48 protein-coding genes and 1 pseudogene (1 of these 49 running past the window's edge) are annotated in these 57671 nt (G+C 70.1%); 28 read left to right on the plus strand and 21 right to left on the minus strand.

Features of this window, described 5'->3' with window-relative positions; all coding sequences use genetic code 11:
- Positions 1-36: 36 nt before the first annotated feature.
- Together IG54_RS0124085 and IG54_RS0124090 are read left to right on the plus strand one after the other, a co-directional pair.
- Positions 37-393, plus strand: a complete 357-nt coding sequence (locus tag IG54_RS0124085) for a DUF1048 domain-containing protein (RefSeq protein ID WP_030788179.1) — start codon at positions 37-39, stop codon at positions 391-393.
- 1 nt (position 394) lies between these two features.
- Complete coding sequence (locus IG54_RS0124090) at positions 395-724, plus strand: DUF1048 domain-containing protein (RefSeq protein WP_030788182.1); 330 nt, start codon at positions 395-397, stop codon at positions 722-724.
- 26 nt (positions 725-750) lie between these two features.
- Here IG54_RS0124090 and argF read toward each other — a convergent pair whose 3' ends face one another.
- The 4 genes from argF to IG54_RS0124110 form a co-directional block, all read right to left on the minus strand.
- Positions 751-1767 carry an ornithine carbamoyltransferase gene (gene argF / locus IG54_RS0124095; protein WP_030788186.1) on the minus strand — a complete coding sequence of 339 codons (1017 nt, stop codon included), beginning with the start codon at positions 1765-1767 and terminating at the stop codon, positions 751-753.
- Between the two features lie 105 nt (positions 1768-1872).
- Complete coding sequence (locus IG54_RS0124100; protein ID WP_037897615.1) at positions 1873-2397, minus strand: 2'-5' RNA ligase family protein; 525 nt, start codon at positions 2395-2397, stop codon at positions 1873-1875.
- Positions 2398-2501: 104 nt separating this feature from the next.
- Complete coding sequence (locus tag IG54_RS0124105; protein WP_030788193.1) at positions 2502-3194, minus strand: hypothetical protein; 693 nt, start codon at positions 3192-3194, stop codon at positions 2502-2504.
- A 7-nt stretch (positions 3195-3201) separates the two neighbouring features.
- The gene (locus tag IG54_RS0124110; RefSeq protein WP_030788196.1) at positions 3202-6240 is read right to left on the minus strand and encodes a CHAT domain-containing protein; all 3039 of its coding nucleotides are present in this window, start codon (positions 6238-6240) and stop codon (positions 3202-3204) included.
- 210 nt (positions 6241-6450) lie between these two features.
- Between IG54_RS0124110 and IG54_RS0124115 the strand changes: the two genes are divergently transcribed.
- From IG54_RS0124115 to IG54_RS0124145, 7 genes are all read left to right on the plus strand, one after another.
- Complete coding sequence (locus IG54_RS0124115; protein WP_030788199.1) at positions 6451-7338, plus strand: LysR family transcriptional regulator; 888 nt, start codon at positions 6451-6453, stop codon at positions 7336-7338.
- 263 nt (positions 7339-7601) lie between these two features.
- Positions 7602-8279 carry a hemerythrin domain-containing protein gene (locus IG54_RS0124120; RefSeq protein ID WP_030788201.1) on the plus strand — a complete coding sequence of 226 codons (678 nt, stop codon included), beginning with the start codon at positions 7602-7604 and terminating at the stop codon, positions 8277-8279.
- A gap of 127 nt (positions 8280-8406) precedes the next feature.
- Complete coding sequence (gene lpdA / locus IG54_RS0124125) at positions 8407-9810, plus strand: dihydrolipoyl dehydrogenase (protein WP_030788203.1); 1404 nt, start codon at positions 8407-8409, stop codon at positions 9808-9810.
- A gap of 91 nt (positions 9811-9901) precedes the next feature.
- On the plus strand, positions 9902-11212 hold the full coding sequence (locus IG54_RS0124130) for an SgcJ/EcaC family oxidoreductase (protein WP_030788205.1): 1311 nt from the start codon (positions 9902-9904) through the stop codon (positions 11210-11212).
- 160 nt (positions 11213-11372) lie between these two features.
- Positions 11373-14192 (plus strand): helix-turn-helix transcriptional regulator, encoded by a 2820-nt coding sequence (locus tag IG54_RS0124135; protein ID WP_063756256.1) that lies wholly within the window; start codon positions 11373-11375, stop codon positions 14190-14192.
- Positions 14193-14307: 115 nt separating this feature from the next.
- Positions 14308-15180, plus strand: a complete 873-nt coding sequence (locus IG54_RS0124140; RefSeq protein WP_030788220.1) for an NAD-dependent epimerase/dehydratase family protein — start codon at positions 14308-14310, stop codon at positions 15178-15180.
- Positions 15173-15997 (plus strand): MBL fold metallo-hydrolase, encoded by an 825-nt coding sequence (locus tag IG54_RS0124145; protein ID WP_030788222.1) that lies wholly within the window; start codon positions 15173-15175, stop codon positions 15995-15997. Before IG54_RS0124140 ends, IG54_RS0124145 begins: the two co-directional genes overlap by 8 nt.
- 115 nt (positions 15998-16112) lie before the next feature.
- On the opposite strand, the gene IG54_RS0124150 is transcribed toward IG54_RS0124145, so the two are convergent.
- Entirely contained in the window at positions 16113-16508 is a 396-nt protein-coding gene (locus IG54_RS0124150; RefSeq protein ID WP_030788225.1) for a nuclear transport factor 2 family protein, read from the minus strand.
- 94 nt (positions 16509-16602) lie between these two features.
- On the opposite strand from IG54_RS0124150, the gene IG54_RS0124155 reads away from it, so the two are divergent.
- Complete coding sequence (locus tag IG54_RS0124155; protein ID WP_030788227.1) at positions 16603-17187, plus strand: TetR/AcrR family transcriptional regulator; 585 nt, start codon at positions 16603-16605, stop codon at positions 17185-17187.
- Positions 17188-17224: 37 nt separating this feature from the next.
- Here the strand turns inward: IG54_RS0124155 and IG54_RS0124160 are convergent, their stop codons facing one another.
- Positions 17225-17965, minus strand: coding sequence for a TetR/AcrR family transcriptional regulator (locus IG54_RS0124160; RefSeq protein ID WP_030788231.1), 741 nt, complete (start codon positions 17963-17965; stop codon positions 17225-17227).
- A 142-nt stretch (positions 17966-18107) separates the two neighbouring features.
- On the opposite strand from IG54_RS0124160, the gene IG54_RS0124165 reads away from it, so the two are divergent.
- Together IG54_RS0124165 and IG54_RS42125 are read left to right on the plus strand one after the other, a co-directional pair.
- Positions 18108-18926, plus strand: a complete 819-nt coding sequence (locus IG54_RS0124165) for a hypothetical protein (protein ID WP_037897613.1) — start codon at positions 18108-18110, stop codon at positions 18924-18926.
- A 479-nt stretch (positions 18927-19405) separates the two neighbouring features.
- Positions 19406-19564 carry a hypothetical protein gene (locus tag IG54_RS42125; protein WP_158708912.1) on the plus strand — a complete coding sequence of 53 codons (159 nt, stop codon included), beginning with the start codon at positions 19406-19408 and terminating at the stop codon, positions 19562-19564.
- Positions 19565-19810: 246 nt separating this feature from the next.
- On the opposite strand, the gene IG54_RS40450 is transcribed toward IG54_RS42125, so the two are convergent.
- The 7 genes from IG54_RS40450 to IG54_RS43620 form a co-directional block, all read right to left on the minus strand.
- Positions 19811-20623: a lasso peptide biosynthesis B2 protein gene (locus tag IG54_RS40450; protein WP_051819861.1), complete on the minus strand. Its 813-nt coding sequence runs from the start codon at positions 20621-20623 to the stop codon at positions 19811-19813.
- Positions 20623-22521, minus strand: a complete 1899-nt coding sequence (locus IG54_RS0124180; RefSeq protein ID WP_051819862.1) for an albusnodin/ikarugamycin family macrolactam cyclase — start codon at positions 22519-22521, stop codon at positions 20623-20625. The genes IG54_RS40450 and IG54_RS0124180 overlap by 1 nt, the downstream gene beginning before the upstream one ends.
- A 17-nt stretch (positions 22522-22538) precedes the next feature.
- Entirely contained in the window at positions 22539-22742 is a 204-nt protein-coding gene (locus IG54_RS41410; protein ID WP_106977074.1) for a lasso RiPP family leader peptide-containing protein, read from the minus strand.
- Positions 22743-23138: 396 nt separating this feature from the next.
- Positions 23139-24332: an ROK family transcriptional regulator gene (locus IG54_RS0124190; RefSeq protein WP_051819864.1), complete on the minus strand. Its 1194-nt coding sequence runs from the start codon at positions 24330-24332 to the stop codon at positions 23139-23141.
- Between the two features lie 247 nt (positions 24333-24579).
- Positions 24580-26847: a protein kinase domain-containing protein gene (locus tag IG54_RS39345; RefSeq protein WP_051819867.1), complete on the minus strand. Its 2268-nt coding sequence runs from the start codon at positions 26845-26847 to the stop codon at positions 24580-24582.
- A 56-nt stretch (positions 26848-26903) separates the two neighbouring features.
- Positions 26904-29495: a protein kinase domain-containing protein gene (locus tag IG54_RS0124200; RefSeq protein WP_030788248.1), complete on the minus strand. Its 2592-nt coding sequence runs from the start codon at positions 29493-29495 to the stop codon at positions 26904-26906.
- A 94-nt stretch (positions 29496-29589) separates the two neighbouring features.
- Positions 29590-30270, minus strand: a complete 681-nt coding sequence (locus tag IG54_RS43620; protein ID WP_106977073.1) for a hypothetical protein — start codon at positions 30268-30270, stop codon at positions 29590-29592.
- A gap of 249 nt (positions 30271-30519) precedes the next feature.
- On the opposite strand from IG54_RS43620, the gene IG54_RS0124210 reads away from it, so the two are divergent.
- The gene (locus IG54_RS0124210) at positions 30520-31935 is read left to right on the plus strand and encodes a M20/M25/M40 family metallo-hydrolase (protein WP_078594429.1); all 1416 of its coding nucleotides are present in this window, start codon (positions 30520-30522) and stop codon (positions 31933-31935) included.
- Here IG54_RS0124210 and IG54_RS0124215 read toward each other — a convergent pair.
- Positions 31833-32768: a helix-turn-helix transcriptional regulator gene (locus IG54_RS0124215; protein WP_063756257.1), complete on the minus strand. Its 936-nt coding sequence runs from the start codon at positions 32766-32768 to the stop codon at positions 31833-31835. The genes IG54_RS0124210 and IG54_RS0124215 overlap by 103 nt on opposite strands.
- 184 nt (positions 32769-32952) lie before the next feature.
- Between IG54_RS0124215 and IG54_RS0124220 the strand changes: the two genes are divergently transcribed.
- The 4 genes from IG54_RS0124220 to IG54_RS40455 all read left to right on the plus strand — a co-directional run bounded on the left by IG54_RS0124220 (position 32953) and on the right by IG54_RS40455 (position 39434).
- Positions 32953-33744 (plus strand): SDR family oxidoreductase, encoded by a 792-nt coding sequence (locus IG54_RS0124220; protein ID WP_030788260.1) that lies wholly within the window; start codon positions 32953-32955, stop codon positions 33742-33744.
- Positions 33745-34152: 408 nt separating this feature from the next.
- On the plus strand, positions 34153-35826 hold the full coding sequence (locus IG54_RS0124225) for a hypothetical protein (protein ID WP_030788263.1): 1674 nt from the start codon (positions 34153-34155) through the stop codon (positions 35824-35826).
- 37 nt (positions 35827-35863) lie between these two features.
- Positions 35864-38539, plus strand: a complete 2676-nt coding sequence (locus IG54_RS0124230; RefSeq protein ID WP_030788265.1) for a hypothetical protein — start codon at positions 35864-35866, stop codon at positions 38537-38539.
- 397 nt (positions 38540-38936) lie between these two features.
- Complete coding sequence (locus IG54_RS40455) at positions 38937-39434, plus strand: HIT family protein (protein ID WP_078594431.1); 498 nt, start codon at positions 38937-38939, stop codon at positions 39432-39434.
- A gap of 22 nt (positions 39435-39456) precedes the next feature.
- On the opposite strand, the gene IG54_RS40460 is transcribed toward IG54_RS40455, so the two are convergent.
- Positions 39457-40086, minus strand: coding sequence for a hypothetical protein (locus IG54_RS40460; protein ID WP_158708913.1), 630 nt, complete (start codon positions 40084-40086; stop codon positions 39457-39459).
- Positions 40087-40333: 247 nt separating this feature from the next.
- Between IG54_RS40460 and IG54_RS0124245 the strand changes: the two genes are divergently transcribed.
- From IG54_RS0124245 to IG54_RS42130, 5 genes are all read left to right on the plus strand, one after another.
- Positions 40334-40768: a VOC family protein gene (locus IG54_RS0124245; RefSeq protein WP_030788272.1), complete on the plus strand. Its 435-nt coding sequence runs from the start codon at positions 40334-40336 to the stop codon at positions 40766-40768.
- A 148-nt stretch (positions 40769-40916) separates the two neighbouring features.
- Positions 40917-41246: a CU044_2847 family protein gene (locus tag IG54_RS0124250; protein ID WP_030788275.1), complete on the plus strand. Its 330-nt coding sequence runs from the start codon at positions 40917-40919 to the stop codon at positions 41244-41246.
- Entirely contained in the window at positions 41243-42088 is an 846-nt protein-coding gene (locus tag IG54_RS0124255; RefSeq protein WP_051819872.1) for a S1 family peptidase, read from the plus strand. The genes IG54_RS0124250 and IG54_RS0124255 overlap by 4 nt, the downstream gene beginning before the upstream one ends.
- Positions 42081-45311: a hypothetical protein gene (locus IG54_RS0124260; RefSeq protein WP_234336323.1), complete on the plus strand. Its 3231-nt coding sequence runs from the start codon at positions 42081-42083 to the stop codon at positions 45309-45311. The genes IG54_RS0124255 and IG54_RS0124260 overlap by 8 nt, the downstream gene beginning before the upstream one ends.
- A 215-nt stretch (positions 45312-45526) precedes the next feature.
- A complete protein-coding gene (locus IG54_RS42130; RefSeq protein WP_030788284.1) occupies positions 45527-46153 on the plus strand; it encodes a hypothetical protein in 627 nt (208 codons plus the stop codon).
- Between the two features lie 888 nt (positions 46154-47041).
- Here the strand turns inward: IG54_RS42130 and IG54_RS43820 are convergent.
- Positions 47042-47417, minus strand: a pseudogene (locus IG54_RS43820) (transposase); the annotation flags it as partial.
- Positions 47418-47720: 303 nt separating this feature from the next.
- On the opposite strand from IG54_RS43820, the gene IG54_RS42135 reads away from it, so the two are divergent.
- The 3 genes from IG54_RS42135 (at position 47721) to IG54_RS0124280 (ending at position 51583) form a co-directional block, all read left to right on the plus strand.
- Complete coding sequence (locus tag IG54_RS42135; protein WP_158708914.1) at positions 47721-48131, plus strand: hypothetical protein; 411 nt, start codon at positions 47721-47723, stop codon at positions 48129-48131.
- A gap of 693 nt (positions 48132-48824) precedes the next feature.
- Positions 48825-48956 (plus strand): hypothetical protein, encoded by a 132-nt coding sequence (locus tag IG54_RS43475; protein ID WP_267883662.1) that lies wholly within the window; start codon positions 48825-48827, stop codon positions 48954-48956.
- A gap of 221 nt (positions 48957-49177) precedes the next feature.
- Positions 49178-51583: a penicillin acylase family protein gene (locus IG54_RS0124280; RefSeq protein ID WP_030788287.1), complete on the plus strand. Its 2406-nt coding sequence runs from the start codon at positions 49178-49180 to the stop codon at positions 51581-51583.
- Between the two features lie 96 nt (positions 51584-51679).
- Here IG54_RS0124280 and IG54_RS0124285 read toward each other — a convergent pair whose 3' ends face one another.
- The 3 genes from IG54_RS0124285 to IG54_RS0124295 all read right to left on the minus strand — a co-directional run bounded on the left by IG54_RS0124285 (position 51680) and on the right by IG54_RS0124295 (position 53884).
- The gene (locus IG54_RS0124285) at positions 51680-52090 is read right to left on the minus strand and encodes a DUF6069 family protein (RefSeq protein WP_063756258.1); all 411 of its coding nucleotides are present in this window, start codon (positions 52088-52090) and stop codon (positions 51680-51682) included.
- Complete coding sequence (locus IG54_RS0124290; RefSeq protein WP_030788292.1) at positions 52087-52698, minus strand: TetR/AcrR family transcriptional regulator; 612 nt, start codon at positions 52696-52698, stop codon at positions 52087-52089. Before IG54_RS0124290 ends, IG54_RS0124285 begins: the two co-directional genes overlap by 4 nt.
- A 76-nt stretch (positions 52699-52774) precedes the next feature.
- Entirely contained in the window at positions 52775-53884 is a 1110-nt protein-coding gene (locus IG54_RS0124295; RefSeq protein WP_234336324.1) for a GlxA family transcriptional regulator, read from the minus strand.
- 143 nt (positions 53885-54027) lie between these two features.
- On the opposite strand from IG54_RS0124295, the gene IG54_RS0124300 reads away from it, so the two are divergent.
- The 3 genes from IG54_RS0124300 to IG54_RS0124310 all read left to right on the plus strand — a co-directional run bounded on the left by IG54_RS0124300 (position 54028) and on the right by IG54_RS0124310 (position 56623).
- Complete coding sequence (locus IG54_RS0124300; protein WP_030788298.1) at positions 54028-54909, plus strand: S1 family peptidase; 882 nt, start codon at positions 54028-54030, stop codon at positions 54907-54909.
- A gap of 36 nt (positions 54910-54945) precedes the next feature.
- Positions 54946-55938: a GlxA family transcriptional regulator gene (locus tag IG54_RS0124305; RefSeq protein ID WP_030788301.1), complete on the plus strand. Its 993-nt coding sequence runs from the start codon at positions 54946-54948 to the stop codon at positions 55936-55938.
- Between the two features lie 106 nt (positions 55939-56044).
- Positions 56045-56623 (plus strand): dienelactone hydrolase family protein, encoded by a 579-nt coding sequence (locus IG54_RS0124310; protein ID WP_030788305.1) that lies wholly within the window; start codon positions 56045-56047, stop codon positions 56621-56623.
- A gap of 229 nt (positions 56624-56852) precedes the next feature.
- Here IG54_RS0124310 and IG54_RS0124315 read toward each other — a convergent pair whose 3' ends face one another.
- Together IG54_RS0124315 and IG54_RS0124320 are read right to left on the minus strand one after the other, a co-directional pair.
- Positions 56853-57521, minus strand: a complete 669-nt coding sequence (locus IG54_RS0124315) for a hypothetical protein (protein ID WP_324615427.1) — start codon at positions 57519-57521, stop codon at positions 56853-56855.
- A 33-nt stretch (positions 57522-57554) separates the two neighbouring features.
- Positions 57555-57671 carry the final stretch of a winged helix-turn-helix transcriptional regulator gene (locus tag IG54_RS0124320; protein WP_030788311.1) on the minus strand. 273 nt of this gene lie beyond the right edge of the window, so only the last 117 of its 390 coding nucleotides appear in the window; its start codon lies off the right edge, out of view; the stop codon is at positions 57555-57557.

Here is a 57671-nt window from a genome sequence, read left to right on the forward strand (position 1 = left end):
ATCACGCATCGACAGGCTCAAGGAGGAGGGCGGGAGATGAACTTCTGGGAGAAGGTCACCGGCAGCGATCTCAACCGGGAATGGAAGGCGTTCGAAGCCCGGGCTGCGGCCCTGCCGGACGACTACCGGGCGGCGTGGGAACAGATCAAGGCCCACCTCTTCCCCCACGGGGACTTCACCGGCCGCAACCTGCTGCCCATCCTCGACGCCGCCCTGGGGCTGCTCGAAGTAGCAGCGGCCGACGGACAGAGTGTCCACGAGGTGCTCGGCGAGGACATCCAAGGTTTCTGTACCGCGCTTGCCGGTGGGAAAGAGGCCCGGACTTATCGCGATCGGTGGCGCGAGCAGTTGAACAGAAATGTCGCACGGAAACTGAGCCGGCTGGGAGGCTGACGTGAGCATCCAGGACATCATCGAGGGAAAGAAGCAGTGGCGGGCGCACACGGCCCGGGTCAAGGCTCTGCCCCCGGACTACCAGATCGTCTACAAGGAAATGCAGAAGTACCTGTTCAAGGTCGGGCCAGTCGACCTGCCTGACGGGCCCCTGCTTCCCGGGATTGTTGACTTCTTCGAGGAGGGCGTAGCCTCGGGCAAGGGAGTTTTGGAACTCATCGGCACCGACGTCGCCGCGTTCTGCGACGACCTGATCAAGGACTCTCCCACCTACGCGGACGCCTACCAGGAATCCATCAGCGGAGGACCCGGCACAGCTGCCGCGAAGTAGCACCCGGCGTAGCGCGAACCGTCTGCTCAGGTGGTATGCGGCTGGGCGGCCAGGTCGCTGACGAGCAGGGCCTTGATGGCGTGCATCCGGTTCTCAGCCTGGTCGAGGACGAGTGAGGCGGGGCCGCGGAAGACATCCGTGGTGACTTCCGCGCCCTCCCTGCCGGTCTCGGCCAGTACTGCCGCACCGATCGAGGTGCTCGTGTCGTGCACCGCGGGCATGCAGTGCAGAAAACGCACCTGAGGGTTCTTCGTCGCGGCCAGGACCTGATGGTCGATGCGGTACGGGGCGAGGGCCGCCACTCTGGGGCGCCAGGACTCGACCGGCTCCCCGAGATGGATCCAGGTGTCGGCGTACACGAAGTCGGCGTCCCGCACGCCCTCGTCGATGTCGTCGCTCTCCTGCGCACCCCCGCCTGTTCGCGCGCAGATCCGCTCCACCTGGTCGCGCATTTCTGGGGAGCCACTCATCGACGCGGGAGCCACGACACGTACCGTCATGCCCAGCAACGCCCCCGCGATCCGCAGGGAGTTGGCCACGTTGGACCGGCCGTCACCGACGTAGGTCAGGCAGATGTCGGCCCATGGCTTGGCGCAGTGTTCCTTGATGGTGAGCATGTCGGCCAGGGCCTGGGTGGGATGCCACGGTGGCGTCAACGCGTTCCAGACGGGAACACCGGAGTGCCGGGCCAAGCGCTCGACGGTGTGGTGGTCCGGCCCCCGGTAGGCGATCCCGTCATACATGCGCCCCAGAACCATGGCGGTGTCGACGGCCGATTCGTGTACACCGAGGTGACTCGTGCCGGGACCGAAGTAGGAGACCTGCGCGCCTTGGCCGAGAGCAGCGACCTCGAACGCCGATCGGGTCCGCGTGGAGGACTTCGCGAAGAGCAGGGCGATGGTCTTGCCCGCGAGCAACGGCTGCTCCGCGAGCCTCAGGCGTGCGGACTTCAGATGCCTCGCGAGAGCGAGCAGCTCTTTGAGCCGGTCGGGTGTCAGATCGGTTTCCTGGACAAGACCCCGTACCCGGCAGTCGTCTTCCACGTCGCGTGTTCCTTCCCGGCGCCACCTTCGCGGCTCCCGCGGAGCTTCTCCCTGTGCCAAGGGGTTGAAACAGACCGCGCAACCCCTGTGAAGAACTCTGCTCGGTCAGAGGGTGAGCGGCAATTCGGCGAGAGGATGCCAGCCGTCGGGTGTGAGGGTGACCACGTGCACGGCGGACACTTCGGTGCGGATCGGCAGACGGCTGGTGACGCGACGCGTGATGTCGGCGGCGGTGTGGGCGGCCGCGTCCAGCGACACGGTGACGTGCACCGGCGGATCCTGCCCGAACCGACCGCCGTAGGGGACCTGTTCGGGAAAGGCGACGCGAACGGCGGTGGCCAGGGCGCGCAGTTCGGGCACCGGGACACCGACGAACGCGCCGGACCGCTCCGCCTCGGCCAGCCGGACGGGAATCCGGCCGGCTTCCGGCGCCGCCCGCACCAGTACAGTCCGCAACCGGTCCAGCTCCGTCGCACCGATCCGGTCAGCCGGCAGCCAGGGGTAGAGCAGCGTCGCGTGTGCGGGCACTCCCGGCCGCACCACCCGCGCGTCCACCTGGGCGGCCAGCTCCAGCAGCGGTTCGGCGTCCGGCAGCAGTGCCAGGACAGCCGTGGTTCCCGGTGGAGGCATCGTCGCCGTCACCCTGCCTCCCGCGTCGAGTTGTGCCGCACCAACCTTGGCCCGATACCGTGCAGCCCCTATGTGTCTTTGGCTCTCTTCATCTGGCCGCGATGTCACTCACTGCCGTGATGGGAGATACTCAGGCTCACGTTATCGGGGAGGTCGGCGCGGAAGCGAGCGAGCCCGAGCCGCGCCCGGCGCACGGAGGCCGACACGACCATCTTGGCCTGGAACGGAGCGCCCTTTCGGGCCATGACCACCGCGAACATCCGCTGCACACCGGAGAGTTCGGCCGCTTTGGTGCGGCGCAGGCGCCACTCGAAGTCGCTCTCGCGTTCACCGAGCCCCAGCATCGAGACCTGATCCGAGCTTACTTCGCTGCTGTGTGTGGCGGACGGTTCAACGAAACCGAGTTTGGCGTTGACCCCGATGCTGTGGGTCACCTTGACCGGCACGGTGGCGCGCAGCGGGAAGAGAGACCAGGCGATAGGTGGTTCCCCGCCGTCCAGTGCGGTGAGGCTGACGCCGAGGGCCGCGTCCTCGAACGGTTCGTCCGCCTGCGGATGAAGGGTCATCACCAGGTGCAGCTCGTAGAACTCATGGGTGGCCAGTCTGTCTCGTACGTGGTTGTCGATGGCGTCGCTCTCACCTGCGGGACGGTCCAGGCGCGCGAGGATCGGCTCGCCCAGGGACATCCGCCGGACCAGAGGCCCGCCTGGTGGGCTGCCCAGTACCCGCCGCGGCTCCAGGTCGACGGGGTGCTCTGCCATCGGTCGCAGGGCGAGTTCCAGGATCGCTCGTGCCACGGTGCTCCTATCCGGCGTATCCCATGAGACAGAATGCCCCCCAGTCCGCGTACTGAGGATGGCTGCGGCGGGTGAGCCGCTGGGCATGAGTGAAGGCTGCTCCGACGTCGCCCGAGTGTTGCAGGTGCTGGTAGAGCGTCGGAAAGAACTGTGCGGACACCTCCGGGCGCACGGCCCAGCGCGCCCCTACGACGGCTCCGGCGCCGGCGCGGATCAGTGTCGCCGCCAGTCCGATGACGTTGTCCAGGTAGTCGTAGCGCACCTGGAGCGACTCGCACGCCTCCAGGGTGACCAGCCGGACCGCACGCAGGTCGCACCGCAGGATCTGGTCGGCGAACAGCCGTCCCTCCTCGCCGGCCAGGAACAGGCAGTGGAAGAACGGCGCGTCCGGGTCGTGCAGGCCGTGGGCAGCGAGATGAATGAAGGGGGCGTTGCCGGCCCGGGACAGAAACTCGGCCGGTGTCGCCTGCTCCCCGGTGAGCGCCTCGCAGCCGAACATGGCCGCGATCTCACGCGCCGTGTGCTCCACCGACTCCTCATGCGTCAGGCCGTAGGGCACACCACCATCGGCCGAGGCGAGCACCAGTGCGCCCTCTGCCGTGCCACCCTTGTGCCGGTCGGCCCAGAACAGTGCTTCCAGGCAGGGCAGCATGCTGACGGTGAAGCGGTCCGCGACGATGCCGTCGCCCAATGGCAGCAGCCAGAACGGCAGCGAATGGGCGGCTTCATGCGGCCACACGTACAGCGTGGTGACCTCGGGGCCGAGGTCCTCCAGCCAGCCTGTCACAGGGACCTCTTGCGCCATGGCGCGCAGGCCGTGCTCGGCCTCGATGGACAGGGGGCGGGTGAGTGGGTCCTGCTGGATCTGGGCCAACAGCTTCGGCAGGGCACCGAAGCACACGGACAGGTCGATGACGCCGCGCCGCTTGTCGCCGAGTTGGGCCCCTCTCAGTAGCGGCCCCGTCCCGGTGCTGGTGAAGAGGGCGGCCCGGCGCACTGAAGTGCTGACCAGCTCGGCGGTGATCGCGTTTCCGTGCTCGTCGTCCACGTATCCGGTGAGGAGCGTGAGCAGGCACGCGGAGGTACCGAGGGTCTCCTTGACCTCGGTGAGGCCGCCTGACTGCCAGGCGCCCGCCGCGCCCGTACTCGCCAGGCGCTTCGAGAGTGTGAGGTGGTAGACGCGACGCCAGTTGACGGACTGCTCGGCGCTGTCGGTTCCCGGCTGCGCTTCGCGGAGCGTGAGTGGCGCGGCGACTTGCGTCGATACCCCGTCCAGTTGCCAGTCCCCGCCCGTGAGTGCGAACCCGCTGGTGCCGGATGCCCGCAACAGCGCGCCGTCCGCAACGGATTGCGTGTCGTGTTCGTGTCTGTCGCCGCGCAACGCGGCGCCCAGCACGAAGCCCTTGGCGATCTGGTGCACCACGAGCCAGACGGTGTCTCTGTCCGGGAAGCGGCGAAGAGCAGCGAGCGCGGCCAGCTCGAACAGCGCCTCCTGTAGGAGCCGATGCCCCTGATCACCCAGTGCCGCACCGGCTCCGGCCACCAGCTCGGCGAGGTAGTGCACAACGAGTGCGGTGTCGGCGCCGGTTTGCGCTGCGCTGCGCCTGAGCTGCCGGGACATCGCCGTCAAGCACAACGTCGCGGTGTCCGGGCAACCCGCCAAGAGGTATCCCCACGCCGCCTCCGCGGTCCGCGCAGGGTCCGCGTCGTCAGAACTCAGGTTGCCTACGAGGTCGAACGTATACGTTTGGGCAATTTTGAAGCCCTGCATCAGCCGGCCGTTGCCCTTGACCGCTGCCCTGACCCGATCGAGCGTCGCTGCGTCGTAGCGCGCGTGCAGCAAGGCGTGGACGGCGGCTGCCGGTTGGCCGTAGGCGAGGAACGTCTCGGGCGGTGTCCCTGTCAGGTGCTGCTCGCAGCCGGTCGGATCCTCGGGCAGGAAATGCCACCACTGGCTCGTGAAGTGCAGCCGGGCCTGTTCTATGCCGACGTGGGGCAGGTAGGGATGGAGTATCTGCGCGAGTGCGGTCAACTGCCCGAAGTCACCGGCGCCGGTCGCGCATTCCAGCGCGGAGAGATAGAGCCAGGCGGTGGCGTGCAGGCCGTACTCGGCAAGCATGTTCGCGAAATTGCGTACGTGGACGCGCGGTCGGCGCAGCATGACCGACGGATCGCGCAGATCACCCACGAACAGCCACAGCCTGGCCCAGATCGTGGGATCCGCACCTGTCGGCAGCAGCCGATCGGCCTCATCCAGCCACCCTTCAAGGCGTGGGTGGTCCAGGGGGGCGCCGGCCGTCGCCCTGGTCAGCTCGATCAACGCCAGGTAGGCCAGGGCACGGCCCCGTTCGACACCGTCGTCGAGGTCGGCGGCGCGCTGGAAGTAGGCGGTGGCACGCTGGAAAGACTCCTCAATGCCGGGAAATCTCTTCCACTCAGAGCTGAGGGCGTCCGTCCGCTTCGGCTCGGACCAGGGCCTGGGAACGCCCATCGCCCACGCTCGGCGATAGTCGCGCAGGGACACATCATGCGCGTAGGACATGCTGCCCGCGCCCAGTGAGTAGGGCTCGAAGTGGACACGTCCGGCGAGATTGAGGGCCTGCGCCGACGCCGTCTCAGCGCAGTAGGCATCGGCCAGCCTCGCCGCCTTGTCCAGGACGACGGCATCCTGCTGGTCGGTCAGCAGGTCGACCGTCGCGATGAGGTAGTCCCGCACCGCTCGGTGCGGGCCCAGCGAACCGTCGTCGCGCGGGCGCACACTTTCGTGGAGAAGCAGAAAGTGGTTACGCCTGTGCTCCAGGGAGCTGAACCTGTGCTCCAGGGAGCCGAACGTGGCTGGCTTACCAGTGCCGACGTCCTGCGCCTGGGCCCCGGCCTCCGCGGCGGAAGGCGGCGGTGCCTTGACCCGCTCGGCAGCCGCCTCGGCATCGGCGGCACTCAGCGGCGGCAGTGACCGGATCTCCTGGATCGCCTGCTCCTCGGACAGGATGCCGCGGTTGCGTAGACCAAGCCACGCGTCGAATGCCGAGAGCGGCAGATTGTCCACTTGAACAGTATGAGCGGGCGATGGTGCTCGTTGGGCGAACTTTCCACATTTCAGCAGGGCCCTGAGTCGGCAGAGCCACCCGAAGCCGGAACCGTCCGCCGAGCCGGTCCGCCCTCCCCAGAACTACTCCTCGCGCGGACGTTCGATCGCCGTATACTTCCGAGGCTCGGCAGCTTGTGGCTGGCGAGTCGCGGAGGGTACGGGGGCGCGATGGAGCTGCGGGACATTGAGATCTTCCTGGTTCTGGCTGAGGAGCTGCACTTCGGACGGAGTGCCGAGCGGCTTCTGGTCTCTCAGGCACGGGTCAGCCAGGCCATCAGGAAGCAGGAACGGCGTATCGGCGCCGCGCTGTTCGAGCGCACCAGCCGCACCGTGCGCCTGACCGACGTCGGACGCCAGCTGCGCGACGACTTGCAGCCGGTCTATGCGGGCCTGCACGAGTCTCTGGAGCGCGCCCGGATGGCCGCCCGGGGTGTCACCGGCAGGCTCCGGGTCGGCATGATGCCCTTCAATGTCGTTGACATGCATGCCTATTGGAGGGCCTTCCGTTCGCGGAATCCCCAGTGGGAGCTGGAGATTCGTCAGCTGGAGTACGTGGATCCGTTCGGCCGGCTCCGTGACAACAACATGGACGTCCTCGTCACCTGGCTGCCCGTGGAGGAACCGGACCTCACCGTCGGCCCGGTCCTGTGCACGGACCCCCGGGTTCTCGCTGTGGCCGCGGACCATGAGCTGGCCCAGCGAACCTCGGTGCGCCTTGAGGTGTTCTCCGACTTCCAGCACGCCGTCGCCCCCGACATGCCCGACTACTGGGAGGACGCCTACCTGCCCTTCCACACGTCGCAGGGCCGGACGATCGAGCGTGGGAGCATCGTGACCAACGCGGAGGAGCTGATCAACCAGGTCGGCATGGGCGAGATCATCCACAGCTTCCCCAGCCACGTCACGCGGCATTGGGGCATGCCGCACGTCCGCTGGCTGCCCGTCACGGACCAGCCGGAATTGTCCTTCGCCTTGATCTGGCGGACCGACGCGGAGAACGAACTGATCACTGCTCTCGCCGACATGGTCCGCGAATTCGGGGCCATACGGTTCTGACAGCCCGCTGCGTCTGGGCGTCCGCTCGGCTTGCCCGGGCGCCCCCCGCGCTCCGATAACCGTCGAGTTATCGATCAACGAGCAAGGTTTGTGTTGATCCGACCTGGCTCTCGCGGGAGGCTTTGAGGAGCCGGGCGGGCCGCTGGTCGAGGGCCTCGGTTCCTTCCCGGCCGCGCCATCCCGCCGCCCTATCCACGTTGCCGCTGCACCGTCAGGCATGGCTTCCCACTGCCCGGTCACCGGAACCAGGAGTCAGAACAGAAATGAGAGACCGGTTCGACATGACCGTGACGTACGCGATGCACAACGCATTACGAAGGGAGTTGCACTTCATCGCCCGAGCCACGGCCCGCGCCGATCCCGATCCCGACCCGGATCCCGATCCCCGACACATCCTGCGCACCGCTGTGGGCTGGACTCTGTTCCGTCGGGCCTTGCGTGCTCATCAGACCGCCGAGGACGACGTGCTGTGGCCCTCCCTGCGCCATGCTCTGTTCGGGCGGCCCCTCTGCCTGGCGCGGCTGGAGGCGATCGAGGCCGAGCACGCGGTGCTCGACCAGTTGCTGGAGGCGATCGACCAGGCGCTCGCAGGCCCCTATCTCGGTCTCGATCTGTTCGCTGACCTCACCGGCTCGCTGGTCACCGGACTACGCGGCCATCTCCGCCGCGAAGAGGAGTCCGTGTTCCCGGTGGCCCAGGTCGTGCTGAGCGAGGATCAGTGGGAGCGTTTCGAACGCGCTCATGCGCAGCTGATCCAGGCCGACGCGGCATGGATCCTGCCATGGCTCCTGGACGGTGCGGCCGAGCGGACCGTGGCCGCCGTTCTCGCGGCGCTCCTGCCCGAGTCCGCACACCATGCGTATACGGATCAATGGCAGCCCGCCTACGCGATGCTCGACCGGTGGGGTACCGAAGCCGCTCCCGCCGACGCACGTCCCTGATCGACCTACTGGGTCCGATATCCGCGGCCGACCTGCCGCCCGGCGGCACCCCCGACGTCACCGTGCTGCCCGCTGCCCGCTGTCCACTCCCGCCCGCCTCGAAATCTCTCGAAACCAAGGAATTCCCATGTGTAAACGCTTCGACGTCGTCGTACTCGGAGCAGGCCCCGGCGGCTACGTCGCCGCCATCCGCGCCGCGCAGCTCGGCAAGCGGGTCGCAGTCGTGGAGGAGAAGTACTGGGGCGGTGTCTGCCTCAACGTGGGCTGCATCCCGACGAAGGCACTGCTGCGCAACGCCGAGCTGGCGCACATCTTCAACAACGAGGCGAAGACCTTCGGCATCAAGGTCGACGGCACGGTCTCCTTCGACTACGGCGAGGCGTTCCGGCGCAGCCGCACGGTCGCGGACGGCCGCGTCAAGGGCGTCCACTTCCTGATGAAGAAGAACGGCATCACGGAGTTCAACGGCCGGGGCTCCTTCCTCGACCCGAACACCCTCCAGATCACAGAGGCGGATGGCGCCATCCGCACGGTGTCCTTCGACAACTGCGTCATCGCCACCGGCGCGACCCCGCGGCTGCTGCCCGGCACCGCCCGCAGCGAGCGCGTGGTCACCTACGAGGAGCAGATCCTCGCCGACGACCTTCCGCAGTCGATCGTGATCGCGGGCGCCGGCGCGATCGGCGTCGAGTTCGCGTACGTCCTGCACAACTACGGCGTGAAGGTCACGATCGTCGAGTACCTCGACCGGATCGCGCCGCTGGAGGACGCCGACGTCTCCAAGGAGCTGGCGAAGCAGTACCGCAAGCTCGGCATCGACGTCCTCACCTCGACCCGCGTGGAGTCGATCGACGAATCCGGTCCGCAGGTCCGCGTCACCGTCACCGGAAAGGACGGCGTACAGAAAGTCCTGGAGGCCGACAAGGTCCTCCAGGCCATCGGCTTCGCGCCGAACGTCGCGGGCTACGGCCTGGAGAACACCGGTGTCGCGCTGACCGAGCGCGGCGCGATCGACGTCGACGGCCGCTGCCGTACCAATGTGCCGAACATCTACGCCATCGGCGACGTGACCGCGAAGCTGATGCTCGCGCACACCGCCGAGGCCATGGGCGTGGTCGCCGCCGAGACCATCGGGGACACCGAGACCATGGAGCTGGACTACTCGATGATCCCGCGCGCCACCTACTGCCGGCCGCAGATCGCCAGCTTCGGCTGGACCGAGGCGCAGGCGCGGGAGAAGGGGTACGACGTCAAGGTCGCCAAGTTCCCGTTCACCGCGAACGGCAAGGCACATGGCCTCGGCGACTCGGCCGGCTTCGTGAAGATCATCGCCGACGCGCAGCACGGCGAGATCATCGGCGCTCACCTGATCGGTCCGGACGTCACCGAGCTGCTGCCCGAGCTGACGCTGGCCCAGCAGTGGGACCTGACGGTCCACGAGGTCGCACGCAACGTGCACGCGCACCCGACGCTCGGCGAGGCCGTGAAGGAAGCGATCCACGGTCTGGCCGGCCACATGATCAACCTTTGAGGCGAATCCCGCGCACACCGCGCGGGTTCGAAGCACGTCACCACACCATCCAAACGAGATGAATCGTCTCGTTCGTCACGACAGGAACATCATGAAGGTTCTGCTCACCGGTGCCACCGGTTACATCGGCTCCGCCGTCACCGACCACCTCGTCGCCGCCGGCCACCAGGTCGTCGCGCTCACCCGGGGCGCCGAACAGCAGCCCGGCCGGGGCTGGCACGCCCAGGTGGTCGGCGACACCGCGGACCCGGCTTCACTGGCCGGTGCGATGACCCCGGACATCGATGCCGTCATTCATCTGGCTCCGCCGAGCGGCGACGCCGATGTCGACACCGCCGTCATCGAGACGCTGGCCGCTCCGCTGCGCGGCACCGGCCGCCCCTTCGTCTACACCAGTGGCGTCTGGGTGCTGGGCGCCACCGGCGACGCCCAGGAGGTCGGCGAGAAGACCCCGACCGATCCGATCGACATCGTCGGCTACCGCCCGCACATCGAGCGGCGGGTGCTGGCCGAGGCCGCTGAGGGCGTGCGCGCGGTCGTCGTCCGGCCCGGCATCGTCTACGGCCGCGGCGGTGGCATCCCCGCCATCCTGGTCGACCGGGCCCGCCAGCAGGGGGCGCCCGAGTACTACGGAGCGGAGGGGGTGCGCTGGCCGACCGTCCACGTGGACGACCTGGCCGAGCTGTTCGTGGCCGCCGTCGAGCGGGCCGAGCCCGGCACTGTCTGGCACGGCGTCGGCGAGTCGGCCGTCCGGGTCCGTGACCTCGCCCTGGCCGCCGGCCGCGCAGCCGGAGTGCTCGCAGCCCCGCAGGTGATACCGGTGGAACAGGCCGCCGAGGCCTTCGGCCCGCTCTTCGCGGAAGCACTCGCCCTCGACCAGAGCGTCAGCGGCGAGGCCGCCCGTACCGCCCTCGGCTGGCAGCCGGGCCGGCCGGGTGCCGTGGCCGAACTGACGACGGGTTCGTACCGGCCGGTCGAGGTGTTCGGCGCCCCCGAGGGCCCGGAGACCGACGCCGCGGTGGCAGCGATCCGCCGTGTGGTGGCCCAGGTCGAGCAGGCCCAGCAGAACGAGCAGGTCGACCGGTTTCTGAGCGTCTTTCGCCGCCAGGACCCGGTGTGGACCACCGGGCACGGCAAGCGCCTGTCGGGCTTCGAGGAGATCGAGACCTTCACCCGCAAGGTGCTGCCCGGTGCCATGGCCGAGTCCACCGCCGTCTACGACGTCGAGCGCGTGCTGTTCCTGCGGCCCGACGTTGCCGCGGTGAACGTTCGCCAGCAGCCGGTCCGCCACGACGGCACCCGGATCACCGACCGCCCCGAGGGCCGCCCGTTCTACATCCTGGTCAAGGAGGACGGCGCGTGGCGCGTCGGCGCCGCGCAGAACACCGTCGTGGTCGGCTGACGACCTCCACGGACCGGTGAGGTCCGGGGCGGCAATGGTCGGTCAACTCGGGCTGTGGAAGCCCGAGTTGACCAACCTGGCGCAGGCGCCGACGCCGCCGCCGGACAGCGGACCAAAAACACCGTCAGCCACGCTCAAAGCAAGTAGGGGGACAGCGCCGATGACCGAAGCGGTCCGGACAAGGGCCGCCGACCGGGGGCCCGCCGGTCTCAGCGGCCGGCACCACGAAAGGGAAGTACTGGACGGGCTCTTGCAGGGAGCCCGGCAGGGCCGGGGCGGGGCCGTGGTGCTCACAGGCGAGGCAGGGTCGGGCAAGACGGCGCTGCTCGACCGGTGCGCCTCCGCGGTCGCGGACGGAGCCCGGCTGTTGCGGTGCACGGGCGTCCACTCGGAGGCGGCGCTGCCGTACGCCGGTCTGCAAGTGCTCCTCCGGGGCGCCCTCGACCGGGCCAGGAGCCTGCCTGAGCGTCAGTTGACGGCGCTGCGCGGGGCGATCGCGCCGGATGACGTGCCCGCCGGGGACCGCTTCCTGGTGGGGGCCGCGACGCTGGGCCTGCTCGACGAACTGGCCGAGGAACGCCCGCTCGTGGTCCTGGTGGACGACGCCCACTGGCTGGACCTCGAGACCGTGGACGCGCTGCTGTTCGCGGCCCGCCGACTCGGCATGGGGCGGGTGGCCATGGTGTTCGCCGCGCATGAGGACTCGGCGGTCTTCGACGGCACGCCGGGCCTGCCGATGCTGCACCTCGGGCCGCTGACCGACGAGGAGGGGGCGGCGCTCCTGGCAGATCGGGCGCCCGACCTGCATCCCACCGTGAGCAGTCGCATCCTCGGGCTCGCGCAGGGCAATCCGCTCGCCCTCGTGGAGCTGGCGGGGGCCCTGACAGCGGCCCAGCGGGACGGGAGCGAGCCGCTGGACGCGCGGGAGATCGCCGTGCTGCCGGCCTCGTGGCGGGTGCGGCGGATCTTCGACGAGCGGATCCGGGCGCTGCCCGCGCCCACCCGCCAGCTGCTGACGGTCGCCGCGGCGGACGACACCGGCGACGTGGCGCTGGTGATGGCGGCGGGAGAACGGGCGGGCGCGGCCGCCGGGGACCTCGGACCCGCGGAGGCCGCGGACCTGGTGAGAGTGTCCGGACGTCGGCTGGTGTTCCGGCATCCGCTGGTGCGGGCAGCCGCGTACCAAGGTGCGGTGCTGGCCGAGCGGACGACCGCTCACCGGGCGCTCGCCGACGTCGCGCAGGCCGCCGGGGACATGGGCCGCAGGGCCTGGCACCTGGCCGCGGCGACCGTCGGCTACGACGAGGCGGTCGCCGCCGAACTGGAGCGCAGCGCCGAGCTGTTCCGCTCCCGGGGCGGCCGGGCGGCGGTCGCTGCCGCCTACCGGCGGGCCGCACAACTGACCGAGGACCAGGATGCCCGGGCGCTGCGGCTGGCCGCCGCGTCGGCCGCCGCCGCCGAGGCCGGACAGGCGGAGCTGGCGGGGACGCTCGCCGACGAGGCGGGGCCGGTGAGCAGTCCGTCGGCGATCGCCCGGCTCGCCAGCGTCCGGGCGGCGCTCGAACACGGGCGCGGCCGCTCGGAGTCGGCGCGGCTGCTGCTCGTCGAGGCGACTGCCGAGGTGACGCCGCACCGGCCCGCCATGGGGGCATGGCTGCTGTTCGAGTCGGCCGCGATGGCCTGGGACGCGCCGGACCCCGTCGAGGCGGCCCGGGACACCCGCGCGCGGGTGGCCGGTCTGGACTTCGGCGAGCATCCCGTACAACGGGGCGCGGCCGGGGTGCTCGACACACTGGCGGGTGATCTGGCGGCCGGGGCGGCGCCGATACGAGAGTTCGCCGAGTACGTCGTGCGGACCCGGCAGGAGCGCGGCCTGACCGATCAGGTGCGGCTGCACGGATGGGACATGCTGCTCGGCGAGTACCGCACGGTGCACGACGAGGCCGTGGCCCTGGAGCGGGAGTGCAGGGCGGAGGGTGCCGTCGGGGTGCTGCCGCGGGTGCTGCTGCGGCTGGCGCGGCTGCGGCTGTTCCTGGGCCGGCACCGGGACGCGTACACGACGGCGGTCGAGGGACTGGAGATGGCTCGTGACACCGGTCAGAGCCATCTCGCCACGATGCTCAGCGGCGTCCTGGCGGTGCTGGACGCCCTCGACGGGCAAGAACCGGACGGCACAGGAGCGCCCGGGCGGCGGGACGGCGGGGAGCCGCAGGGTTCTGCCGGGCGGGCGGGGCGGTACCTCGGCCCCGGTGTCGCGCCGGCCCCGTTCTGGCTGACCCGGGCGCAGGGCCTGTTCGATCTCGGGGTCGGCCGCTACGACCGGGCGCTGCAACGCTTCGCCGCGCTCACCGGGGGACCGTACCGGCATCTCATGGTCTCCGTGCACAGCCTGCCCGATCAGGTGGAGGCCGCCGTGCGGATCGACCGGGCCGCCGAGGCCCGGCCGGCGGTAGAGCGTTTCGCGCACTGGGCCGATGCCACCGGGACCGCGTGGGCAGGGGCGGTGCGACTGCGCTGCCACGCCCTGCTCGCCGCCGACGACGCGGCGGGGGAGTTCTATGAGCGGGCGCTCGCCGCCCACGCGGGGGACGGCCGCCCGTTCGAGGAGGCGCGCACCCGGCTGTTGTACGGGGAGTGGCTGCGCCGGGCGAAGCGCCGGGCCGACGCCCGGGAGGCGCTGACCGTAGCGCTGGAGTCGTTCGAGCGGATGCCGGCCGCCGCGTGGGCGGACCGGGCCCGCGCGGAGTTGCGGGCCGTCGGCGCCACCCCGTCCACACCGGCGGCGGACGCGGACCTCGCGGGCCGGCTGACCGCGCAGGAGTTGCGGGTGGTCCGGCTCGCGGCGACGGGCCTGAGCAACCGGGACATCGGAGCACGTCTGTTCCTGAGCCCGCGCACGGTCGGCTACCACCTGTCCAACGCCTATCCGAAGCTCGGCGTGACGTCGCGGGCCGCCCTGGGAGCGCTCAGCCTGGCCTGACCACCCCGGCACGGGCGCGAACCCTGGTAAGGACCCCGGTCGTTCGACGGATCCGCGGGTACCGGCGCGGATCCTACGGTTCTGGTGTTGGAAGAACGACAGCCTGGGAGGGCTCATGAAGGTTCTGGTACTCGGCGCCACTGGTTACATCGGCTCCGCGGTTACGGCGTGCCTGACGCGGGAGGGCCACGAAGTGGTGCCCCTGGTCAAGAACGCGGCCGAGCTGCATCCGGACATCCCGGTGCGGGTCGGCGATCTGACCGACCCGGCGTCGCTGCGCGCGGCGGTGACGGACGACGTGGACGCGGTGGTGAACCTGGCCACGCCGAGCGGCGACGAGGCGGTGGACACCGCGGCCCAGGACGCGCTGCTCGCACCACTGCGCGGCACGGGCCGGGCGTTCGTCTACACCAGTGGCGTGTGGGTGCTCGGCGCCACCGGGGACACCCCGCTGACCGAGGACGCCGCTACCGACCCGATCGCGATCGTCGGCTACCGGCCGCGGATCGAGCAGCGGGTGCTCGCCGCCGCCGGGGACGACGTGCGGGCCCAGGTGATACGTCCGGGCATCGTGTACGGCCGGGACGGCGGCATCCCCGCCCTGATGACCGGCTGGGCCCGGGAGCACGGCACGGGTCGTTACGTGGGCTCGGTCGCGACCCGGTGGCCGATGGTCCACATCGACGATCTCGCCGAGCTGTACGCCCTCGCGCTCACCAAGGGCCACGCCGGTGACCTCCTGCACGGCGTGGCGTGGGAGTCCGTCCCGACGGCAGCCCTCGCCGCGGCCGCCGACATCGCCGCGGGCGGCGCCGGCCGGGCCGAGCCGTGGCCGCTCGCGGAAGCCGCCGAGGCGCTCGGGGAGCCGTTCGCCGAGGCGCTCGCGCTCGACCAGGTGGTGTCGGGACGGCGGGCCGGCGAAGAGCTGGGCTGGCGGCCGAGCCGCCCGTACGTCCTCACCGAGCTGGCCGGAGGCAGCCGTGGCTGACACCACCGCCCTGGCGCCGCCGATCTGCCGTACCTGCGGCACCCAGTACACCGCCCCGCGCCCCGACTGCCCTGTCTGTCTGGACGAGCGCCAGTACGTGGGCCACGGCGGCCAGCAGTGGACGACGCTGGCCGGGTTGCGCGAGGCGGGCCACAGCGGCCTCTTCGAGGAGCAGGGGCCCGACGTGCTCGGTGTCGGCGTCACCCCGCAGTTCGCCATCGGCCAGCGGGCCTTGCTGCTGCGCACCGCCGCCGGGAACGTGCTGTGGGACTGTGTGCCCTATCTCGACGACGCGATGGTGCGGGCCGTGGAGGAACTCGGCGGCATCGACCACATCGCGATCAGCCACCCGCACTTCTACTCCTCGATGGTGGAGTGGGCGCACGCCTTCGGCGCGCCGGTCCATCTGCACGAGGCGGACCGGCAGTGGGTGGGCCGACCGGACCCGGCCGTGCGGTTCTGGAGCGGGCGCACGCTTCAGCTCACCGACGAAGTGACCCTGATCAACCCGGGCGTGCACTTCCCGGGCAGCGCGGTGCTGCACTGGAGCGCGGGGGACGGGGCGCTGTTCACCGGGGACGTGGTCAACGTCTGCCCGGACGGCCGCTGGGTGACCCTCATGTACAGCTACGCCAACCACATTCCGGAGCGCCCCCACGCGGTCCGAGCGGCGGCGGACCTGCTCGCCGGCTACCGCTTCGAGCGGATCTACGGCGCCTGGTGGCACCGCGTCGTCACCTCCCAGGGCAACGAGGTCCTGGCCCGGTCCGTCGAACGCTACCTTCGCTTCACCCAGGCCGCGGTCCCGAGCGGCTGACGCGGATCGCCGGTCCTCGACGACGCGGTGTCGGCACGACCTGCACCGCGTGCAGGCTCCAGGCCGAGGGGCCGGGCACCATGCCCGGCCCCTCGCGAGGCGGTTCCATGCCGCTTCACGCGTCGTCGGACTCCGCGGCCAGGGGGACCTCGCCGCCCGTCTTGCTGAAGCCGAGGGCCTCCACGATCCGGCCGTCCGTCACGCGCATGATGTTGACGCCCTGCACCCACTGATCGGGGCCGTCCCCGAAGCGGTAGGTCCACACGATCGTCGCGCGGTCGCCCGCCACGATTACCTCTTGGGGCGTGAACTGCGAGGTGTGGTCGTCGACGAGGGCCGTCCACCACTCGGTGCAGGCCTGGCGTCCGACCACCCGCTCCCCGCGCGGCGCGGGCTGGACGCTCTCCATGACGCAGTCCTCGGCGATCAGGTCGGCGAGGAGGGCGGCCTGACGGTCGGTGAACGCGCGGTTGAAACGGTCGATGACTTCGGCGGTGCTGCGAACGGACATGACGCCTCCTCGATGAGATAGACCGGTCGATCTACCCTCTGCCCATATAGATAGACCAATTGATCTACCGCGTCAAGTGCTGCACAATCACGCCATGACCGCTTCGACCAAGCCGGGCCCCCGCGAACGCCTGCTGCTCGCCGCCCAGGAGCTGACGTACACCCATGGCGTCGGCGTCGGCGTGGACGCGCTGCTCAAGGCGGCCGGCGTCGCACGCCGTTCCCTGTACGAGCACTTCGGCGGCAAGGACGGTCTGATCGCGGAGGTGCTGCGCCGCAGTACAGCCGAGGATGCGGCCGACTACCGCGCCACCATGGACGCGGCGGGCGACGACCCGCGGACCCGGCTCCTCGCGGTCGTCGACCGGCTCGGCCGCATCGCCGCGGAGCCGGACTTCCACGGCTGCCGTTACCTCGCCGCCGACCTCGCGCTCACCGACCGGGAGCATCCCGGCCACGAGGTCACGCGGGCCTACCGGCGTACGCTCCGCGAGCTGTTCACGGCCGAACTCGCCGCTCTCGGCCACACGCGTCCCGACTTCGCGGCCGACCAGTTGCTCATCCTCGTCGACGGCCTGCTCGCCACCGGCGCGGCCCGCCCCGAGGACCGCCCGCCCGCCGCGGCGGCCCGCGAACTCGCCGAACACATCGTCGACGCCGGGTCCCCTCAGCCGCGGTAACTCCGGCCGGAGGTCTGGAGGTCCGCTTGGGGGACGGCTATGCGCGGGCGGCGGGCGAAGGGTGGGCAGGGGGGAGCCCCAGGGACCGGGCGAGGTCGCGCAGGTCGTCGCGGTACAGCCGGGCCGTGTCGCGCGCGCGGGGGCCGAGGAGGCCGGCCACTTCCAGCGCGACCATGCCGTGCATCCGGCCCCAGACGCGCAGCGTGACGGCGAGGGCGGAGGGCGGCAGCTCGGGGTGCGCCGTCCGGGCCGGGGGGACGAACCCGGCGTCGAAGTCCTCCCAGGAATAGTCCTCGGCGTCCTCGAGCGCGTCGGCGAGCGGCCATGCCGCAGCGACCAGGCCGAGGAGCCCCAGGCACAGGCGGTGCTCGGCCTGGGCCGCGGCCTGGACGGAGGGGGATGCCGGGTGTCCGGCGGGTGCCTCGCCGTACAGCAGCCGGAACTCGTGCGGGTGGGCGAGGGCCCACTCGCGGTACGCCAGCCCGTGGGCGACCAGGCGGCCTGCGGTGTCCTCCGGGGGGAGGGTGCCGCGCGCCTGTTCGAGAGCTTCGGCCAGCGCGCTGTAGGCATCGGCGGCGAGCGCGGCGAGCAGATCATCCCGGGTGTCGTAGTAGGTGTACAGCGCCGCCGGCGTCATGCCCATCTCGCGGGCGACAGCGCGCAGCGACAGCGTGCCGGCCCCGCCCTCGGCGAGGAACCGGGAGGCGATCGTCTTGATTTCCCGGAGCGTCGAGGCGCGGAGGCGTGCACGGCGAGTCGGCTGGGGCGGGGTATCCATGCGCCCGAGGGTACACCCGATCGGAAACTAAACAGTGTTTGTTTATTGAGCGGCGTTCGGTTACGTTCGGTGGCACACCCCTCCGGATGGCCCTCGCCGCACCTGCGGTCGGCGGGCCCCCGGCATGAAAGGAAGACCCCTCATGGACATCCGCGGCTACGAGACCGGTCCGATCGCGGCGGAGGCTGCCTTCACCTCCGACTTCGAGATTCCGGGCGACCTGCCTGTCCAAAAGCTGGTCGACATGCTCGAAATCGAGCGGCGCAGCATGGACATACGGCCCGGCATGCGGCACAAGTACACGCCGCTGCGTTTCGACTCCGCTGCGGGCACGCCGCAGATCGGCGGCCGCTACCTCTTCGACACCTGGGACAACGTCCTCGACTATGACGATTTCACCAGCAACGAGCTGGAGTTCGAGGAGGGCGTGAAGTTCTGGGACCGCCCGTTCTTCCTGGACGTGGACCGGCACATCTGGCGCGTCACCGGCGCCCACGACTTCACCCCGCTGGCCACCACGCACCACGTCAACCGCTTCGAGCGCTGGACTTACGACGGCGACGCCGCGAATGCAGCCCGGCTGCTGGAGCAGTCCTGGCCCGCGCTGCGCGATCACGCCGGTGCCGCGGGAGCGGCGAGCGTCTGGCTGTTGCACCAGCCCGACGAGAAGCAGATCGGCGTGCTGACCGTGGCCGCACGTACTGCGGCGGACACCCCCGGGGAAGCGGCTGCCCGCTCGCTCGACGCCCTGGCGCGTACGCCGTCCCCGGGTCGACTGCTGCCGGATGCCCTGGGTGCCGTCCAGGTCTTCGACCGGACCAGCCTCATCCTGGCCATGTGGCTTCCCGAGTCCCGCGTGCTCGGCGGAGCCCCCTCCGCCTACCCCTCGGCGCCGGTCCACCCGCTCCCTACGGTCCCGCCGCAGGAACCCCGGGTCCATCAGGACGCGCGACACATGTGATTTGCGTCACATTCAAGTGTGTTTAGAGGGCTGGCGCGCACGCGTTAACGGCGTCACTGCGGGCCATGCGCCGCGCTATTCGATGATGGCGAGGGGCGTTCACTCTCCGTTTGCCTTCGAATCTGGTGGAAGGCGTGCCCGGGTGGGGGCTGGGGGTGCTGGAACGCTCGCTGACGGTTCGGCTGTGCGAGACCGGCTGCCTCCGTGGTGTCCGCTGAGGTGGGGCCCGGCTCAGAGAGCGGTCTCAATTTTCGGTTCACGTCGCGACGGCATTCATCACTCGTTGTAAATAGGTGAATTGAAGTGCGACGCGGAGGAGATTCCCTCGGGCTGGGGCTCGTGAGGCACGTGGGAGCACGTCAAAGGCCATTGTCTTGCGGCAGGTTGACGGGAACACTGTTCCTTACGCGGAGTCGCTGCCGTAATCCCGAATTGCCGGGCACCGGTGTCGACGCGTGGGGAAGGTGAGGTGAAGTGACATGGGTATGAAGATGACGATGACCACCCGCTGGTCGGTCTCTGTGCGTTGGCAGCACGTGCGAGTGGTCATCATCGTCATGGTCCTCGTGTTCCTGAGTGTGATGACTCACGGAGACGGTGACACGACGCTGGTCGACGCGCTGTGGCCGCGCGTCTGAGGGGATGAGCAGGTCCCTCCAACGGGGGCGGTTGCCGGGAGACCGGTGACCGCCCCTTCGCTTTGTCAGACTAGCGCACAAAGTCTGGCCTATGAAGGGGAATCCGCTCGGATTCTCCGCGGCGTTCTTGAAACTATCCGGTAAGAATCCCGGCAGGCGCCAGGGGTGTGCGAATTGAACACGGCGGTGGCAAGAGGCCGGGACGGCCGTGGAACGCCCCGTTCCAGCGGCGCGTCTGTCCAACCATCAGCTCACGGAGAGAACACGGCGGAATTCGGTATGGCCGTACTCGTCAGGTGAGGCGATGGCGACTCCCTGCGCCTCCACCCACGCGTGGAAACGGTAGGGGTCGTCCGCCGTGCCGACACACCACACCACCCGCCGGCCGGTCAGGGCCAGGACCCCGAGCGTGGCCAGGGACAATTCCAGGCAGGCGGCGCGTCCGGGGTACCTCCGGGCTGCCCGCCGCACCGTCGCGAGGGAGGCTGAGGCCTCCTCCGGCGTGGCCTCCCGCCGGCACCAGGTGCGTGCGGTCCAGCTCACCGTACGGGAGACGGTCCGCAACGGCAGCCGGATCAGCAGCAGAGCGCCGAGCAGTGCGAGCAGGCCGAGCAGCGCGGTCGCGGCGCCGCGAAGGGAGCGGTCCCGTTCGTCCCGCATCGGTTCGGCGGCCATGGTCATCTGGGCCGCGGCCGGGGGCACTTCGGCGACGGGTGGAACCTCGCCCCGCGGTGGGGCGTGCCGGGCGGACTCGTGACCGTCCGGACGCCGGCCCGCCGTCCGGCTCGGGGCGTGCGCAGCGAGGAGGCCACGACTGATCAGGTCGTCGGCGAGGCGGCGGGCGTCCTCGCGGATCCGGTCGTGCCGCACATGCGGGTAGCGGTCGGCCAACACCAGTACCGCGGAGTCGAAGTTCCCGCTGCGGTGCCACTCCTGCCAGAGGGCGTGCGCCATGGAGTTCATCGCGAAGCAGTGGCCGGACCGCACGTCCAGCAGCACGCTGCCACCGTGCGGTGAGGTGCTCTCGCGTACGTACTCGGACACGCTCAGTCGCGTCATCACCACTCCTGTCCGCTGCCGCCGGCCGTCAGCCACAGGTCCGCGCCGAGCAGGCGGTTGAGCGCTGGGAAAGGTGCGGGCAGACCCGCGACCGCCCGTTCGACCGAGGCGACCACCCGCGAGGGTTCGATGATTCCAAGTTCGGCCAGCGGGGAGCCGAGAAGCCGCGCCTTGATCTGTGTCGCTGAGCGGCGGACCCCGCGGTAGTTCTCGGCCGCGTAGTCGCCCTTGGTCCTGCGCCGCAGTACGGGACCCGGGACCAGGCCGGTCAACGCGGCCGCCAGCAGCGGCTTCGCGGTGAACGGGTCGATCCGGCGCGGCAAGGGGAGGCGGGTGCAGGCCCGTACGACCTCGCTGTCCAGGAAGGGAGCGTGCGGCCAGATACCGAACGCGCGGGCTGTGGAGGTGAACTGAGCCTGCACGGCGGCGGAGGTGCGCAGCTCGCACAGGACTGCCCGGGTGCCCGGTGTCACCGGCGCTGAACGGGACGCGGGTCCGGTCGATCGGGCCCGCTCCTCGGCCAGTTCGGCCAGGTGCCGACGCGCCCTGTCGGTCAGCCAGGCCGCCTCCGGTCCCGGGGCCGGCCACCAGGCAACCGCGTCCGCCCACCGCGCCGGGTGGTCCAGGGGCTCGTCGAGATGGGAGGCGAGTTCGCTCATCGCCTGCTGGAGGGGAGTGCGTGCGAGGCGTCTGGCCCGCAGGATGACGTCTGCCGGGGAGAGTTGACGTATGCGGGCCAGCGCGCGCCCGTCGCTCAGGAGCCTGCGCAGTCCGGCGGTGGCCGCGATGTCACCGAGGTAGGAGGGGGGCGCGGCCAGGAGCGCGTCGCCGCCCTCGCCGGTCAGGTGGAGGCCGGGCCCGCCGCGCGCGATGTGGTCAAGACGCAGACGTTGCCGGGCGCCGATGACCGCCGCCGGATCGGGCTGGTCCGCGGAGCCGTGCTCGGACAGGCCGCTGTAGGGCAGGGAGTCCCCACGGCCACGGGTCACGGTGAGCCGGATCGAGGGGGCCTGCTCGGCGTGGGCCAGGGCATGGGCGAGATCGCCGGCGGGTGCGTCGGGGTGGTGGTAGACGAACGCGTCCAGGGGCGCTCGGCCCGTGGTGCGGGCGGCCAGGAAGGCCAGGGAAGTGGAGTCCAGGCCGCCGCTGAAATCCGAGGTGATGCGGGCGGCGCTGTCGGTGCGAAGGGTGACGGCGCGCGTGAGGGCTGAGCGTAACTGGGCCGCACTGTCCTCGAACCGCGTGCCGGGATCGGGGGCGAGGTCCTCGTACGTCCAATGGGTGCGGCCGCCGGACGGAGCGACTCTCAGGGCCTGCCCGCCACCGAGCCGGCGGATTCCGTCGTACACCGTGCGCCCTTCGGTGAGTTCGGGAACCGCGGGGCAGACGATGTGCGCGGCGAGCACGGCCGTGTCGGGCCGACCGGCTGCTCCGGACAGGGCCGCCGCGGTCCTCGCCCGGGTGGACAGAACCGTGTGGTGGCCGTGGCGCCCGTAGTAGAGGGGAAACTGCCCCGCCGGGTCGGCATACGCGGTGAGGTGGCCGTCGTCCTGGAGCACGATGAGCAGGTAGGCGCCGGGCCATCGGGTCAGGCGTTCCCAGTGGCCGTCCCGCACTGCCTGCCGCAGATCCTGACGCATCGTCGCTTCATCGGCGAGGCACTGGCCGACGGCGGCCAGCCGGGCGTGTGCGCACTGAGCGGTGCGGACCTCACCGGGGTGCCAGGGCCCCCAGGACCAGAGCAGGGGTTCGCCCGGCCACAGCCGGGTGGCTCCACGCGGCGCCGGGGCAGGCGCGGACGACAGCAGTCCCGCGATGGTGGGCCCGTCGGGGGAGGGAAGGACGGGAGACGGGCAGCGCAGGTCCGTGGCTGCGGCGGAGGCCGCGGGTCGGGGCATGACAGATGTCCGGAAGGTTAGTAGTAGTACTGGGCATTGGCGTCGGCACTCCCGCTGGGGGAGCTGCCCAGCGTCACCTCACGGACATGCCCCAGGTCGACCACCATCGGCGGTTCGTAGGCCGCCGGTTCCTCGGGGGAGGGCGCGGCCCCGGCCTTCACCGCTTGTCGCGGATATCCGAAATCCTCGTACGGGGATACGGCAATGGGCTCGTAGGTCATGAGGCCGCCTCGGGTCAGGGGCATCAGCTGCCCCGGAAAAGAATCAGGAACGGGAAAGACGCGTGCGCCGGTCGTCCCGACGTCGTCGGAGCCCCAAAGTGTAGCGATTCTCCAGCGGCTCCTGGTGCCGAATCGGCCCGTGATCGCAGGTGCTCCGGCCTGGTAGTTCCCGCCCTTGTTTCCTGGCGGCAGAAGGCTTTCCGGTATCTTTCACCGGTCCGCCGACGGGAGGCTGACTCATTCGGTCAACGGTGCTCACTCATTTGAACGAGCACGGCGGTGACAGCGGGTCCACAGCGCCATATCGAAGAGGAGAGGGGCTCGCGCGGCGCCTTGGCCATCGAGTATCTCCTTAGGTGCCTCGGCGGCTGAGATACGCGTTCGACAGTCGGGTGCCTAGGTGTTGTTGGCCGCGTGCTCCATGCCGCGAAGCCCCAGGATCAAAGCGCCCTGGGCTTCGGCCCGGGTGTCCAGTTCGCTGAGGCCGAGGACGAACTTGGAGTCCTCGGCGACCGCGCCGGGCAGCGCGAAACGGCGCAAGGACTCCTTGCACCCCTCCAGCAGCAGCGGACTCTGGGCGAGCTGCCCGCCGATGACGACGAGGTCGGGGTTGAGCAGGTTGCACAGCTGGGCCAGCGACTGCCCCAGGCGCCGCCCGGCGTCGTGGATCACCCGCATGCAGACCGCGTCCTGGGCCTGGGCGGCCGCGATGACCTGTTCGAGCGTCTCCGGTGCGGGCGCGCTGTTGCGGGCCCGCGCGGCACGGACCTGCGCGATGAGCGCGTCGGCGCCGATCACCGTCTCCAGGCAGCCGCGTCCACCGCACTGGCAGACCGCGCCGTCCGGGTCCACGGTGAGGTGACCCAGTTCCCCTGCCATGCCGCCGTGGCCCCGCAGCACGCTGTTGTGCACGATGATGCCGGCGCCGATGCCCGTCGACGCCTTCACGTAGACCACCGTTTCGGCGTGTTCCCGTGTGCCGTAGGTCTGTTCGGCCAACGCGCCGAGGTTGGCGTCGTTGTCGATGAAAGCGCGTACGCCCAGCCAGGTGCCCAGGTCCTTCACCGGGTCGTCGCCCTCGCGCCAGGGTGGGAGGATCGGCGGGGTGAAGCCGCCGGTGCGCGGGTTGATCATCCGGGGTACGGCGATGCCGAGGGAGAACACGTCGGAGCGGCGCCGCTGTGTTCCTTCGATCGCCTCTTCGATCATCCGCCTGACCTCTGGCAGAGCCCGGGACCAGCCCCTGCTGACGCCTTCCGAGCTGACCCGCGAGGTCACCTGGTCGAATTCCTTGTCGAGTCTGCGGGCGACCACGGTCATGTGGTTGAACCCGAGGTGCACGCCCACGCCGACGTCGTTCACGGCTGAGAGGCAGACCTTGCCGCGCTCCTTGGTGTTGGGCACGAGCTTGACCTCGACCAGTTCGCGGACCGCGGCCGACACGGTGGCCTGCGAGAGCAGGGTGCGGTGCGCGATGTCGGCCTGGGTGCCGGGCTTGATCGCCAGGGCGAGAAGGACCTTCCTGCGGTTGGCTGCCCGGGTGGGGCTGGCCTCAGGCAGTCGCCCAAAGAGATCGTTCGCGTTCGCCATTGGCCCCCCAGCCCCGGTACCCGCATCTCGATTTTTTAGATCGAAGAGCAAATGATACCAGCCAACTCTTCAATTCGAACCGGCTTTGGCTTCGAATAGTTAAGTGTCAGTGGGGTGACCGATGGGACTTCTGAGCGGCCCGAGGTGCGTCGGCGATCTCTCTGGAGGTGCGTAATTGGCTGAAATCTTTTAGGGAAAGTCGTCGGTGTGGACGTTTCTGGTTCAGGATCCTCCTCTATTGATCGAATCAGAGGGCGCGGCCGGAGACGAGGCGCCCTTCGATGGACTCCGCGAAGATCGCACCGCCCAGGTAGAGCGGCGTCGTCAAGGTGTCCGCCACGCCGTCGATCGCCTTCGTGTCGGTCGTGGGAACGGTCCGCTGGGTGATGTTCTCCGCGTCACCGTCGAGGGGAACGGTACGGATCTCGTAGGAGCCGACGGACAGGAGCCGGTCGCGGGACAGGCCGAGGGCGCTGGGAGTGCCGCGGGCCGGGAGATCCCAGAGCTGCTTGCCGGACTTCCAGTCGTACGCGGTCAGGCGGTCCGGGAGTTCGGCCCTCTCGTTGGTGCTCGCGATGACCAGCACGCCCTTCTCCCCGACGACCGGGGCGATGTCGGGCTCCTTCGTGGCCCCGATCGTGCGGCGGGAGGCAAGAGTGCCGCTGTCGAGCACGCGCACGCCCTCGTGCTCCACGGACCAGCACAGGATCGCGCCCCCGTAGCCGATGAGGCCGCTGCACGCGGGCTGCGGCACCCTGGCCTTCTCGTCGCCGCCCCGGGTGGAGAGGGAGACGACGCCGCCGCCCTCCAAAGCCGCGTACAGCCGGTCACCCTGCACGAGCAGCGCGCCTTGGGGTTTGCCGTCGACGCTGGTCTTCCACAGTTGCCTGCCGGTGCTCGCGCGCCGGGCCCGCAGCACGGTGGTGTGGGGCTCGGGCGCGGCCCGCCTGGTGAACTCGGCCGTGTACACCACCCCTTGCGCGTACGCCACGGAAACCACCCCCGCGTGCGCGGGGGCTTCGTACCGCCAGACTTCGTCGCCCGTCGCCACGTCCAGACCGGTCACCCCCAGTTCGCTGGGGACGAAGACCCGCTCGCCATCGGTCTCGGGAGGGTTCTCCTGGATGCCGCTCGGTTTCCCCGAGAAGCCGGGCGTCTTCCAGCGGTCCTTGCCGGTCGCGGCGTCCAGGGCGATCGCGGCGCCCCACCCGTCCCGGCACACGAGCGTGGACCGCGCGATGACACAGCCCTTGCCCATACTGTTCACGCCCTTCGGCTTCTTGCGCGACCACGGCCGCCAGCCCTTGGGGAGCGCGGCTTCGCGCACGGCCGACGCGCCGAATTCCCCGGAGTGGCCCTGGTTGCCCAAGGCGGTGATCACACGACCGGACGCCGAGCCGGTGTCCCGCGGTGGAGCCGCGGCGGGAGTGTCCGTCGGATCGTCGCTGAGAGCGTCCGGCAGTATCACTCCCGCCACGGCGACCACCACGGCGGCCGCGGCGGACGCCACGACCCAAGGCAGTCGGCGCCGCCTGAGGACCGGCGCGGGACCGAACGACCCCAAGGCGGGCGGCGCTTGCGGCGGGGGAGGCTCGTCCGTCCCGGACCGCTCGGACTCGGACCGCTCGAATCCTGCCGCGGCGGACCGGTACTCGGCGAACAGTGACAGCGCGTCGGAGGGCCAGGGGAACGGGGTGGCCACGGTGTCGTCGACCAGGCGCGCGGCGAGTTCGGTCGGCGTGGGGCGGCGGGCAGGATCGGTGGCCAGGCACTCGGCGACGATGCCGCGCAGCTCGTCCGGCACCCCGGAGAGGTCCGCGTCACCCTGGGAGATGCGGAAGACGACCGAGGCCAGCTCCGAGTCGTCGAAAGGCCCGCGGCCCGTGGCGGCGTGACACAGGACCGCGCCGAGTGAGAAGACGTCCGACGCGGGGACGACCGCGTGCGAGCCCTCGATCTGCTCCGGTGCCATGAAGCCCGGTGTGCCCACGAGCATGCCCGTCATCGTGAAGGCCGTTGCCTCGAAGGCCCGCGCGATACCGAAGTCGATCAGGCGGGGGCCCTCGGGCGTGAGCAGCACGTTCCCCGGCTTCAGGTCACGGTGCAGAACCCTCGCCGCGTGCACCGCGGCGAGCGCCCGGGCCAACCCCGCCCCCAGCGCGCGGACCGAGGTCACCGGAAGCGGACCGCAGCGGGCGACCGCGTCGGCGAGGGAGGGCCCGGGCACGTACTCCGTTGCCAGCCAGGGCAGTCGGGCCTCCGCGTCGCCGTCCAGGAGAGCGGCGGTAAACGGTCCCGTGACCGCGCGGGCGGCGGCCATCTCCCGCCGGAAGCGGACACGGAACGCGTCGTCCAGCTCCACGTCGAGTTCCTGCCGGACGGCTTTGACGGCGACGAGCTGCCCCTGCTCACGCCGGGCGAGGAACACCTCACCCATGCCGCCCGCACCGATCCTGGCGAGGAGACGGTAGGGGCCGATGTGGCGGGCGGCGCCGGGCGGCAGCGGCGTGAGCAATGCGAATCCTCAACTCATGGGCACGTACGGGGCGGTGTCCGGTTCGGCCCGGACCGCTACGGCAGTTCCACCGACGAGATCCTGCCCTCGTCGTAGACGATGTGGGCGACGCCGCCGAGGGCCAGGACGGTCGGCGCACGCAGCATCTCGGAGATGACGGTGCCGTTGACGTTCGGCGGGGGCTCGGGGCGGTCGCCCGGCGCTCCGGGCACGGGATGGCGCGTCACCTTCCCGGTACCGGCGCCGAGCGGCAGCGTGTACAGCGCGCCGCTGTCCGCGTAGACGGCACGATCGCCGAGCATCAGCGGCGACGAGGCCGGGACGTTCCCCTTGGGCAGCTTCGCGGAACGCAGCACTCTTCCGTTCCCCCTGTCATTGACCTGGACGCTGTCCTTGCCGGGGTCCACGGAGACCACGAGGGCGCGGCTCACGGCCGTCGGGCCCGCGGCTGGTCCGTACCCCTCGGGCCCCGGGTAGAAGAGAGGCTCTCCCGCCTTCTTGAAGGTGCGGGGCTTCAGTTGCAGCACCTTCGCGCGCGGCGAGGGACCGTCCCCCTCGGACGCGTCGCTCTCGGACGCGCCGCCGGTGGACGTCGTGCACAGCACATCCTCGCCCACGAGCACCGCCCCGCAGCCGCTCTCCGACCGCCCGAGTTCCTCGCCGGTCCGTGCGTCGTACGCCGCCAGGCTGTCCTTCTCGTCGGCGTAGACGACTCCGTCGCGCAGGGCCCGCATCTGGTAGCGGTTGATGTCGACCTTGGCCGTCAGCGTAGTGCCGATCTCCTCGTCCCACAGAGGGCGGCCGCTGTCGAGGTCGTAGGCGTGCAGGGAGGCGATCGCCCCCTCGTTCACGTACGAATCCTCCGCGGTGACCAGGAGCGTGTCGTCGTCCATGAGCGGACGCAGCGTGAACGCGCCCGCGCCGTCCGGGGCGGGGGCGTCCCACAGGACGTCACCGGTCGTGGAGTCGCGGACCTGGAGCACGCCTTCGTGGGCGATGACCGCCTTGCCGCCGCGCACCTGCGGTTCGAGTACGTCGCCGGGCCTGAAGTAGGCGCCGCTCGGGCCGATGTACGCCTCGTCGACACCGCCTTCGGGGTCGACCTTGCCGGACTTCCACAGCCGTTTCCCGTCGACCGCGCTCAGCGCCTCGTAGGTGCCGTTGGTCAGCAGACAGACGATGGCACGGGTGTCGGCGGCGCAGCTCATGGGGGAGTGGCTCAGAGCGCCCCGCCACGCCTTCCACCCCTTGGGCCGCTGGGCGGCGACCTGGTCCACCACCCCGGACCGGTCGGCCGTGCCCTCCGCGTCGACACCGGCCCGCGCGATCAGTTTCTCCACGGCTGCCGGGTCGGTGGGCCCCGGATCCACCTTGCCCGGCACGGCCGAACCACCGGGCCGTGCGGCCTCCGGGCTTTCGCCGCCGGACTCTTCCGACCAGGGCCCCCATACGGCGAGCGCCCCGCCCAGAGCGCCCGCCACCACGGCGACGGCGAGGCTGGCAAGCAGTACGCGTGGCGCGCGACGGCGGGGGCGGGCCGGGGTCGGCGGGGGCGAGCCGCTCATCGTCGGCAGTTGATGCAGGCCGACGCCGACGGGCGGCCCTGGAGCGCCGGCGGGATTCCCGGGTGCGGTGACCGGATGCCCCGGCACTGTCTCGGGGCCGCCCTGAGCGGTGGCCGGACGCTGCCCGGCCGCCGGCTCCGGCCAGCGCGGGACCGGCAGCAACGCCTGGCCCGAAGCGCACAGTTGCTCCACGTCCCGCCGCGCCTCGTCGACCGCCGCACGTACCGCGTCCGGCCACTCGGCGTTCGTCGCCGCGTCCCGCAGCCGTACGAGCCTTTCGGCGACCTCTGCCGCGCCGGGCCGCCCGGCCGGGTCCCGCGCCAGGCACGCCGCGAGGATCTCCCTCAACTCGTCAGGAACAGAGGTGAGGTCGGCCTCGGCCCGCGACACCCGGTACAGGACGGCGGCCATGGGCCCGTCCCCGAACGGGTCCCGCCCTGTCACCGCGTAGGTGAGCACCGACGCCAGGCAGAATACGTCCGATGCCGCCACCACATGCCTGCCGCCCGCCACATGCTCCGGTGACATGAAGCCCGGGGTGCCGACGAGCAGGCCCGACCGGGTCATGGTCGTGGCGTCCTGGACCCGTGCCACGCCGAAGTCGATCAGCTTGGGGCCGTCCTGGCCGAGCAGTACGTTGCCCGGCTTGAGGTCACGGTGCAGGGCGCCCGCCTCATGCACCACGGTCAGCGCCCGGGCCACGCCCGCTCCGAGCGCGGCGACGGCCCCCATGGGCAGGGGACCGTGCCGGCGCACGGCCTCGGAGAGGGTGGGCCCGGCGACGTACTCCGTGGCCAGCCACGGCACTTCACCCTCGGCTTCGCTTGCCACGAGCCGGGCCACGAAGGGGCTGTCGACGCGGGCCGCGACCTCCGCCTCGCGCCGGAAACGCCGCCGGAAGACGTCGTCCGTCGCCAGTTCGTTGCGGATGGCTTTGACGGCGACGAGGTCACCGGGCCCGAACGCGTCGTTGCCATCGGGGCGCGCGAGGAAGACCTCACCCATCCCGCCCGCCCCGAGGCGGGCCAGCGTCACATAGGGACCGAGCCGCCGAGGTGACACATCCCGCAACTGGCCGATCATCCGCCCCGTCCCCCCGTACGCCGGTCAACTGCCGTCCATCGGAGTCACGTTACCCCGGCCCATGGAACGCGGCGCCGCTTGGTGAAAACGCTGTTTAGCGCACAGTGACGTGGAAGACCGGCGACAGCGTGGCACCGCTCGTCACACGGAGGTCGTTCTTGCCCTTCAGGCCGAGCTTGACGCGCATGGAGTACGCGCCGGACTTGTTCACGGCCGCGCCGGCGGGCAGCGTCTTCCAGGTGCCGCGCTGCTTCTGCTGGAGGTTCACCTTGCTGCCCGCCTTGATGCCCGTCGCCTTGCCGCTGACACGCAGTTCCTGCCAGGCCTTGACAGAGGTCGCGGACGGCTTGGCGCTCAGCGCGGCCTTCACCTTCGCGGTGGGGCTGGTCTTCTGGGTGCCGAGCATCTTGCCGGTCTTGACATCCCAGATCGTGTACGGCGTGCCGCCGCCCTGCGTCTTGCTGTACAGACGCTTGCCGTCGGCGCTCAGGTGCACGTAGATGCCGTCATTGACGGTCTGCCCCGGCTTGAGGAGCTTGCCGTTGTAGTACGGGTGGCCACCGTCCTTGACGGTGATGACGACGCCGGCTCCGATGTCGATCTTCGTGGCCTTCGTGGCCTTCGCGGCGGCCGCGGCGTGCCGCACGGCGGCGGGCCGCTCGGGAGAGGGCGAACTCGCCAGGGCCGCGGCGGCCGGAGCCAACAGGGCCGCACCCGCGATGACCGAGACGGTGGCGGTACGAAGGGTGCTGCGGCTGTGAGTGGCGATACGCATAACGGTGGTGCTCCCCTTTGTGATGCGGTGGTGCTCGCGCACGGCGCGAACCCACCGGCTCAGTGGAAATACGCGGTACGGACTCTTGCTCTCTGCCATCCCGCGAATGCCTGATAAAGGTAAATCACCCGCTATTGCGTCCACTCATAGGTTACGTAACGGTGTCCCGTAGATCACCTCACGGGTGTGTGTCAGGCCCTGGGGGCCGGACCCTTGCGGGGATTTGGAGTGTCCATGACGATGGGGCGCATGTCTCAGCAGACGGGCACTTCCCGGCGTACCGTCCTGACCGCAGCCGCGGCCGCCACCACGACCGGAGCCGTCGGTATGCAGACGGCCCCCGCCACCGCGCGTGACGGCGCCACCGCGGGCGGACGGCCCACCGCCCAGGAACCGCCGCGCGAACTGCGCGCGATCCTGCGGGAGATCGACCACCGGCGCATCGAGGCGACGGTGCGGCGGCTCGCCGCGTTCGGAACCCGGCACACACTGTCTTCGCAGGACGACCCGGTACGCGGCATCGGCGCCGCCCGCGACTGGATCCTCGCCGAGCTGCGGCGCCACGCGCGACGCTCGGGCGGGCGGATGACCGTCCAGCTCCAGTCGTACGTCCAGGAACCGGGCCCGCGCATCCCCACCCCGACGCGGATCACCAACGTCGTGGCCACACTGCGCGGTTCGGCCTCCCCCGACCGCTTGTACGTCGTCTCCGGGCACTACGACTCGCGCGCCAGCGACGTCATGGACTTCACGAGCGATGCGCCCGGAGCCGACGACGACGCCTCCGGGGTCGCGCTCGTCATGGAACTCGCGCGCGTCATGGCGACCCGGCGCATCGGCGCGACGCTCGTGTTCGCGGCCGTCGCGGGCGAGGAGCAGGGGCTGCTCGGCGCGGCGCACATGGCGGAGCAGTTCAAGCAGCGCAAGGCCGATGTCCAGGGGATGTTCACCAATGACATCGTCGGCAGCTCCACCGCCGACGACGGCACCCGCGACCCGCGGACGATCCGCCTCTTCGCGGAGGGCGTCCCCTCGTCAGAAACACCTGAGGAGGCCGCCGTCAGACGTTCGGTGGGCGGCGAGAACGACTCGCCGGCACGCCAGCTCGCCCGCTTCGTACAGGATGTGGCCGCGAACGACGCGACGGGGATGCGGGTGCGCGTCGTCTACCGCCGCGACCGCTACCTGCGCGGCGGAGACCACATCCCCTTCCTCGAACGCGCCTACCCCGCAGCCCGGTTCACCGAGCCCGCCGAGGACTTCGCCCACCAGCACCAGGACGTCCGCGTGGTGGACGGCAAGCAGTACGGGGACCTGCCGGAGTTCTGCGACTTCCCGTTCATCGCCCGCGTCGCCCGCGTCAATGCCGCCGCCCTGTGGAGCCTCGCCCAGGCCCCCGGCACCCCGCGCGGCGCGAAGATCCTCACTGCCGCGCTGACCAACGAAACCGAGCTGGTGTGGGAGCGCGGCACCGAGGCCGACCTCGCCGGATACGAAGTCGTGTGGCGCGAGACGACCGACCCCGACTGGACCCATGTGATCGACGTCGGCGACGCCACCCGTCACACCGTCGACCTGTCCAAGGACAACGTCTTCTTCGGCGTACGCGCCGTCGGCCGCTCCGGCCTGCGCAGCCCCGTCGCGTTCCCCGCGCCGCAACGCTGAGGCGCCCCGAGGCCGGCGAGGGCCGAGTGGGACGGCGTGTCCTGTTCGGCCGCGTACGTGATCAGACACTGGTCGCCCTCGCCGGGCAGGCGTAGCGTCTCGCGGCGCAAAGTCAGCTCGCCAGCCGTGGGGTGGCGCAGCCGCTCGATGCCGTAGGAGTGCTCGCCCACATGGTGCTCGGCCCACAGGGCACGGAAGTCCTCGCTGCGCACCGACAGTTCGCCGAGCAGATCGCACAGCCGGTCATCACAGGGGTACCGGCCCAGGTCCAAGCGCAGGGCCGCGACGGTGCCGCGCGCACTCTCCTCCCACGCCTCCCGGTCCGGGTACAAGCCGCGCACGGCCGGGTCGAGGAAGATCAGCCAGGCCGCGTTGCGCTGCCCGGACGGCAGGGCCTCGAAGTCGGTGAACAGCGCTCGGGCCGCCTGATTGGACGCCAGGATGTCCAGTCGGCGGCCCAGCACGTACGCGGGCACCTCGCCGAGCGCTGTGAGCAGGATCCGCACACCCGTCCTGACCGGCTGGGGGACGGGAGGTGTCGAAGCCGGGTGGCGCAGGGCGCGGGTGAGGTGGCCCAGGTGCGCGCGTTCGGCTTCGTCCAGGCGCAGGGCCCTGGCGACGGCGTCCAGGACATTGTCGGAGACGTTGTGGGTGCGGCCCTGTTCGAGCCGTATGTAGTAGTCGACGCTCACCCCCGCCAGATCCGCCAGCTCCTCACGGCGCAGGCCAGGAACGCGGCGGCGGCCACCGAACGGGCGTACGCCGAGGTCCTCCGGCCCCAGCCGGGCGCGGCGGGAGCGGAGGAACGCGGAGAGTTCAGTGCGGAAGTCCATGGGTCAAGTGTCCGTCACAGGGTGGTTCTGCCAGACCTAGGGTCGAGCCGAGCCCTGGGTAGGGGAGCGGATTTCCCGCAGAGTCACTACCGCAAGAAGCCGCGAGCACCGCGGGACCCGCACTGTCATGCAGGCGGGCCTCATGCGGGCCTCATGTTCCGCATACGCACCCCGGGAGACCACCATGACCATCACCACCGAGCAGACCGCTTCTCTCGCCCGCCCCCTCACCGGCCGGATCGCCGTCGTGACCGGAGCTTCCAGCGGCATCGGTGAGGCCACCGCCCGCAAACTGGCCGCCCAGGGTGCGCATGTCGCCCTGTTGGCCCGGCGCGCCGATCGCCTGGCGGAGCACGTGGCCCACATCGAGGCGGCAGGAGGCACTGCCCTCGCCCTGCCGACCGACGTGACCGACCCGGCCTCGCTCGCCGCGGCCGCCGCCGGCATCCACGCCCGCCTCGGCCGCGTCGACCTCGTCGTCAACAACGCCGGACTCGCCCTGCCCGACCTCCTGGACGGGTCGGCGGGCGCCAACTGGCAGCGGATGATCGACGTGAACGTCACCGGCGCGTTCGCCGTCGTGGAGACCTTCGTCCCCGACCTGCTCGCGGCAGCGGCCGAGCGGGGCCACGCGGACCTGGTCAACATCTCCTCCGCGGCCGCCCAGTCCGTCCTGCCCGGCTTCGCCGGGTACGCAGCCTCCAAGGCCGCCTTCAGCCACCTCTCCCGCAATCTGCGGGCCCAGCTCAGCCCCGCCGACGTACGCGTGACGAACATCGAACCCGGCACCGTCGACACCGAGCTGCGCGACCACATCGACGAACCGGCCATCAGCGCCGCCGTCCAGGAGGCCGTGGCCTCCATCGAGGGCATCCCCTCCGGGAGCGACATCGCCGACCTCATCGCCTTCGCCGTCGAGCGCCCGCGACACATCAACCTGCCCCAGATCTCCGTGCTGCCCACGCGGGAAGCGTAGTTAGGGGCCCCGCGGCATACTCCCTGGGCCTGTTCTACGTGGTCGAATGTTCCGTAGGCGCACGAGATGTACGCATCGCTCTCACTCGCTGCTACGTGGCCGCGGAACGCTACGAGGCGTACCGGCGGCCTGCCAGGTGACGCTGACTCAGGCGATCGTCACAGCAGCGCTCAGCTCCGACTGGTCCGCTGTCGATCGACTTGGTTGGATGACACCTTCGTGTGGCTTCGCGGGCCCCCGAGTGGCTGCTATACCTGGGTGAGGTAGCGACGGACTACCGGCCAACGGCGTGCCGTGCCCTGTCCACCAGCGCTGTGGCGGTTCTCTAGAACTCTAGTTCTTGGTCGTGCACGACTGGCTACGGGAGTTCTACGGGAAGCCTGGTCGGCACAGGGGAGGCGCGAACAGGTGGCCGTGCAGACTGAAGGGTGGGCGGCAGACGGGACGAGAGTGCCTGCACCGGCCTGGATCGAGGCCTCGCTGAAGCTCAAAGAAGGCCGGGACCCGCTCGGGCTCCAGACGACCACGCAGGACCGATTGATGCCGGTTCTGCTGCCTGGGATCCTGGAGCTGACCCGGCGGGCCCGCTACTTCTCCTTTCATGCCTTCCTGCTCGCTGAGTACCGGGACCGTCACCTGGCGGCCGACGGAAACGCGCTGTCGGCGTTCATCAAGCGTCGCGAATGGGAGTTCGGCCTCGCCGTGCTGCGATGCCCCCGGGGCTGCGGATCGAGCCCGGTGGGAGCCCGCAGGCTGAGCGGACTGGCGAGGGGGCCGGGCCCCTATGAACGGGGCGAATCAGTGGCGAGTGCCTTTGGCGGTTACGGGTTGTACTATCGCTCGCCGATGGCAGAGTTCGGCATCGTAGCCAGAGCTGGGACGCTGCTTGGCGGTCGGCCCATCCCTATCGACGTGCTCCACGACACCGACCGGGCCCGGCGGCCCGCGAGCGCGTTCAAGTCCGCTGTGGAGCACACCGCGTACTACCAGCGCGTCATGTGGACGACCGATGACCTGCCTGCCGATGTAATCGATGAGTACGCCCATGCCGCCTGCCTGTGCCGACTGAGAGAGCTGCCCGAAGAGCGTGCTGCCGTCCACGCCGCGCTGTTCTGCACGGACGCCCCGACGGTCGAAGCACGCTCCCCAGGGGCCGACGAGAACAGCGCACTACAGGGTGTTGGTGACGGACCGGAAGCTATCGGGGAGGTCTTCGCGGAGGCGGGAGTGCGGCAGCGGTGCCTCAGCGTCGGTCACTACCTCTCGCTTCTGGATGCTGACCCGAGCGTTGTCGCCTCGGAGACTGCGTACCGGGACGGGTTGTGGTCGCCGCCAGTGCCCCGTGGCGACGCCCATGCTGTGGTAGCGGGCCAGTGGGCGGCACTGATAGCCAAAGACGTCTGGCAGGAGGCGCTCTGCTCGGTTTGGGTCGAGTTCTGCCGAGCCGGCCTGATCCGAACCGGCGAACTCGGCCGCGGCCTCACTTGGGATGAGGTGCGCGGGGTCGCTGCAGGTCTGGCAACCGGGCAACCGGACCTTCACCCCACCTCTTCGACCACGGCCGTCGCCGCCCAGCTGGCGGCTGGCACGCTCGCCGTACCGGATGCCGACGGCATCCTCGTGGATGTGGCAACTGCACCGCTGGACGATCTGCGACGGCTCACCAGCCAGCTCGATACCGCCTCCTCCGGTCTTGTGGTGTTGCTTGAGCTGGTCCGCCGGATGGAAGGCCGCGCAGGAGACGGCTGGCAGAAGGCTGCCGCCATCAGGTCGGGATGGCAGCCCTCGATCGCAGACGTCACCGCGGCCCTGCGTACCCACCTGGCCGGTAGCCCCACCGTGGCGGACACGTTGTGGTGGCTGGTGTCGCGGTTCGTCATCCCCGTCCATGAGCGCATCGCGTACTCGAAGCTGCCAGAGCGCACCTTCCGCTTCCGTTGGGAGGACGGCCTGCTGCACTTCTACGACCATGGAGTGGAGCGGTTTCCGCTGGCCGCTGTCCGCAATGCGCCCCTGGCATCTCTCACTTGGGACCTCGACTGTGGAGTGAGACCGACGACGATAGACGTCCGGCAGCGCTGACCGCACGGGGCATGAGATTCGTCGAAGAGGCCCTCGGATGACGGACACTCCCGAGAGCGGTCCGATGACTCGTACAGTCCAGCCCATCGTCGAACTCTTCAACGGCGGCGCGCAGGCGCTATGGGCCACGACGTACACCATGGATCTCGCGCTGTTCAACGAGTTCCTCCTCGCCCGGCTCGGCGAACCGCCGCTCAACATCGCTGTGCTGGCTGACCACCGGCGTCTCAGCACCAGCCTCGGCCGCATACCCGCTCAGCGCGCCGACACGCTCGCACCGGTGAACCGCCGCTGGATCCTGCGCGGTGTCCGGATCAGCGGGGCATTCCACCCCAAGTCCTATCTGGCGGTTACCGATGGCAGGGCCACACTGCTGGTCGGTTCCGGGAACCTGTCGGCCGGCGGTCTGGACGACGGCCGCGAGGCGTTCACCACCTTCAGGTCGGGCACCCTGGTCGGCGACGCCGCCATCGCCGCGTGGCGGTCATGGATGCGGCGCCTCGTCGGCATAGTCGGTGACACCACGCTCGCCGCACGCTTCCAGCATCTCGAAGGCCAGATCTTGTCCACGGCCGTGGTTACCCAGCACGTGCCATCGCCCCTGCTGCACAACCTTGACACCCCCATTGCCGACCAGCTTGCAACCGTTGTCGCAGAGTCGGGAACTCGCGTGAACGAGTTATGGCTGGCTGCTCCCTTCTACGACGCCGATGCCGTCGCAGTCGGCACCTTGCTCGACATGCTGAAGCCGGAAAGGGTGAAGCTCTTCGTCACCGGATCTACCAGCGTCAACGGCGAGCGACTCGCCGAACGACTCGCCACAAGCGGCGCTGGCGTGGACGTGGCCGCCTATGAGCCCGATCAGTTCGTCCACGCCAAGCTCATAGGCATCCTGGCGGGACCGCGAGCGTGGCTGCTGTCCGGCTCGGCGAACCTCTCGAGCGCCGCGCTCAGGCTGACCCACGCCACTCAGGGCAACATCGAACTCGCCGTCCTCGCCCCGTTGGGGACCGACGAAGTTCGGGCCGCATTCACACCACCCGGCACGACGGTTCGGAAACACCGTCTTCAAGCGCTGACGTACCTCAGTTTTCGTGCCCAACCGGAGCCGGCGCTCCCCGCGGTGCAGCTCGTGGCCGCCAGCGCGCTTCCCGATGGCCGGATCGAGATCACGACCGAGCCGGCCTGGAGCGACGACTGGCTCCTCGACGACCTCACATGCCATCAGGCCCTCACCGCTGATGACAAAGGCCGTGTCCTAACCGTCGGGCCGCTGGAGGGCCGACTTGTCCAACTCCTCGACGCCGACGAGCAAGTCCTGTCGAACCGCGTCATTGTCGACGATCCGGCCGCCCTCGCCGCCACGTTCATCAAGGGCTCGACCCGCGCTGGCGGCGACGTTCCCCCCGAACTCCACGGTGCGGAATTGGACACACCTCTCGGCCGGGCGCTCGTCCGGCTGCACCGCAACCTCGCCATGGACGTCAGCGAACTGGCCACGACCACCAGCGCCGCAGCGGAGGCCCGGGGCGAGCACAGTGATCAGACGGATGACGACCTGTGGGAGCGCCTCGAACGCGAACAGTTCGCATGCGACCCCCGGGCGAGCATCTACAACCGCGTGTGGCGGCGCCACACTCTCGGAGGCGCCGAACCGCTCATCGAACTGATCGACGCGCTCCGCGCCTCTACCCCGGCCACCGCCGGCGCGCATCCGCATTCCCTTCTAACACAGCTCCTCGACCGTACGCATGAGCAACCTGCCCAAGGGGAGCACAGGCCGCCCCGGCCTTGGAAGCCGTCCACGCGGCTCAGGACGCGCGCCCGCAACCTCCTGCGTCGCTGGGCCGCCGCGCAAACCGATCCGCGCCTTGTATGGGTCGATCCGTTCGCCCCTGCTGTGAACTTCTCCGTGATGGCTCTTACCCTCGCCTGCCTCCGCCTTGACCAAGCCCGCCACCCGGAACGGGGCGAACTTACCGAGGACGATCTGGACGAGATATGGCAACTGTGGCTGCGGCCGTTCGTAGGGACCGGCCAGGGTGACGGCTGGCTCGACCAACTCGACGAGCCCACCCGAACGCAAGTACTCGACCGGCTGCCCACTTGCCTGCCGGAAACCGTCGCGGCTTTGTGCTGGCTGCTAATACAGCCCGGCAGAGACCGGCGCGAACGCATCGTCGCCAGCAAACCGGTCCTATCGGCGGCACTCGCCCACGGTCTACTCGATCCGACCGAGGCCACAAGCCGTTACCTAACCGATGTAATCCGGCAAACCGTCACCTGCGACATGGCCGTCGATCAGCTCCTCGGGGCCATCGACTTCATCGACGACGACCTTTGGTGCGCTCGCACGGCTGAAGAGTTCGGCCTGGATGAGTTGAGGCTGGCAGCATCGCCGGACCAAACGGTGGCCATCCGGCTCCGGCTCGATGTCCGCGGCATATCCACCCCGTTCGTTGACGCGCGCGTGCCGCGCCTGGTCGTCGCCGCACAGCACTATCGCCGTTGCGATGGAGTCGTCCTGAGAGCCGTCGAGGGTGGTTGGCGCCTCTCGTTCGTGACCGACGAGACAATCGCATACCTGTCCGGCGTGGGCGGTGCGCTGGCCGAGTCGACTCAGCCCCTAACCCGGAGGGCCCTTGAGGAGCTCTGTACGGCAGGCGGCGTCCTGGCCGACCTTTTCCCCTCCGAGTACGCGACGACGCCTTGATGTCGAACGACGTCTTGGTTCAAGCTGAGTGGATCTGCGACAGATTCATGGACGCGATCCTGTACGTGGACCGCACCGGCATACCTGGCGACACCTGCGACACGATCTCGCCCTTGGGCCGCGACGTACAGCTACTTCGCCAAGTGGCAACAGGGCGGCGTGTTCGAACAGCTCACCGCCTTGTCTGGGAGTCCAGCACGCAGGCGGAAGGGTCGGGCCCGCGGCCCTCGGCCTACCGGTCCAGGCGCCGCAGCAGGCCTCGGCTGCGACATCGACCTCATGGAACCGCCTGCATACGCGGTACAGGCGTCCCCCCGAATCGCCTCACCGGACCTCAAACACAAACTGGCTGAGGCCAGCAGATGTTCCCGGAGAAGCGCTTCTACTATCCCATTGCATGACGACTCCCGAGTGCTACACATGCAGCAAGGAAGCAGAGTTCGACGACCTACCACCACGCGAGTGCGTGGTAGGTGACCAATACTGGCGAGTGGCCCACGCCCTCAACACCGCAGTGCCCGGCTGGCTGGTTCTGCTGCCTCGACGCCACGTTGCCGCAGTTCATGACCTCACCGACGCTGAGGCCTCTACCCTAGGAATGTGGCAGGTCAAGCTCTCCCAGGCTCTCCGGAGCATCACTGGTTGCACCAAGACCTACGTCGTCCAATTCGCCGAAGCCGAAGGCTTCACGCACGTGCACTTCCACATAGTTCCGCGCATGGCAGATCTGCAACCGGAGCATCGTGGGCCGGGCATCTTCGAGCTGCTTCGGCGACCAGAGCAGGAGCGGGTAACGGCTGACCAGGCAGACCAAATAGCCCACTCTCTCCGTGCACAACTTCACGGGCACCCGAACGCTCAGCAACCAGGTCACGGAACCTGGCCCTATCGCTGATTTGGGGCTGCCGACTGGTGGATCACGGTGAGAGCAGGGGGCGGCGCCGCAGGAGGTCGCAGTTGGCCCGGCCGCACATCTGTCTCTTCAGGAGGTCGATGCGGGTGACGTTGCCCTCGACCGCTCCGGATCTCGGGGTGGTGTTCAAGGCCGCGAGAACGGCTGCTGCCCGTTCGCGACGGATGCCGCCGGCCAGGGTACGGAGTTCTTGCTGTCTGTCCAGGCAGCCGTCGCCGGATGCTGAGGGACAGGTGCTCGTGCGCCGCCCGACCGCGCTGCCCAGTCCGACGGCAAGCCGGGCCCGGGCCCGACGCCGGGACTCCGGTTGAAAATCCTGGATGTACTTGCCCACCTTGACCGCCGTCTCCAGCGTCTCGTCGCCGCGGGCGAGGTCGGTGACGAGGGTGGCGGCCCAACCCTCGGGCGAGGCGTTCGGGAGCAGCAGCCGCCCGAGGGCGTCGAAGGCTTCGGCCGCCCCGCGCTCCCCGGGGTGCGGGACGTCCTCCCGGCCCGGTACGCCGACCGGGCCGAGATCCTTCTCCGCCCAGCTGTGCGCCCGCACATGCAGGGCGAGAGCGAGAGCGCTGCGAACGAACCCCTCCCGCGCTGCGGTCCCCACCGGCGGGTGGCGCGGCAGATCGGGACCCAGCATCGCCTGCGTCTGTCCCGCCAGCCTGCCGAGCGCCCACATCTGCCGGGCCGGGCCGCGGGATCCCGCCGCGACTCCCGAGCCGCGTAACGGGCGGACTTCAGGACCCGCAGGCCACCCGGTCGAGGTGCTCAGGCGAAGCGTTGGCCCAAGGCCAGGATGCCCTGCTCGGCAGAGTTGTTCCAGACGTAAGCGGCACGAAACGCGGCACCGCCTCTGGCGGAACGACGCGCGCCACTATGGTGGGCCGATGTCATCGATCAAGCAGTTCCAAGTCACCTTCGACTGTGCGGAACCCGAGCGCGTTGCCCGCTTCTGGTGCGAGGCGTTGGGGTACGTCGTACCGCCGCCGCCGGCGGGGTTCGCTTCCTGGGACGAGTTCGACCGCTCGCTGCCTGCGGAGCGTCGGGGTTCGGCATTCGCGTGCGTCGACCCCTCGGGGGTCGGGCCGCGACTGTTCTTCCAGCGTGTCCCCGAAGGCAAGGTCGTCAAGAACCGGGTGCATCTCGATGTGCGGGCCGGCGCCGGGCTCGTGGGTGAAGAGCGCCTTGCCGTATTGGAGGCCGAGTGCGCACGGCTGGTCGCGCTCGGCGCGGTGCGCGTGCGACTGCTGCCTGCCGATGGCGTCGAGGAGTCCTGCATCGTGATGCAGGACGTGGAGGGCAACGAGTTCTGCCTCGACTGAGGGCCCGCGGCCGCGTCCCGGCGGCCGACGGGCGCTACGCCCGGTGGCGTAGGTCGGACAGGAACCTCTCGTTCCCCTCCATCGCCCAGTTCTTGCGGTCTACGCTGGCCAGCGACGGGGACGACTCGACGGGGGAGCGGGAGCGGCCATGGCTGATCAGGATGCCCCTTCGCTCGTACGGATCGAGACGGTCGAGACCGATGGGCACGGCTCGCGTCAGATCAGCACCAGGACGCGCCGCTCGGCCCCGCTCGCCGAGCGGGCCGACGAGGTACGGGAGGCCATCCAGCAGGCGACGGTCCTGGCCCAGGACTCCCTGGCTCAGGTGCCCGAACGGCACGGCTGGTCGGTGAGCAGCGTGCAGGTCACCTTCGGCCTGACGCTCGCCGCCGAGGCGGGCGTCATCCTCTCGAAGGCCTCGGCGGAGGCGTCTCTCGAGGTGACACTCACGGTCGAACGGGCCGACGGCGCGCCGTGAACGCGGAGTCGTACGCGGACGCGTACTGGGTGCGGATCCACGAAGGTGAGTCGCATCTGGGCGCAGGGTTCCTGCTCACACGGAGCTTCGTCCTGACCGCGCTGCACGTCGTGTCGGGGGCCTCCGGCGACGACGTTCGCCTGGATCTGCACCTTCCGGACGGAAAGCGGGTCCCGGGACGACTGTGCGACCGGATCGAGGAGTCGGACCTCGCGCTCGTCGCTGTCCTCGACGCCCACGCGTACGACCTTCCGCCCGCCCCGCCCACCGACCATCCGCGGCGGGGCGTGGCATGGCTCGGCACCTACCGGCCGCCGGATACGAAGACCGCGCTGAGTGGGCGGGTCACCCACGCGCCGATCACTCATCGCAGCGACGCGCACGGCGAGTTCACGGGGCTACAGATGACCGTCGACCAGCTGGTGCACGACTTCGGGGGCTACTCCGGAAGCCCGGTCCACGCCGTCCCCGCCGACGCGGAACCGGCCGAGTGGCCCGTCGTGGGCATCCTCATGGAGCAGGAACTCAGCCGCGCGGACGGCTCCCGGGACACGAACGTGGTGTTCGCGGCATCCGTACAGCACGCGGCCGAGCGGTTCCCGTGCTTCGACATCGCTCATCTGCGCGAGGTGGCGGCTGGGAAGCCCATGCTCGTGCCCGGCCCGAGACCCCCGGCCGAGCCGCGCCCGGACCCGCCGGCCGTGGACATCGACGGGTACTTGAAGAAGGTCCGGCAGTTGCTCGAGGACGGCCTCATCACGCCGGAGGAAGCCGCGCGGAGCCGTGAGAGGGCGTCTCGTGCGCTGGACGCCCAGTGGCTGGGCGGGGCTTCGGATGACTGAGCACACCACCCCGGGGTGGGCACAGCGGATCGCCGACGCCGAGCGGGCGATGCGGGGCGAGCCCGGATCGCTGGACGCGCTGCGGGCCCGCCTCACGACGCTCGCCGACGACCGGACGCTTCTGCGCACCCCCGACGACGCACAGCAATTCGCCTATCTGGTCACGCTGTTGCGCGAGCTGGACCTGGCCGAAGAACTCGCCGCCGCGCTGGACGTGGCCGCGGGGTGGATCGACGCGTCACGTGTCGAGCGGCAATACCGGTGCGTGGTGCACAACCGGCTCGCCGCGGCCCTCATCGACGAGGGAGGCGCCTGCCTCGACCACGCCCTGACCGCGCTGGAGTCGGCGCTGGACGCCGCGGACACCCCGGTCGAGAAGGCGCACACCCACACGAACCTCTCCTTGTGCGCCGCCGAGCAGGGCAGGTGGCGGGCCGCCGAGTCGCACGCCCGGCAGGGGAACGAACTGGGCCGCTCGCTACCGGAGTCCGGGCCCCGCCTCGACACGCTCCTGCGCACCACCTCCGTTCTCTTCCTGGCCGCGGGCCGCGCGGAAGACGACGACCGTGTTCGCCAACTCGCCCACGACCTCGAAGAGCTGTGCCTCCAGCAGATGGACCGGCTGGGGGACGACCATCCCCGGTCCCTCGAGGCCCTGGTCCTGATGGCCTCGGCCCGGCACGAAACCGCAGCGCTGGACGGCGACGTGACCGGCATGGAACGGCTCATCGACGTCCTCGCGGTGGCGGCCCAGCGGGCGTCGACCACACTGGGGCTTCGGCATTCGCAGGCCAAAGCGGTGCGCAAGGCCCTCGCCCACACGCAGGAGACCACGGACCGGGCCCGCTCGGCCCGGGATCGCTCGGACCGGGCCCGCGCCGCCCTGGCCACCACGCCACGTCCTTCGGCCCCGGAGCGCCACGCGAGTTTCGATCTCGTCCTCGAACTCCTCGTCCACGGCATCGAAGGCGCGACACCCGACCGGACACTCGCCGACCCGGGCGTCGTGCAGATCGCCGGCGACGAGACAGCGGCGCTGCACCGCAGGGCCGCCGACGTGGACGCGGAGTCGCGGCCGCAGGACTACCAGGGGCACACCGTGCCCGAGACCTACAGCTGGGGGCCGCTCGCGCCGGGCCGGCCCGGTCGGGTGCTGTGGTTCCTGCTGCTCCCCTTCATGCTCGTGAACCTCGCCCACTGGATGCGCCCACCCGCCCGTGGGCACCGGCGCACCATCAGACTGCACGCCGTGCTGGTCAGACTTGCGGCGCTCAGCCTGACCGTCATGGTGGTGACGGCTGCGTGTGCGCTCTCCATGGATCTCGTCGCCTGGCAGTGCGCGGGCCGGGCCGCATGCGCGCGTGAGCAGAGCTTCTGGCTGGGTTTCCTCTCGGCGGAGTCCGGCTGGTGGGGCCAGCCGGGCCGCCGTCTCGCCGTGGGGTCGCTGCTGCCGTGCGCGTTCATCGGCCTGCTGTGGCGGTTGTCCCGGCAGACATGGAACGCGTACGAGTCCCAGGACTTGCTGCCTCATCAAAGCGACCCCGAGGAGGATGGGGAGCTTCGGCCTGCGCTCTCGATGCCGGGATTCTGGTACGGCAGGCGCCTTCTGGCCCGGCTCAACTCGACGCACACCGCCGCCGGGCTGTGCACCGTCGCCGTACTGCTCGTCGCGGCGCCGAGCAGCTACGACCGGCAGGCCGGCGGACCGGCAGCCCTGGTCGTCTGCGGCTGGCTGCTGAGCGTACTCATCGCCTGCCTCGGCCTGACCGCGGTGTGGGGAATCTGTCGTCGGGGCCGCTCTGAGCATCGGATCGACCGCCGACTGGACCGAGCGTTCACCCGAGGCGTCTCCAGCGGCTCGGCCGCCCTCGTCGTGCTCTGCCTCCCGTACGCCATGTGGTCCCGACCCGGATGGAGGTCGGCGGGACCGCTGCCGGGCACGGAAGTCATCTACAGCGGACTGCTGTTGGTGCAAGGCGCGATGGTGGTGGCGCTCGCCGTAGCCGGGACGGTGCTGTTCCGCAGGGCTCCCGCCCCGCGCATCCTGTTGCGGGGCCTCGCCCCGGCGACCGCCGTGACGCTGGCCTTCTCGCTCTACAACATGATGGCCGCCGGTGCCGTGCAGGGGCTCGCGGACTGGCTCGGCAACCACGGCGAGCCGGGCACGACACGCGGCGCCATCGCCGGGCCCCCTCCCGCGATGACCTGGCAGGTGTCCGCCATCCCCGTGCTGCTCATCGTGCTGTTGGCTCTCGTCGGCGCGACGCACATCCAACTCCGCAGAAATGAACGGCGGTTGCGCGTCTTCGCACAGGTCGACTATCCGGGCGATTCCTACGACTTGCTGCGCGCGCGCCGGATCGCCGCCGCCCGGGCGCGCGCCCGTATCACCGACTCGATCCCCATGATGCTGAGCGCCGTCGCCGCGGCCGTGCTGCTGTTGAGTGCGGCCACCCTGGCGGGCGCCTTCGTCACGGACGCCCCGCCGGGCGACCCCGGGGCGGGACTGCCGCAGCTCCTGGGGGAGTTGGGCCAGGCGCTGAAGGGGATCGGGTCCTGGCTGATCGCCCTCGGAGTCGTCGTCTTCCTCAACTCCGGCCGCCGGGTCTCCCGTGCGCCCACGTCCCACGGGCTGTTGGGCATCGTGTGGGGCCTTGGCACTTTCTGGCCCTGCGCCGCCCATCCGTTCGCGCGGCTCAGCTACTCGGAGCGGGCCGTTCCCGATCTCACCTGGCGGATGTCGACGTGGTGCCGGACGACGGGCGGCCGGATCCTGGTGTCGGCCCACTCCCAGGGCAGCGTGCTCGCGGCCGCCGCCATCTGGCAGCTCTCCCCGTCCGTACGCCGCCGAGTGCGCCTGCTCACCTACGGCTCACCTCTGGAGCGCCTCTACGGGCGGCTGTTCCCGGCATTCTTCGGGCAGCGGGAGCTGCGGGCCCTGCACCGAGACGTGGACAGCTGGCGCAACCTGTGGCGGGCCACCGATCCCATCGGCGGTCCGGTGTTCCCCGCGGGAGCGGGCGAAGGCCCCGAAGTCGACGTCCAGTTGCGGGACCCCATCGCCTTCGGCCGGAGCGAAGAACGCCCACTGCCCACGCCGATCCGCGGAAACGCCGCCTACAGCGCGGACCCCGCGTTCGCCCAGGAACACCAGCGGATGACGGCGTCGGCGTTCCCCGCGCGGGGCGCCCCCGCGCCCCGCCGGTCGCTCGACCACGCGTAACGCGGTCGGGAGCCGCACGGTGTCCTCATGGAGGCTGTGCTGCCGCAGCCGATTCTCGGAGCCAAAATTAGGAACTTACGGCCAAAGTTCAGTTAATAGCTCTATTTCAAGACATTTGATCACTCTGGAGAGTGCGGCGGGTGTCCTTCCTGGCTAGGCTGATGATTTGTCAGCCGGAGAACTTCTCCAGCTGGGCACCATGGAAGGCGTACCTCATGCGCACCACGCGCACCACCCTCGTTCCGCGAACGGTCCTGATCGCCGCGATCGCCGCGGCCGGCCTGGCCTTCACTCCCACCCTGGCTTCTGCGACGGCCCGGGCCGAGACGGGCAGCACCCGTACGGCCACCAGCCTCGGCATTCTCGGACTGCCCGGAGCGAACGGCGTCAACGGCGTGGGGAGCAACGGCGGGGTCGGCGGCCTCGGCGGTACCGGTGGCGCGGCCGGAGCCAACGGCAACGGCGGCACGGGCGGCGCCGGCGGCAACGGCGACGGCAGTGCGAGCACCGGAGGCGCCGGCGGCGCGGGCGGTGCGGGCGGCGCCAACGGCAACGGCGGCGCAGGCGGTTTCGGCGGGGCGGCCAAGCTCGGTGGCACCGGCGGCAAGGGCGGCGTAGGCGGCGTGGGCGATGCCGGTACAGGCATCGCCGGCGGCAAGGGCGGTAACGGCGGTGCCTCCATCGTCGGTGGCGGCCACAAGGGCGGAGCCGGTGGCGTCGGCGGCGCCGCGAGCCCGGTGTGCCCCGGTAAGCCCGGCGGCAACGGAACCGCGGCCACGTTCACTGCCGATGGCACCACCGGTGCTACCGGCGCGGCCGGCAAGTCCACCCTCCCCTGCTGATCGGTCCGTCAGGTGAGGTGATAGGCCTGCGGCCCGGTGACTTCCGGGCCGAGGCGTGACGAACGGGTGCAGGCAAGCGCTCGGCCGGGAGACTCCGGCCGGGCGCTCTGTCGTGTGCGGGAGGAGCGGCATGGTCGTGCGGTGGTGAGTGGGCGACCGCCGCCGGTTGTCGGCGACCGGCGGCGGCCGCGCGACGCGAGGGTGGTGGCTCCCCTCCACTGCTCCCCGCGCCGGTTGCCCTCCCTGCTGCCTTCGCCGGAGCACGCGGGAGCCGCTCCAGGCACGGGCGGGGAGGACGGAATGCCGGGACCCTCTGGGTTCGCTGCGAAGGATCAGAGAGCTCCGGCGGACTTGAGCCGTGCTGTCCCGTACGCAGCCCAGGGTTTGGGAGCCGCGAGGCACGGCCACCGTGCGGCGTCCTCAGCGCGGGCACCGGCCTCTAGGACAGACCATAGGCGTCGCGAGGCGGTACTGCTACAGGGCGTACGCGTCGGACCGGTGCAAGGCCAGCGCACTGACGCACGCTTGAGCACGGGGCGTCCGGCTCACTCTGGTCGCGGCCCTGCAACAGAACCCCCGCTCGGTGGCGACGGCACGGCGCCGTCGGCCAAGCTCCTGTCCGGCGCTCTTAGCTTGTCCTACCGTTTCGGCGCGGGCCTACGCCGGTCCCACCTGGCCATAGGCGGCCTTCTCCAGTACGGCTGCGATCGCGGCGCGGTCCACGAGGGCGGTGGCTGACGCATCTGCGTGGCGGGCGGCTTTGACGAGGTCAACGAGTTCGCCGCGCCAGTGGACGAGGTCTTCAGGAGCGTGGCTTCCGTTCGTATCCACGCCGTCCATCTTGCTGGACGATGTGGATTCACCCGCGAGCGGTCTCTGTCGGGTGAAAGCGGCGAAGGCGAGGAAGTGCTCGGGCTTGCGTTCGTAGCGCCGGTGCGAGCAGCGGAATCCGCCCAGCCAGCTCACAGTCCGTTGACCGCCCACCGGTGCCGTCCCAGGCGGGCTGAGGACTGGATGCCTCTGCGGGCAATTCGCGGCACGATACGGCGAGCTGGGAGCCACGCCGGTACACCGTCAACCACGACGGACCGAACGCCTCGGGAACCTGCCGCCAGGTACCCCCGGCAGTGGCCACGAACAAGATGGCGGCCAACACCTCCCGGTCCCCGTAGCGACGTCACCCGTCGCCTTGCGGACGTCTCGGCGCCACCGGCACCACCCGCTGGAATAACTCCCACAGCCCGTCCGGGACAAGACGCTCCAAGACCGCAACGACCTAGTGGTACCGACCACATCAAATGCAACGACGTCTGGCGCACCCGCTCTCGGACCGCCTCGGCATGCCCCCTCCAAGTGTCAGAGCGAATTCCAACTGCTAAATGTCGATGAACTCCGCTTTCCACAGGCCGTGCTGCACGCCCCGCTCCAATCCGTCTCTCAGGGGGCTCTCCCAATGCAGCCGGGCTTTTCGGGCACCGGCATCGTGACCTGAATTGATCTAGACGCGAAATCGTGAGGGCGTAGATTCTTGATGTACGCACGACTCCCTTGGCTGTAAGGAGATTTCATGCGTTTAAAGCAAGTTGGTGCCACTCTGGTGGGTGCCGCCGCGGTCACCATGCTCGCCGCAGGCCCCGCCCTCGCTGCTACCACCACCTTCGAAGTCTCCTCCGGCCTGGGCACACACTCGGCCCGGGGTAGCTTCACCTGGCTCAATCGCTCCGTTCAGGTCCAAGGAGAGGTGAAGAACATCGGCGGCGCGGGAACGCAAGTAGGCTTCGAAGCATGGGCGGGCAGCATGCTGGTCGATTCCCAGAACCGCCCCACTCAGGGGAAGTTCGCAGTCAATGAGACCGTGCCTTACAACTTCACCCTTGATGGTTCGGCATATCCGGGGGGTATTACAAAGGTCGGAGTCTGGCTCTACAACGCTCATACTGCCTCGTGGTCAGGTCCTACAGAGTATTTCCGGCCGTAATTGCACATCGCCACGGCGGATCCCATTGGCCCTCAGACGTCACAGACGCTGGGGGCCAATGGTCATGGAACGTCAAGCGCGCGGCGGGCGGGGCAGACGTCCTAGTCATGAGGGCCATCCCCGCCGACGCGGGGACCCGACGCCATGCCATGTCGTCGTGCGCATCGGGAACATTTCCCCATGCACGGGGCGCACGCGCCGTGTCCGGCGACCCATCACTAGGGCATGCAGACCCCAGGGCTGGCGCTTCACCCCCGACAGCCACGAAGCCTTCAGTCGGTATCTGGCGTTCCGGACCGCGCGGCCCTGGCCTTGCCCATCACGCTCAGGCTCAGCGTCTGTCGACCACCTTGGCCAGGTGCGTTCCCGGGTCGTCCAGACGGCGCGTAGTGCTGGGTCGGGGGCGATGTGTGGTGGGCAGGGGGCGAAGTCGGGCTCGCCTTCGGTGGGGCGGGTCCAGATGCAGGAGCTGACGGCGATGCGTCCGCGGTCGTCGCTGACGGGTTTTCGATGGCTTGTGAGGAGCGGGGTGCCCGCCCGACTTGGTCTGGCAGATCGGGGCAGGCAGTGACCACGGCGAGCTGCGCGCTGCCCGGCCGCCGACAGCGCGGAGAGCGGAGAACAGACCTCTGCGGGTGATGTCCATCAGGGCCACCGCCCGTGAGGTGGCCGTCCGGCGGCGGAGTCAAGCAGATGGCCCGAGCGCAACCGGAGGGCTGGCCCGCCGTTTCGCGGCTCGGCCCCCAGGTGTCCGCGGCCGTCGTGGTCGGCCTGCTGGACAGCGCTCTCGTGAAGCACCACTCGCGCGCGTCCACAACTATGTGATGAGCCGTCACCTGGCTTGTGCAGCAAGCTGGTCCGCAGTTCCGGTCGGTGTTCATGAGTGACTGACAGTCGCCAAGCGCCCGTGCTGCCAGTGTGGGGTTGTGTGGGGTGGGGCGGAGCAAACGATCACTCCTAAAGTGAGGAGACTTCCGGGCAGTTGGCCCATGCCGGCCTCCGGAGGTGTTCTCTATCCGCTCCAAGTCCCCGAGGTGAAGGTCGAGATGAGACCGCCCATAAAGATACTGCTGGCTGCGGCCGCCCTCACGGTGCCCCTGGTGGTGCCGCTGTCGGCGACCGCGGAGAGCCCGGACCCGGCCGACTCCGGGGCGATCGCGGAGACCTCCTACGCGGTGCCGGGCCTTGCGGAGCCGGTCTCCATGACCGTCGACAAGTGGGGGGTGCCCCACATATCCGCGTCCACCACCGGCGACCTCTTCCAGGCACAGGGGTTCAACGCCGCGCGGGACCGGCTCTTCCAGATGGACACCTGGCGTCGGAGCGGGCTCGGTGAGCTGAGCGAGGTGCTCGGCAAGAACTATGTGGAGCAGGACCGGGCCGCGCGACTGTTCCTCTACCGCGGAGACATGGACAAGGAGTGGGCGAGCTACGGCCCGGAGGCCAAGGAGATCGCGACCCGCTTCGCGTCCGGCGTCAACGCCTACGTCGACTGGCTGGAGAAGAACCCGGACGCCGTGCCGGAGGAGTTCCGCAAGCTCGGCTACAAGCCCGCGCGCTGGAAGCCGGAGGACCTGGTGCGGATCCGCACCCACGGCCTCGTCAGCAACCTCACCAACGAGGTCACCCGGGCCAAGCTCATGTGTCTCGGCGGGCCGGACGCGAGCAAGTACCTGGCGAGGCTCGAGCCGAAGCACAAGCCCAAGGTGCCCGACGGCCTCGACCTGTGCTCGCTCCCGGACGACGTCCTGGCCACCTACCAGCTGGCCACGACCCCGGTGACCTTCAACAACGGCAAGATGGTGAAGAAGCCCGAGGAGGCCCCGGCGCTGCGCGAGGGGATGGGCGGCAGCAACGCCTGGGCGGTGTCGCCGCGCCGCACCTCCACCGGCAGGCCCATCCTCGCGGGCGACCCGCACCGGGCGAACACCTCGGCACCCTCGAACCGCTACATCACCCACCTCTCCGCCCCCGGCCTGAACATCATCGGCGCGGGTGAGCCGTGGAACCCCGGGGTCAGCATGGGGCACAACGGCAAGATCTCGTTCGGCCTGACCAACCTGGCCGCCGACCAGTCGGACCTCTACGTGTACGACCTCAAGCCGGGGGACCCCACCAAGTACCGCTACGGCGGCCGCTGGGTACCGATGAATACCGCCGAGGAAGACATCCCGGTGGCCGGGGAGAGCGCGCGGAAGTCGTCGCTCTCCTTCACCAGGCACGGCCCGGTCGTCAAGGTGGACGAGGCCAAGAACAAGGCGTACGCGGTGCGCACGGTCTGGACGCAGCCGGGCACCTCGGCCTATCTCGGCAGCCTCAGGTTCCAGAAGGCCGGGGACCTCGACACCTTCTCCAAGGCCGTGCGGCACTGGAAGGCCCCGGGATCCAACCTCGTGTACGCGGACAAGAAGGGCGACATCGGGTGGGTGCCCGGCGCGCTCTCGCCCAAGCGCGTGGGCAAGGGCTACGACGGGCTGCTTCCGGTGCCCGGCGACGGACGCTATGAGTGGGCCGGCTTCAGGAACAGCGCCGACTTCCCCGTCACGCGCAACCCGAAGTCGGGTCTCGTGACCTCCGCCAATGAGTACAACTTCCCCGGAGACGAGGAAGCGCTCGGATACGAGTGGTCGGAGCGTTACCGCAAGGACCGGATCGACGAGGTGCTGTCGAAGCAGTCGGGTACTTCCGTCAAGGACACCATGGACCTCCAGAACGACGTGAAGTCGCTCGCGGTCTCCGAGATCCTGCCGTATCTGAAGGACCTCGAGTCCTCCGACCCGACGACGAAGAAGGCTCTGGACCTGCTGCGCGGCTACGACGGCGTCGCGAGCAAGGACTCCGCGGGAGCGGTCCTCTTCGAGACCTGGATCACCAATGTGCTCTACCCGGCGTGGGCGCAGACGCTGCTGCCGAAGGAGGCCGCGCAGTACCTGACCCAGGGCAAGCTCATGCAGGACTTCCGCGTCGTGACCGACTCCTTCGCCGAGCCCGAGGAGTGGTTCGGCAAGGAGGGCGCCCAGGCCCGGGACAAGCTGATCCTCGACACCCTGCCGAAGGCGTACGACGAGGTGAGCGGGTACCTCGGTGCCGATCCGGCCAAGTGGCGCTGGGGTTCGGCGCAGATCCATGTGTTCATGCGCCCGCTCGGCGGCCCGTACGTCGGTGGCGCCCAGGCGGACGGCACCTACCACACGGTCCGCATGTCGATGTACCTCCCGAACCGCTTCCCGAGGATCCAGATCGCGGGGCCGACCTTCAAGATGGCCCTCGACGTCGGCTCCTGGGACGACTCGCGCGTCATCAACGCGCCGGGCCAGTCCGGGGACGAGCGCAGCCCGCACTACGCCGACCTCGCGGCGAAGTGGAACGTGGGTGAGTACTTCCCGCTGCTCTACAGCAAGGAGGCGATCGCGGAGAACGCCGAAACAAGGATCACGCTCAACCCGGCGTGAGCGACCGGCACCACGGGCGTCGGCGGCCGCGACAGCGCGGCCGCCGACGCCCGCGGGACCACGATAGTCGGCTCCCCGTGTAGTTGATGCCGGCGGTCACCCCTGAGCAGCTGTGGCTCTCGCCTCGGAGGGTCTGCCGCCCAGCCCCGGGATCAGCACGGCCGCCACTGCGAGGTGCATGAGGGCGAGGGTGATCCGCGTAGCGCCGTCCATGCCGTCGCCGATGAACGGCAGGAAGGAAACGGCCAGTACGGCACCGGCCGTCCCCCGCCAGATGGTGCGGGCGTGTCGCGCCCCGAACCGTTCCAGGGCGGCCAGCAGTCCCCAGCCGCAGACCGCGGCGAGCAGCGCGAGGACCGCCACGGGCACGGCGCCGATGTCGAGCCTCTGCTCGCCGTCGGTGATCCGCAGCCGGTGTCCCAGCAGGGGATCCGCGATCAGCCACACCAGGACGGGGGCCAGGACGGCCAGGGCCGTAACCCCCAGGCGCCCTCTCCACGCGCTCACTTGGCGTCGCCCGAGAGCGCCCCGTGCAGGAAGACCTCCACCAGCTCCCGCGGGGTCAGGTCGGGCTCGTCCTCCGTGCGGGGCTGGGTGAAGAGCAGCCCGAAGAAGAGAGCCGCGATCTGCTCCGGCGGTCGGCGCAGGTGGGCCTCGTCGGGCTCCAGCAGCTCCGCGAGGGCGGCGCGGATGCGGGTCGTCGACTCGTCACGGCCCGCCCCACGCACCGTGCCCGGGTGCTTGCCGCCGTGATGCCCCAGCGAGCCGATGATCGTACCCATTCTGGCCATGTGCGCTTGCAGCGCCTCGGCCGCCTCCGCGAGCCGGTCGGGCAGCGGCTGGGATACGTCGATCGCGTCGAGTTCGCGGACCGCGTGCTCGGGGGAGAGCGCCTCGGCGATGCAGGCCTGGAGCAGTTCGTCCTTGTCGGCGAAGACCCGGAAGATCGTGCCCTCGCCGATGCCGGCGGCGCGGGCGATCTTCGCGGTCGTCACCGCCGCGCCGTATTCGGCGATCAGGGGGATCGCGGTCTGGATGATCATTGCGCGCCGCTCCTGCGGTGACATGCCGGGGGCGCGGCGGCGGCCGGTCTGGTTCTCCTTGGGTTCTGTCATACCGCGAGAGTACGGAGTGAGTGCTCACTCCGTCAATGAGTGAGCACTCACTCCGCCCTTTTTCCTGCCGGTGTGATTACGGCTGATCGGGACGGTCGGGCCAGGTGATGCCGGAGACCAGCGCACGGAACGCCGTGCGATAGATGGTGGGGCTGGTGCCGGTGGAGCGCTGGAAGTGGTGGCGCAGGTTGGCGGGGGTGCCGAGACCGCTGCGGGCCGCGATGCGTTCCACCGGGTCGTCGGTGCGCTCCAGGAGCCGCTGGGCGTGCTGGATCCGCATGCGGAGCAGGTACTGGAGCGGGGTGAGTCCCGTCTCGGCGCGGAAACGGCGGGTCAAGCTGCGGACGCCGAGCTGTGCCCGGCCCGCGATGTCGTCGAGGGTGAGCGCGTGGTGGAGGTTGGCCTCCATCCACCGCGTCACCGGTTCGAGACTGCTGCCGGGCGGGGTAATGGCGTTGTACGCGACCTCGGCAGCGCCACCCTGACCGGCTCGCGGCGCGGGTTTTTCGGAGCCACTCTGGATGGCTCGCCCAGCGGGCCTGGCGAGGGCACCTTGGCCGGACCCCGAACCTGCCCCGGCCGCCGCCACCTCGGCGTCTTCCACCTCCGCGTGCAGGTGCAGGAAGAGCTGCCGTTCCGTCTCGATGGCGACCGGCTCTCCGTGGTCCAGGGTGATCAGGTGCAGACACAGGTCGATGCCTCCGAGTACCCCGGCCGCGCTGTGGAAGGGACCGTCGGAGACCGCGGCCCCCTCGGGGTCCACGTCGATACGCGGGTGCAGTCGCGCCAGTTCGCGCGTGTGCCGCCGGCTGGTGGCTGCCCGGCGCCCGTCGAGGAGACCGGTGGCCGCGAGCGTGAACGTACCGGTGCCGACGGCGCCGATGCGGGCTCCGCGCGCCGCCGCGGCCCGCAGGGCGTCCACGACGCCGGGCGGCGGCGCGGCCCGGAAGCCCGCGTGCCCCGGCAGCAGCACCGTATCGGCGTCGTCGAGCCCCTCCATGCCCCACGGCGCCTCGATGCCGAAGGCCGCGGGGCCGCCCGTGCTGGAAAACCCCGGCCCCGCGCACACCCGCACCTCGTACGCGACCGGGTGGTGGTGCCTGGCCGCCGTGGCGAAGGCCAGTCCAGGGGCGGTGAGCTGATGCCCCGGAACCCCGTCGAGGGCGAGGACGGCGATCACTGACATGTCCAGAATTTAGCCCAGGGTGACATCGCAGCCGCTGTTTCCGGGCGCCGCAGGCGAAGGATGATCGCAGAGCGGCGGGACGAAGGCGGACAGCAGCCTCGCCCACGCACACCTCCGTCACCCTTATTACGAAAGGCCTGTTCATGCACGCCACGGACACCGCTCCCACCCCCGGGACCTCTCCTTCCGGCCAGGCCGGCCCCTCCCGGCACGCCTCGCGCCGCCTGCTCGCCCGGAGCGCTGCGGCGCTCGGCGCGACCGCGCTCCTTGGCGTCACGGTGATGAGCGGCAGCGCGAGCGCCATCGTCAACGGCGAGGACGCCACGCAGCACTACTCGTTCATGGCGACGGTGCCGGTCAGGGAGTACGGCGCCCAGTGCGGGGCGACACTGATCGACCCCCGGTGGGTCCTGACGGCCGCGCACTGCGTCAACCCCGAACTGGCCACGCTGACCGGCACGATCCGTGTCGGGAGTGACCACCGTACGACTGGGGGATCCGTCCGCGGTATTGACAAGATCGTCACCGCGCCCGGTTATGTGCAGGACATGACGGGGACGACGTACAACAAGAACGACCTCGCGCTGATACGCCTGGACCGTCCCGTCTCCCAGAAGCCCGTCCGCATCGCCGACAAGGCGGGTCCTCTCGGCACGCCCACCCGCATCCTCGGCTACGGCACGGTCGTCGAGGCGCCCTCGCTGGAGGACGCGAAGTTCCCCGACCGCCTCCAGCAACTGGACACGCGCAGGGGCGCGGCCAGCGAGTGCGCCCCCGGCTGGGCGGGCCGGACGCGGCTGTGCACCGTCAGCGAGAAGCCGAAGGCCATGGCGTGCAACGGCGATTCCGGCGGCCCGCAGCTCCAGCGCGCGAAGAACGGCCGCTGGGAGCTGATCGGCGCCACGTCCGGTCCTGGCAGCCTCCGCGAAGGCTGCGGGACGGGGCCGGGGCTCTACTCCAACGTGCCCGCGTTCAAGAGCTGGATCCACAAGACGATCCATAAGACGAGCCACAAGGACGGCTGACGCCGACCGACTCGCGCGGATGGTTGGATTCCCGGTATGCCAGTGATCGCCGTCCTCGCCCTCGACGGGGCCCCGGGCCATCACCTCACCACGCCCGGCCTGGTCTTCGCGACCGCCTGCCGCGAGCACCCCGGCGTGTCCTACGAGGTCAGGCTCTGTGCGGCGCCCGGGTTCCGGGCGACCGGGGGCCCGGGTCCGGCGCTGGCCCTGCGTCCCCCGTACGGTCTCGAAGGCACGGAGGACGCCGACGTCGTACTGATTCCAGGGCACGACGGTCCCCGCGCCGCGCGGCCCCCGGAGGGCGTTCTGGCCGCGCTGCGTGCCGTGGTGGCCCGGCAGGGCCGCGTCGCCGCCGTGGGCACCGGCACGTTCACGCTCGCGGCCACCGGACTCCTGGACGGACGCCGGGCCACTACCGGCTGGCGGCACGTGGAGGAACTGGCCGCGCTCTACCCCCGTATCGATGTCGATCCCGCCGGTACGGTCCTTGAGGACGGGCCGTTCTGCACGGCGGCCGGCGTCTTCGGGGGGATGGACGTCTGTCTGCGGCTGCTGGCCCGCGACTACGGCCGCCAGGTCGCCGGACAAACCTCACGGGAACTGATCACGCCGCTGCACGCGGACGCGGACAGCGTCCAGGAGGCCATCGACCGGGAGGTCGCCGAGAGCACGGGACTCGAACCCACCCTGAGGTGGATCGACACCCACCTCCACCTCCCGCTCACGCTTCCCGAGATCGCCGCCCACGCGCGCACGAGCACCAGCGGAGCGACGCGCCGCTTCCGCGCCCACACCGGGCTCAGCCCGCTCCAGTACGTGCTGCGTGCGCGCCTGCACGAGGCGATGCGGCTGCTGCGGGAGACGGACACCCCCGTCGAGGCCGTCGCGCACGCGACGGGATTCACCTCACCCACCGCCCTGCGCCACCACTTGCGCGCCCTCACCGGCACGACCCCCCGCGCCTACCGCCGCGCCCACGCCCCGGGCGCCCCACCCCCGCCCTGGCCGTCCAAGCCGCCGGGCCCGTAGCGGGACGGGCGCCTGGGGTGCTGCGTGCGCACCTGCGCTTCGGTCAGTGCTGCGGTCCATACTCGTGTCGCGGCGCCACCCGGCCCCGCAGGACGAGGGGAGCAACATGGCTGAGGTGCTGGTCTTCCACCATGGACACGGGTTGACCGCCGGCGTTCGCGGTTTCGCCGAGCATTTGAGACGGGCCGGACACACCGTCCACGCTCCAGATCTGTACGAAGGGCATGTGTTCGGCAGCCTTGAGGAGGGTGCCGCCTACGCGGAGAGCGTCGGGTTCGACACGATCACCGCGCGCGGAGCAGTCGCCGCCGAGGGGCTGCCTGCGGCGCTCGTCTATGTGGGCTTCTCGCTCGGCGTCCTGCCCGCGCAGAAGCTGGCCCAGACTCGCCCCGGAGCAAAGGGTGCACTGTTGCTCGAGGCATGTGTCCCGGTCTCGGAGTTCGGCGCGGCCTGGCCCCAAGGCGTCCCAGTTCAGATCCACGGCATGGAAGCAGATCCGTTCTTCGCGGGGGAGGGCGATGCGGACGCGGCTCGCGCGATCGTCGAGACGACAACAGATGCGGAGTTGTTCCTCTACCCCGGCGACAGGCACCTGTTCACCGACAGCAGCCTTCCGACGTACGACGAACAGGCAGCGGTACAGGTCAACCGTCGGGTACTCGGCTTCCTAGACCGCATTGAGTAGGGAGTCAACGACCTGAGCCGACGCCGCGTATCGGGAAAGGACCGTTCGAGCGGGCCGGGCCTCAGCGAGCGGGAACTCGACGCGGTCGAGGCACGGTCCGGCTTCACCTTCTCGGCGGACCACAGGGTCTTCCCCGCCGCCGGGCTCCCACACGGGTCACGCTGGCCGGACTGGCGAAACGGCGACGCCGAGGTAGGGGGGCGGGGGGCGCACCGCAGACGGCAAACTGTCAGCCGTAGTGCGCCCTGAACCAGGCCACCTGCTCGGCACTCATCGATGATGAGACGGCATGCACATCACCGATACGTGCACCGCCGCGCCGACGTTCCCCCCTCTCAGGAGACCGGCACACCATGACGGACACCTGGGAGGCAGGTTGCCAGTGCAGGGTGTGGTCCGGAGCGTTGGGATCCGGGACGGCCTCCATGTGCACGCCGCGCTTGGCCAGCAGCCGCTCCAGTTTGCCGAATTGAAGGTGACGGTCGAAGCGGCCGTACCGCGCACGCATCGCCCTGTTGACCGTGCTGCCGCCCCAAGAAAGCCGATGCACTTGCAGGGTGAAGTGGTGGCCCACCCATGGATGGTCCCGTGATTGCCGGCCCCAGAAGAACTCGACCATTCCGTAGTCGCGCCACATGCTCTGGTCGTCGAAAGAGTTCTCGGCAAAGCTGGAGCCCAGGATCGCGGTGACCTGGTCAGGACTGTCCGCCGGCTTGGCACCAAGGACCGTTCCGGACGCGATCACGTCCATGTAGAACGCGAGGGAATGCGGTGTCAACTGGTCTTTCCTTGAGGAACTGAGAAGGCCGACAGAGGCCGTCTCAGCATAGGTGACCACTGCGCCATGAAGATCCATCGGACCGACCTCGCACATGCAGGCGCCGGCCTCGACGAACAACGTTCCTGGGATGCCGTGCGACCTGGCTGAGAATCAGCCGCCGCTACGCAGCCCGGCCTCCTGCGCGTCGAGCAGCTCGTCCCAGTGATTCCGTGTCCACTCACAGGCCGCGTCCAACGGGCCCAGCAGGCCCCGCCCCAGCGGGGTGAG

This window comes from Streptomyces sp. NRRL S-920, assembly GCF_000717945.1.
GTDB classification, from domain to species: domain Bacteria; phylum Actinomycetota; class Actinomycetes; order Streptomycetales; family Streptomycetaceae; genus Streptomyces; species Streptomyces alboniger.

Coding starts and splice junctions, on each gene's coding strand:
- IG54_RS0124130 (WP_030788205.1), top strand. CDS start 9,902: ATGAAGGTTCTGCTCACCGGTGCCACCGGTTACATCGGCTCCGCCGTC.
- IG54_RS0124115 (WP_030788199.1), top strand. CDS start 6,451: ATGGAGCTGCGGGACATTGAGATCTTCCTGGTTCTGGCTGAGGAGCTG.
- IG54_RS0124310 (WP_030788305.1), top strand. CDS start 56,045: ATGGCTGAGGTGCTGGTCTTCCACCATGGACACGGGTTGACCGCCGGC.
- IG54_RS0124155 (WP_030788227.1), top strand. CDS start 16,603: ATGACCGCTTCGACCAAGCCGGGCCCCCGCGAACGCCTGCTGCTCGCC.
- IG54_RS0124215 (WP_063756257.1), bottom strand. CDS start 32,768: ATGGACTTCCGCACTGAACTCTCCGCGTTCCTCCGCTCCCGCCGCGCC.
- IG54_RS41410 (WP_106977074.1), bottom strand. CDS start 22,742: ATGACCTACGAGCCCATTGCCGTATCCCCGTACGAGGATTTCGGATAT.
- IG54_RS0124190 (WP_051819864.1), bottom strand. CDS start 24,332: ATGGCGAACGCGAACGATCTCTTTGGGCGACTGCCTGAGGCCAGCCCC.
- IG54_RS0124100 (WP_037897615.1), bottom strand. CDS start 2,397: ATGCCTCCACCGGGAACCACGGCTGTCCTGGCACTGCTGCCGGACGCC.
- IG54_RS0124300 (WP_030788298.1), top strand. CDS start 54,028: ATGCACGCCACGGACACCGCTCCCACCCCCGGGACCTCTCCTTCCGGC.
- IG54_RS0124085 (WP_030788179.1), top strand. CDS start 37: ATGAACTTCTGGGAGAAGGTCACCGGCAGCGATCTCAACCGGGAATGG.
- IG54_RS0124140 (WP_030788220.1), top strand. CDS start 14,308: ATGAAGGTTCTGGTACTCGGCGCCACTGGTTACATCGGCTCCGCGGTT.
- IG54_RS40450 (WP_051819861.1), bottom strand. CDS start 20,623: ATGACGCGACTGAGCGTGTCCGAGTACGTACGCGAGAGCACCTCACCG.
- IG54_RS0124230 (WP_030788265.1), top strand. CDS start 35,864: ATGACGGACACTCCCGAGAGCGGTCCGATGACTCGTACAGTCCAGCCC.
- IG54_RS43475 (WP_267883662.1), top strand. CDS start 48,825: ATGGCCCGAGCGCAACCGGAGGGCTGGCCCGCCGTTTCGCGGCTCGGC.
- IG54_RS0124305 (WP_030788301.1), top strand. CDS start 54,946: ATGCCAGTGATCGCCGTCCTCGCCCTCGACGGGGCCCCGGGCCATCAC.
- IG54_RS0124135 (WP_063756256.1), top strand. CDS start 11,373: ATGACCGAAGCGGTCCGGACAAGGGCCGCCGACCGGGGGCCCGCCGGT.
- IG54_RS0124250 (WP_030788275.1), top strand. CDS start 40,917: ATGGCTGATCAGGATGCCCCTTCGCTCGTACGGATCGAGACGGTCGAG.
- IG54_RS0124150 (WP_030788225.1), bottom strand. CDS start 16,508: ATGTCCGTTCGCAGCACCGCCGAAGTCATCGACCGTTTCAACCGCGCG.
- IG54_RS0124165 (WP_037897613.1), top strand. CDS start 18,108: ATGGACATCCGCGGCTACGAGACCGGTCCGATCGCGGCGGAGGCTGCC.
- IG54_RS0124120 (WP_030788201.1), top strand. CDS start 7,602: ATGAGAGACCGGTTCGACATGACCGTGACGTACGCGATGCACAACGCA.
- IG54_RS43620 (WP_106977073.1), bottom strand. CDS start 30,270: ATGCGTATCGCCACTCACAGCCGCAGCACCCTTCGTACCGCCACCGTC.
- IG54_RS0124245 (WP_030788272.1), top strand. CDS start 40,334: ATGTCATCGATCAAGCAGTTCCAAGTCACCTTCGACTGTGCGGAACCC.
- IG54_RS0124280 (WP_030788287.1), top strand. CDS start 49,178: ATGAGACCGCCCATAAAGATACTGCTGGCTGCGGCCGCCCTCACGGTG.
- IG54_RS0124260 (WP_234336323.1), top strand. CDS start 42,081: ATGACTGAGCACACCACCCCGGGGTGGGCACAGCGGATCGCCGACGCC.
- IG54_RS0124220 (WP_030788260.1), top strand. CDS start 32,953: ATGACCATCACCACCGAGCAGACCGCTTCTCTCGCCCGCCCCCTCACC.
- IG54_RS42130 (WP_030788284.1), top strand. CDS start 45,527: ATGCGCACCACGCGCACCACCCTCGTTCCGCGAACGGTCCTGATCGCC.
- IG54_RS42125 (WP_158708912.1), top strand. CDS start 19,406: ATGGGTATGAAGATGACGATGACCACCCGCTGGTCGGTCTCTGTGCGT.
- IG54_RS0124210 (WP_078594429.1), top strand. CDS start 30,520: ATGTCTCAGCAGACGGGCACTTCCCGGCGTACCGTCCTGACCGCAGCC.
- lpdA (WP_030788203.1), top strand. CDS start 8,407: ATGTGTAAACGCTTCGACGTCGTCGTACTCGGAGCAGGCCCCGGCGGC.
- IG54_RS42135 (WP_158708914.1), top strand. CDS start 47,721: ATGCGTTTAAAGCAAGTTGGTGCCACTCTGGTGGGTGCCGCCGCGGTC.
- IG54_RS40460 (WP_158708913.1), bottom strand. CDS start 40,086: ATGCTGGGTCCCGATCTGCCGCGCCACCCGCCGGTGGGGACCGCAGCG.
- IG54_RS0124200 (WP_030788248.1), bottom strand. CDS start 29,495: ATGATCGGCCAGTTGCGGGATGTGTCACCTCGGCGGCTCGGTCCCTAT.
- IG54_RS0124295 (WP_234336324.1), bottom strand. CDS start 53,884: ATGTCAGTGATCGCCGTCCTCGCCCTCGACGGGGTTCCGGGGCATCAG.
- IG54_RS0124160 (WP_030788231.1), bottom strand. CDS start 17,965: ATGGATACCCCGCCCCAGCCGACTCGCCGTGCACGCCTCCGCGCCTCG.
- IG54_RS0124180 (WP_051819862.1), bottom strand. CDS start 22,521: ATGCCCCGACCCGCGGCCTCCGCCGCAGCCACGGACCTGCGCTGCCCG.
- IG54_RS40455 (WP_078594431.1), top strand. CDS start 38,937: ATGACGACTCCCGAGTGCTACACATGCAGCAAGGAAGCAGAGTTCGAC.
- IG54_RS0124290 (WP_030788292.1), bottom strand. CDS start 52,698: ATGACAGAACCCAAGGAGAACCAGACCGGCCGCCGCCGCGCCCCCGGC.